The following is a 54,250-nucleotide window of genomic DNA, read 5'->3' on the forward strand; positions in this document are numbered from 1 at the left end:
GTCATTACCTTTAGTAGGTGTATTTATTACTATATCAACTTGTTTATTTCTTATAGCATCTAGTATGTTTGGTCTAGGCTCTTCAACTCTGTTTACTATATCAGCCTCTATTCCATTCTCTCTTAGACTCTTAGCTGTACCTTCTGTTGCAACAAAAGTATATCCTAACTCTTTCATATCTTTTGCTATTGCTATAAACTCATCTTTATCGTTATTATTGACAGTAGCAAGCACTACTCCTCTTTCATCAGACATATGTCTACCTGCTGCTAAGAATCCTTTATATAAAGCTTCTTCTAGGTTTTCTCCTACACCTAAAACTTCTCCTGTAGATTTCATTTCAGGTCCAAGACTTACTTCAACTTTAGCTAATTTAGACATTGAGAATACTGGAACTTTTACTGATACTAGTTTAGGCTCTTTATAAACTCCTGTACCATATCCTAAATCCTTTAATTTAGCTCCTAGCATACATTTTGTAGCTAAGTCAACTATTGGTACTCCACTCACTTTACTTATATATGGGACTGTTCTACTGGCTCTAGGGTTAACCTCAATTATATATAATTCATTTTGGAATTCTATAAATTGTATATTAACCATACCAAGTACATTAAGGTCTAAAGCTATTTTTTTAGTATATTCTAGAATTTTATCTTTTATCTTATCAGATATATTTTGGCTTGGATACATTGTCGTACTATCTCCAGAGTGAACTCCAGCTCTTTCTAAATGTTCCATTATTCCAGGTATTAATATATCTTCTTTATCACATATAGCATCTACTTCTATTTCTCTACCAGTTAAATACTTATCTATAAGTACTGGATTTTTATGGTCTCTAGCAAAAGCATCATCTAAATACTGAGTTAATTTTTCCTCGTTGTAAGTTATTTCCATACCTTGGCCACCAAGTACATAAGATGGTCTAACTAATACTGGATAACCTAATTCATTAGCAACTTCAATACCTTCATTAGTTGTCCATACGCTTTTTCCTTTTGGTCTATTTATATCTAATCTCTCTAATAATTCGTCAAATTTTTCTCTGTCTTCTGCTGCATCTATATCATCAAAATCAGTTCCCAATATAGGTATTTTTTTCTCATGTAAGAACTTAGCTAGTTTTATAGCTGTTTGTCCTCCAAATTGTAGTATTACACCTTCTGGTTTTTCTTTTTCAATTATATTTAAAACTTCTTCTTCTGTTAATGGTTCAAAATATAGTTTATCTGATGTATCAAAATCTGTACTTACTGTTTCAGGGTTATTGTTTACAATTATAGTTTCTATACCCATTTTTCTTAAAGATTTTACACAGTGAACTGAACAATAGTCAAACTCTATACCTTGACCTATTCTTATTGGTCCAGAACCCAATACTACCACTTTTCTCTTATCACTTACAACTACTTCATCATATTGCTCATAAGTTGAGTAATAATATGGAGATAGAGCTTCAAATTCTCCTCCACATGTATCAACCATTTTATAAACTGGTTGTATATTATATAGACTTCTTAGTTCATATAATTTTTCTGGGCTAATCTTCATTAAGTCAGATATACCCTTATCAGAGAATCCTTTTTTCTTTAATTCATGTAAGTATTCCTTATCTAAATCTTCTATTTTAAGACCTTTTAATTTTTCTTCTTGCTCAACTATCCATTTAAATTTATTTATAAACCACTTATCAACACCAGTGATTTCTTCTATCATTTCTACTTTATAGCCTCTTCTTATCATTTCAGCTAAATCAAATAGTCTTTCATCATCAGGTACTACAACTCTTTTCTTTAACTCTTCTAATGTTCTACCTTCTGATGGAGCATGAACTAATGAATATTTTCCTGTTTCAAGTGATCTTATTCCCTTAAGAATGGCAGCTTCAAAGTTACTTCCTATACTCATTATTTCACCAGTTGCCATCATCTTAGTTCCTAATTTTCTATTTGCCTTTTTAAACTTATCAAATGGCCACTTTGGTATTTTTACTACCACATAATCTAAAGTTGGCTCAAAACAAGCATAAGTTTTTTTAGTTACCGCATTTTCTATTTCATCCAAAGTATATCCTAAAGCTATTTTAGCCGCCACTTTTGCTATTGGATATCCTGTAGCTTTTGATGCTAGTGCTGATGATCTACTAACTCTTGGATTTATTTCTATTATTGCATATTCTAAGCTATGTGGATTTAAAGCTATTTGAACATTACATCCACCTTGAACTTCTATTGCATTTATTATATCTATTGATGCTTTTCTAAGTAGTTGGTATTCTTCATCACTTAAAGTTTGACTTGGAGCAACAACTATACTATCTCCTGTATGAACTCCAACTGGGTCTACATTTTCCATGTTACATACAGTTATACAGTTTCCATTTCCGTCTCTCATTACTTCATATTCTATTTCTTTCCAACCTTTTATACTCTTTTCAAGAAGAACTTGACCTACTGGACTTAATTGCAATCCATGTGAAAGTATCTCTCTTAATTCTTCCTCTGTATCAGCTATACCTCCACCAGTTCCACCTAATGTGTATGCTGGTCTTACAACCACTGGATATCCTATTTTATTTGCAAATTCAAGACCTGCTTCTAAATTTGTAACTATATCACTAACTATTACAGGTTGATTTATTTCTTTCATTACTTCTCTAAATAAATCTCTATCCTCACCCTTTTTTATAGACTCTATAGACGTACCTATAACTTTTACATTATATTTATCTAGTATACCAGCATCATGTAATTCTACAGCCAAGTTTAGTCCTGTTTGACCACCCATACCTGCAAGTAAACTATCTGGTCTTTCTTTTTCAATTATTTTTTCTATAAATTCTATTGTTAATGGTTCTATATATATTTTATCTGCAATTTCTTTATCAGTCATTATTGTAGCTGGATTACTATTTACTAATACAACTTCTATTCCCTCTTCTTTTAGTGCTTGGCAGGCCTGTGTTCCTGAATAGTCAAATTCTGCTGCTTGACCTATTATTATTGGCCCTGACCCTAATACTAAAGTTTTCTTTATACTATCTAATTTAGGCATAACTCTTTCTCCTTATCTAAACAATTTTCACAGTTTTTATCTTCATAATCTATACAATCAATTTTAATTACTTTATTTCATCTTTAAATTTGAGTTTATTTATTATATCTATATTAATTAAACCAATACTTTTTTTGATTTAAGTTAGTCTTATTTTTAGCTATATATTCTGATATTATTTATTTTACAAACTCTAAAAACTTATCGAAAATATAGTCATTGTCTTTTGGCCCTGGACAAGCTTCAGGGTGGTATTGAACACTGTATACATCTAGCTTCTCATGTCTCATTCCTTCAACAGTATTATCGTTTAAATTTATATGTGTCACTTTCATTTGTTCAGGAACTTCTGAAACATAATATCCATGATTTTGAGAAGTTATAAATACTTTTCCCTCTTCTAAATCTTTAACTGGATGATTTCCGCCTCTATGTCCAAATTTAAGTTTCGCAGTTTTTCCGCCAAGAGCTAGGGCTAAAAGCTGATGTCCTAAGCATATTCCAACTATAGGCTTTTTACCAATTAGAACTTTTATATTTTCTATAATATCTTCTAAATCCTCTGGGTCTCCAGGCCCATTTGATAAAAATATTAAATCAGGATTTATACTTAATACATCTTCTGGAGATGTTGTAGCTGGGAATATTGTTATATCGCATCCACGAGCTATAAATGATCTTAAGATGTTTCTTTTAACTCCAAAATCCATAACAGCTACTTTTGGACCATTTCCTTCTATATGCTCTACTTCTTTTCTTGTAACCGTTCTAACTGCTTCTGTATTTGAAAACTTATCTAATTTATGTTTAACATCTTCTAATTTACTATCTTCTAACGTAATTATACCTTTCATTGTCCCATTATTTCTAAGTATCTTAGTTAAAGCTCTTGTATCTATTCCTTCTAGTCCTATCACTTTATTTTGCTTTAAATATTGGTCTATATCAATTTCACATCTAAAATTACTTGGAGAATCACTTTTTTCTCTTACTATAAATCCTTTCACTTGCACTTTTTCAGATTCTGCTGATGATAAATTTATACCATAATTTCCTATAAGAGGATAAGTCATAGTAACTATTTGACCATAGTAAGAAGGGTCTGTTAAAACTTCACCATATCCTATCATTGAAGTATTAAATACTACTTCTCCTACACTTTCTTCTAAATATCCAAATGCTTTTCCTATAAAAACTGTCCCATCTTCTAATATTAACCTTGCTTTCATATTACAGTACCTCCTATAATTCTCTTTAGGCAAACTAAAGAACATTAACTAAATATAATCTTTTAAATATCTATATATATTTTTCACTTTTACATTCTAGTTTTATACTCATTTGCATTTATTTTTTATCTTTTTCTATTATACTACAAATTTCTTAAAAAAAAGAAGTTATCTCAAAAGTAAAAACTCCTAGAAAAAATAACTTCTTCTTTTTAATTTAATGATTAAATTCTTAAACTATACAATCAACTTAATTTCTATTCAGCTATATTGTAAACTTTTAACTTATCTTTGTTTAGGTGTTTTTTCTTAACCTCTACTAAGGCTTTTAATGTATCTAAAGATGTCATTATTTCAGTAGAGAATTCAATAGCTGTTCTTCTTATTTTAAATCCATCTCTTGTTGAGTCATTACCTTTAGTAGGTGTATTTATTACTATATCAACTTGTTTATTTCTTATAGCATCTAGTATGTTTGGTCTAGATTCTTCCACTCTGTTTACTATATCAGCTTCTATTCCATTTTCTCTTAGACTCTTAGCTGTACCTTCTGTTGCAACAAAAGTATATCCTAACTCTTTCATATCTTTTGCTATTGCTATAAATTCATCTTTATCGTTATTATTGACAGTAGCAAGCACTACTCCTCTTTCATCGGACATATGTCTACCTGCTGCTAAGAATCCTTTATATAAGGCTTCTTCTAGATTTTCTCCTACACCTAAAACTTCTCCTGTAGATTTCATTTCAGGTCCAAGACTTACTTCAACTTTAGCTAATTTAGACATTGAGAATACTGGCACTTTTACTGATACTAGTTTAGGCTCTTTATAAACCCCTGTACCATATCCTAAATCCTTTAATTTAGCTCCTAGCATACATTTTGTAGCTAAGTCAACTATTGGTACTCCACTCACTTTACTTATATATGGGACTGTTCTACTGGCTCTAGGGTTAACCTCAATTATATATAATTCATTTTGGAATTCTATAAATTGTATATTAACCATACCAAGTACATTAAGGTCTAAAGCTATTTTTTTAGTGTATTCTACTATCTTTTCCTTTATCTTATCAGATATATTTTGGCTTGGATACATTGTTGTACTATCTCCAGAGTGAACCCCAGCTCTTTCTAAGTGTTCCATTATTCCAGGTATTAATATATCTTCTTTATCACATATAGCATCTACTTCTATTTCTCTACCAGTTAGATATTTATCTATAAGTACTGGATTTTTATGGTCTCTATCAAATGCATCCTGTAGGTATTGAGATAATTTTTCTTCATTGTAAGTTATTTCCATACCTTGACCACCAAGTACATAAGATGGTCTAACTAATACTGGATAACCTAATTCATTAGCAACTTCAATACCTTCATTAAGTGACCATACACCTTTTCCTTTTGGTCTATTTATATCTAATCTCTCTAATAATTCATCAAATTTTTCTCTGTCTTCTGCTGCATCTATATCATCAAAGTCCGTTCCCAATATAGGTATATTTTTCTCATGTAAGAACTTAGCTAGTTTTATAGCTGTTTGTCCTCCAAATTGTAGTATTACACCTTCTGGTTTTTCTTTTTCAATTATACTTAAAACTTCTTCTTCTGTTAATGGTTCAAAATATAGTTTATCTGATGTATCAAAATCTGTACTTACTGTCTCAGGGTTATTGTTTATGATTATAGTTTCTATATCCATCTTTCTTAAAGATTTTACACAGTGAACTGAACAATAATCAAATTCTATACCTTGACCTATTCTTATTGGGCCAGAGCCTAACACTATTACTTTTTTCTTATCACTAACAACTACTTCATCATATTGCTCATAAGTTGAGTAGTAATATGGAGATATAGCATCTATTTCTCCCGCACATGTATCGACCATTTTGTATGCTGGTTTTATGTTATATAGACTTCTTAATTCATATAATTTTTCTGGGCTTATCTTCATTAAATCAGATATACCTTTATCAGAGAATCCTTTTTTCTTTAACTCAAGAAGATAATCTTTAGTTAAGTCTTCAATCTTCATAACTTTTAATTTTTCTTCTTGTTCAACTATCCATTTAAATTTATTTATAAACCACTTGTCTATTCCTGTGATTTGCTCTATCATTTCTACTTTATAGCCTCTTCTTATCATTTCAGCTAAATCAAATAGTCTTTCATCATCAGGTACTACAACTCTTTTCTTTAACGCTTCAATACTTCTCTCTTCTGATGGTGCATGAACTAATGAATATTTTCCTGTTTCAAGTGATCTTATTCCCTTAAGAATAGCAGCTTCAAAGTTACTTCCTATACTCATTATTTCACCAGTTGCCATCATCTTAGTTCCTAATTTTCTATTTGCCTTTTTAAATTTATCAAATGGCCATTTTGGTATCTTAGCCACTACATAGTCTATAGTCGGCTCAAAACAAGCATAAGTTTTTTTAGTTACTGCATTTTCTATTTCATCCAAAGTATATCCTAAAGCTATTTTTGATGAAACTTTGGCTATTGGATATCCTGTGGCTTTTGATGCTAGTGCTGATGATCTACTAACTCTTGGATTTATCTCTATAACTGCATATTCAAAACTATGTGGGTTTAATGCAAACTGAACATTGCATCCACCTTGAACTTCTACTGCATTTAATATATCTAAAGATGCTTTTTTAAGCATCGCACATTCTTTATTGCTTAGAGTTTGTGTTGGAGCAACTACTATACTATCTCCTGTATGAACTCCAACTGGGTCTATATTTTCCATGTTACATACAACTATACAGTTTCCTTTTGAATCTCTTATTACTTCATATTCTATTTCTTTCCAACCTTTTATACTTTTTTCAATTAATACTTGTCCAACTGGGCTTAATTGCAATCCATGCGAAAGTATCTCTCTTAATTCTTCCTCTGTATCAGCTATACCTCCACCAGTTCCACCTAATGTGTATGCTGGTCTTACAACTACTGGATACCCTATTGTAAGTGCATAATCAAGACCTGCTTGTAACTCTGTAACTATATCACTAACTATTACAGGTTGATTTATTTCTTTCATTACATCTCTAAATATATCTCTATCTTCACCTTTTTTGATAGATTCTACTGAAGTACCTATTATTTTTACTCCGTATTTATCTAGTATGCCTTTTTCATAAAGCTCAACTGCTAAGTTTAATCCTGTTTGTCCACCCATACCTGCAAGTAAACTATCTGGTCTTTCTTTCTCTATTATTTTTTCTATAAATTCTATTGTTAATGGTTCTATATATATTTTATCTGCCACTTCTTTATCAGTCATTATTGTAGCTGGATTACTATTTATTAATACAACTTCAATTCCTTCTTCTTTTAAAGATTGACATGCTTGAGTTCCTGAATAGTCAAATTCTGCCGCTTGACCTATTATTATTGGTCCTGACCCTAATACTAAAGTTTTCTTTATACTATCTAATTTAGGCATAAATTTTTCTCCTTATCTAAATGGTTTTTACTATCTGTAAATAATACTAAATCTATATTAATGCTAAGAATTTATTAAATATACAATCTAAATCTTCTTTTGTTGTGTATTCTGGAATGTACTGAACACTATATATTGGTAATTCCTTATGTCTCATTCCTTCTATAGTATTGTCATTTAAATTTACATGAGTTATCTCTGTATTTTCTGGCATTTCTGAAACATTGTATCCATGATTTTGAGAAGTTATAAATACTTTTCCTGTTTCTAAACATTTAACTGGATGATTTCCTCCTCTATGTCCAAATGCAAGTTTTGAAGTTTTTCCACCTAATGCTAATGCCAAAATTTGATGTCCTAAACCGATTCCTGCTAGTGGTTTTTTGCCTACTAATTTCTTTATATTTTCAACTATATCATTTATATCTTCTGGATTACCTGGCCCATTAGATAATAATATCAAGTCAGGGTTTATTCTTAAAATTTCTTCTGAAGTAGTCATTGCTGGTACTACTGTTATGTCGCAGTTACAAGCTTTCAGTGAATCTAATATACTATTTTTAACACCAAAGTCTACAACTACAACTTTAGCACCAGTCCCTTTAATATTTTCAATTTCTTTTCTTGTAACACTTTTAACTGAATCTTTATTGCAACACTCTGTCAATTTAGACTGAACTTCTTGTAATGATACATTTTCTAAAGTTATAATACCTCTTTTTGTTCCATTATTTCTAATAATCTTAGTCAATGCTCTTGTATCTATTCCTTCAAGTCCAATTACTTTATTTTGCTTTAGATATGTGTCTATATCCATTTCACATCTAAAATTATTTGGGTTGTCACTTTTTTCTCTTACTATAAGTCCTTTTACTTGCACTTTATTTGATTCAACATCTTCTAAATTTATTCCATAGTTCCCTATAAGTGGATATGTCATTGTCACTATTTGTCCATAATAAGTTGCATCTGTCAGTAGTTCACCATATCCTGCCATTGAAGTATTAAACACAACTTCACCAACAGCTTCCTTTAAATATCCAAATGCTTTTCCTTCAAATACTGTTCCATCTTCTAAAATTAATTTCCCCTTCATATAAGCTACCTCCCAAATGTTTTATCTAAGCATTTTCTATTTCTTTTACAATATTAATAGCTGATTCTCTTGGACTTTCTGCTTTTGTTATAGGTCTTCCAACAACTAAATAATGAGCTCCTCTTTTTATTGCATCTGATGGAGTAACAACTCTTTTTTGGTCTCCAACTTCTGCTGACTTAGGTCTTATCCCTGGGCAAACTGTTATAAAATCAGTTCCACACGCTTCTACTATCTTATCTACTTCTTGAGCTGAGCAAACAACTCCATCTATTCCTGATTCTTTTGCTAATTTAGCTCTCTTTATAGCCAATTCTTCTGTTGTCATATTACATCCTATATCTTGTAAGTCTTGGTTGCTTAATGAAGTTAAAACTGTTACTCCAACCACCAAAGGTTTTTCTATATTTAATCTCTCTGCTTCTTCTTTAGCAACTAGTGCACATTGTCTCATCCCTTCCATGTCTGATACATGTATTGTCATTAACCAAACATTATCTCTTACTGCAGCTCTTACTGCACTTTTCATAGTATTTGGAATATCATGGAATTTAAGGTCTAGAAATATTTTTTTACCTTTTTCTTTTAAATAGTCTATAGTCTTTCCTTTTGTAGCCACATATTGTTCTAGTCCTACTTTAAATATATCTACACTATCTTCTAATTTGTCTATTAGTTCTTTAGCTTTATCAAATTCGTCAGTATCAATTGCAACTATTAGCTTCTCTTTACCATTTATCATTTTTACATCTCCTTTTTAATAAAGCCTAAATCCTCATAAAAAAATCCTCACACCAAAAGAGGCACAAGGATTTTATCTATACATAACTCTATTTATTAGCTATGAGATATCTTTCCCAGTCTCTCTGGACTAGTTTAAAAGACTTTATTATATTTAAATTTTTATTTTATACTCATCAAAAACCTCTAGAAGATTTACTAGAGGTTATATATTAACACTATCTATAACCCTTTAGTCTCTCTGGACTAATTTAAGGAATTTAGCTGTAATATTTTTCTTTATTTATATAACTTTATGTATCTTAAGGATATTTTAAAGTTTCATCTTTTTTATAATTAAACCACTAATTGCTTTTTATGTCAATAAGTCTTTGAATTATTCTTTATCTTTATCAAACAATTTTTTTTCAAAATAAGACTCTGCATTATATATCGCAGCAGCTGGATTATGCCCAGTTACTCTATCTTTGACAATTAGAGTTGTTATAGGAGCTTCCATATATTTCATAGCTAATGTATCATGTCCAACACATAGTCCAAGAATTATATTAAGGTCAACTTTAGCTTCATTTAAAAACAAAGCCTGCCCTATTGGATTACACATTATTTCATCTGCACACTTTGATATCGTTTGAGATGCTTCTAATCCAACTGTACTTTTAGGCATTGCTCCATTTTTACATATCACAGAAAACACTTCAAATCCATGATGTTCAAATACCTTTTGTACTGTTTGCATTTCTCTTTTTAAACCAATACAAAACGCTATACCAATTTTTTTATAGTCACATTTTTTAGCAAACTCTATAATCTCTTTTAACCTAGTATATTGACAGTATCCTTCTGTTTCAATTAATCCAGCATTATAAGCTATTTTTCTATTTTCTTCTTCTTCATAAAGTTTTTTTGCTTTTTCTTGTAACTCAACTTCTCTAGTTGGACATATCTTCATTAGCTTATCCATATCTCCATCTGAACAGCCTCTAAGATTACATTTCCCACACTTATACATACCTACTATCCCCTCTCAAAATTTTATTCATTTTGTGATTCTTCTTTTTCCAAACTTAAATTTTCATCTTTAGTTTCTTCTTCTGGTTTTACATGTTCAACTACAGTTATAAAATATGACTTTCCTATTCTATTCTTTATAGGAAGTTTTTCATATGAAACATCTATTTTATTTTTTATACATGCTATATCAAAATGTCTTAAGCCTACTCCTAAGCTAACCTTATTCATATCTTCACAATGTTTCTTAGGTTTCTTTTCAAATAGATGAAGACCTCGTTCATCTTTATGAAAATACCAAGGTTGAGAGTTTTTCACAGATGGAGCTCTTCTTGTAAATTCTAATATTTCTTTCCATTTCCTATTTCTATTTATTTTATTTATGATATCTTTTACTGGTTTTCTATCAGGCCTAGCGTGTCTTGTCCTAAATAAATCTTCATTTTTTGCCGGATATCCAAAAGCTATTATTATATATGGATTCTCTATTTTGTTTTCATCTTCTTCTTCCGTTTTTATTCCAGCTAAATAATCTAAATCGTCTTCTTCATCTTCTCTTGGGTCTTTGTTGCCAATATCTACAAATTCCAAGATATCTTCTCTTTTTAATGTCGACTCCAACCAACAAGTAGCTACTCCTAACGTTGTAAGACGTAAGACTATACCTTCAGTGGCAAAACCTATATTTTGTAGATAGTCTTTTCCTTTATCTGATGTGACTACTATATAATGAGGTGCTTTTACTTTACACTCTTTTCCCATTAAAAAGTGTATTATATGACCTCTATCAACAACATGTGCTTTAATATTTAAATCTTCATTTAAGTATTCTAAATTTTTACAACTTCTTTTTATTTCTTCCATTAATGGCTTTTTTAGTTTTGTACTGGAAAAATTTCTTACAGATTTTCTATAAAAAATGGCTTCATAAAGCTCCATTTATGCCCTCCTAACTGAAATCTTCTGTTCATAATATATAAACTACTATATTTAAACATATATAAGCTTTGCCAGAAAATTTTTTATTTCATTATAAATATCTATCTCATTATTATATTATAAGTTTTTTTCGGTATTCTTGTATAGCTTTTCACTAAAAAAGTATTTTTATTTCTACTTTAATACTATTATCAACAAAAAATAACGTCTTAGTTGCAATTATATATTTAAACAATCTATTTTAATTAAAATAAGTGTTTTTTATTTCTCAGTCTATTGAGTATAAATATTTTAAATATGACCCAAAATCTAAGTAATGATATTAATATTTTATAAGTTATTTAATGATATAATATTTTATAAGTTATTTAATATTAAAAATACAGGAGGAATAATATGGATTTTAATAAAAATTTAGAAAAATATGCTGAGTTAGCAATTAAGGTCGGAGTTAACATACAACCAGGTCAAACTTTACTTATAAAATCACCAATTGAATGTGCTGATTTTGCAAGAAATGCACTAAAGGAAGCATATAAATGTGGTGCTAAAAATGTATATATAGAATGGTCTGATGAAGAAAGTACTCTTATTAAATATTTATATGCACCAGACGAAGCATTTCATGAGTTTCCAAAATGGACAGCAGATCAATATGTAGACATAGCTAAAGAAGGTGGAGCATTTTTATCAGTATATGCTCAAAACCCAGATTTATTAAAAGATGTTGACCCTGAGAAAGTTGCTAACTTTCAAAAAGCTTCTGGAAAGGCTTTAAAAGAGTGGCGTTCTTATACGCTAACAGATAAATGTAAATGGAGTATAGTTTCTGTACCAACAAAAGATTGGGCAAAAAAAGTATTTCCAAATTTATCAGAAAACGAAGCAGTAGATAAGTTATGGGATACCATATTTAAGTGTTCAAGAGTTGATGGACAAGACCCTATAAAAGCATGGAAAGAACATAATGAAAATCTAAAGTCTAAAATGGATTTTTTAAATGAAAGTAATTTCAAAACTTTAAAGTATAAATCTTCAAAAACTAATTTAACTTTGGATTTACCAAAAGGTCATATTTGGTTGAGCGGAGCATCTAAAGACCCTAATGGAGTAAGCTTTAATCCTAACATTCCAACTGAAGAGATTTTTGGAATGCCACACAAGTTTAAAGTCAATGGAACTGTTTACAGCACTAAACCTCTTGTTTATGGAGGAAATATAATTGATAATTTCTTTTTGACATTCAAAGATGGTAAAATAGTAGATTTCTCTGCTGAAAAGGGATTGGAAACATTAAAGAAACTTATTGAAACAGATGAAGGTTCTCATTATCTAGGAGAGGTTGCTCTTGTTCCATATAACTCTCCAATATCTGATACAAATATTATTTTTTATAATACTTTATATGATGAAAATGCTTCTTGCCACTTTGCAATTGGTTCTGCTTATAAGACTTGCTTAGATGGTGGAAATGATTTGAAAGATGAAGAATTGGATGAACATGGAGTAAATGATAGTCTAACACATGTTGACTTTATGGTTGGCTCTTCAGACATGGATATTGTCGGAGAAACTCATGATGGAAAACATATACAGATTTTCAAAAATGGCAATTGGGCTTTTTAACTTATTTTTATACTAAAAAGGGCTGACGGAAGTTATACCAGACTTCCCAGCCCTTTTTAATGTTGATGATAAATATTTTTTTATATTAATTAATCTCATTATTATAGATTAATTCCTATTATTTTGGATATAAGTTTCTAAAACTTATATCTATATTATATATAAAATATCCTGTTTAGTAAAACCTTTATTTTAATTTCCATGCTAAAAATTTAACTTTGCTATCTCAACAGCAGATTTTGCATCTTTTGAATAATAGTCAGCTCCCATTTCCTCAGCATATTCCTCTGTCAAAACTGCACCACCTACAAATACCTTTGCATTTATTTCATTATCTCTTAATGCTTGAATTGTATCTTTCATACTTTGAACAGTTGTAGTCATAAGTGCACTCAATCCCACTAACTTTATATTTCTTTTTTTAGCAACCTCTACTACTTCTTCAATTGGAACATCTTTTCCTAGGTCTATAACTTCATATCCATAATTCTCTAGCATTATTTTTACTATATTTTTTCCAATATCATGAATATCCCCTTTTACTGTAGCAACTATTATTTTTCCTTTAGATACATTGTCACTACTTCTACTTAGTAAGGTTTCTTTTATTGTATTTAGTGAAGTTTTTACTGTTTCTGCTGATTGAATCAGTTGTGGTAAAAAGATGTCTCCACTATCGTATTTCTTTCCTACTCTATCAAGAGCTGGAATTAAAATTTTATCTAATATATAATTTTCATCCTTCTCTTTTAAAAGATTCAATGTTACATTTTTGGCTTCTTCTTTTAATCCTCTTTCAACTAAAACATCTAGTGACAAATCTTTATTAGCTTTAACAGTGGAATCAGACTGTTTTGAATTATTTATATTGCTATATTGATTTATGTAATTTATACATCCTTTATCTGTATTATTTAAGATTCTAAAAGAATTAACAGCCTCCATCATGCTATATTCGTTTGGATTTATAATTGCTAAGTCAAGCCCAGCTCCTAAAGCTAGTGTTAAAAAAGAGGCATTAAGTGCTTTTCTATTTGGAAGTCCAAATGAAATATTTGAAACCCCTAGTATAGTTTTTACCCCTAATGTCTTAACCATTGTTATGGCCTTTATAGTTTCTATTGCTTCCTCTTGTTGAGCTGAAACAGTTAGTGATAAACAATCTATAAATATATCTTTTGGTTTTATTCCATAAGAAACTGCTCTATCAACTATTTTTTTTGCTATTTCAAATCTTTCCTCAGCTTTTTTTGGTATACCTTTTTCGTCTAATGCAAGACCAACCACACATGCACCATACTTTTTAACTATTGGTAATATACTTTCTAAAGACTCTTCTTTGCCGTTTACAGAGTTTACGATTGTTCTACCATTATAATATCTAAGACCTTGTTCTAAAGCCTCTACATCGGAAGAATCGACTTGTAATGGTGTGTCTACTACTGCTTGAATCTCTTTTATTAACTTTGGCATTAATTTCTTTTCATCTATTTCTGGCAAACCAACATTCACACCTAATATTTGTGCCCCAGCACTTACTTGTTCTAGCCCTAAATTTATTGCATAATCTAAATTTTCATTTTTTAAAGCTTCTTGTAAAGATTTTCTACCTGTTGGATTTAATCTTTCTCCGACAACTGTAGGCGATTCTACTTCCACAAATTTTGATGGCGAACAAACTACACACTTATCAATCTTTTCGGTACTTCCCTTTTTAACAGAACTTATATTTTCAGATATTTCTTTTATAAAGCTTGGATTTGTGCCACAACATCCGCCTATTATAGTTGCTCCAGCTTCAACAAATTTTTTGACTCCCTCAAAAAATTCCTTTGCATCAACATCATATATAGCTTCTCCATCAACTATATTTGGTAAACCTGCATTTGCTTGAACCATTACAGGTATTGAAGCTCTTGACACGATTTTTTTTACTATTGGTAAAAGTTGTTTAGGACCTAATGAACAGTTTACTCCTATTGCGTCAACCCCCAGCCCTTCTATTGTAGCAACCATACTTTCTGGCATACATCCAGTAAAACTTCTCCCACTCTCATCAAATGTCATAGTACAGAAAACAGGTAAATCAGAATTCTCCTTAGCCGCTAAAACAGCAGCTTTAGCTTCATATAAGTCCATCATAGTCTCTATTACTATTACATCAGCTCCAGATTTAACACCCTGTAATACTTGTCTTTTAAATATCTCATATGCTCTGTCAAAGCTTAAAGTTCCCATAGGCTCTAACATTTCTCCTATAGGACCAATATCTAGTGCTACATATCTAGGTTTAGTGTTATCTACATTTTCTATAGCTTTTCTAGCCACTAAAATGGCATTGTCGATAACTTTTTCTACTGTATATTCACTATCTAATTTTAATTCATTACACCCAAAAGTATTTGTAAGAATTACATTTGAGCCTGCCTCTAAATATGATGTATGTATCTCTATAAGTTTTTCTGGATTTTGAAGACCAAATACTTCTGGATTTTCACCTATTTTTAACCCCTTTTGTTGAAGCATTGTTCCCATTGCACCATCAAATATTAATATATTATCCTTTAGATATTGTCTTATTTCCACAAGAATTCGCTCCTTTTCTATATGTACAATTTCTGTAGTTTTTACAATTTTCACACGATTTTTCTTTCTTTGATTTATCTATTTTTAAATTAGAAATGCCTATAATAGCTACTACTGATTTTCTTGGTATCATAATCCCATTTGATGTAATTGTGAGTCCTATTTGTTTTTGAGCATTTAAAACATTTAATATATCTATATTTTTCTCTATTGGTAAGTCCCCATATCCTGGGCTATATCGCATAGTTATAAATTTGTTTTGTTCTAAAAAAACCTTTTCTATGTTGTTTTGAACAATATCACATACTTCTTCTATTGCTGTTGTTCCACATGAATCAATTATTAGTCCTTTTGTTAAATCTGAGTAAGAGTATCTTTTTATTTCCTTTTCTACTTCTATTCCCAAAGTCGCTGCCATAATTACACATTCATCACAGTTTTTTAGAAGTTCATATATATCCTTACTCTTTAAAGTTAAATTTGTTCCCTCTAGTTCTACAATCTTATCTTTATTTATTTTGATAGGATAAATCCTAGATATATATCTAGGATTTATCTTGTTTTTGGCTGTTTCTATACATTCATCAATAGTTTCTTTAAGTTCTTTATCTATTTCTTGTCCTTTATATTGTAAATACCTTAAAACTTCACTTTGATTTATGCTTATACTTTCTCTTTCAATTAAATTATTCTCCATATATATTAAGAGAAAATCCTTTATCTAAAACATCTTTTGCATATTCTTTTGCTCCAAATAAAGATAAGTCTCTATAATTTCCACATTCTAAAGCTGTAGCAGCTGGCATTTTATCAGATTCAATTACTTTCTTTAATGCCTTTTCTAAACCATCTTTAACTGTCTTAGCATCTACATCTCCCCATAATATTAAATAAAATCCTGTTCTGCATCCCATTGGAGATAAGTCTATCACACCATCTAATGTCTCTCTTAAATAAGTTGCTAGTAAATGTTCTAAACCATGCATAGCAGCAGTTCCAAAGCTTTCTACATTTGGTTGTAAAAATCTCAAGTCAAATTTACTTATTTTATCTCCTTTAACTCCATCAAGTACACTGCACTTTCTCACAAAAGGAGCTTTAACTTTTGTATGGTCTAATTTAAAACTTTCTACTTTTTCCATTTTTGAATCCTCCATTATCACTTAAAAATTTGTTACTTTAAATCTATAAAAAAACTCTCCCTATCCACTATTGATAAGAAGAGTATATTATTTCCAATCATCTCATCGTTGTTAGCAGGACCACCTAATAAAAGGTTGGTATAGGTTCACTGAGCTAACTCTCTCCCCTAATTCTTGATAAGTATCTTATTAAACTGACTTAAATTATATATTACTTTTTTATTTTTGTAAACACTTTATGCTATAAATATTTGTGCATCTAAATCATACTTTTATCTTATTGCACAGTTTCTTGTATTATTGGTAGCTGTACCTCAAATACAGTTTGATGTATATTACTTGAAACAGTAATTTCCCCACCATGTAAATTCACAATATTTTTTGTAATTGCAAGACCTAATCCAGAACCTCCATCATTGCTATTTCTTGATTTTTCAACTCTATAGAATCTATCAAATATATTTGGTAAATCTAATACTGGAATGGGTTCTCCATAATTTATAACTTTTGCAATCGCCATATTTCCTTTTTTGGCAGTTACTATATCTACATAAATTCCTTCTTTTCCATATTTCATAGCATTGGTTATAAGATTTTCAAAAGCTCTCACCAATTTATTTGGGTCAGCATTTATAATTAATTTTTCTTCATTGAAGTTAACTCTACTAACCATAAATTCTTTTTTAAAATAAAATCCAAGTTGAGATACTATTTGACTTAATAGTTCTACCAAGTTTATATCTATTTTTTTTAATCTTATTGTATTATTTTGCATTTTTGTAAGTTCAAATAAATCATTTATAAGTATATTTAAACTTTTTGATTTCTCATATGCAATATTAACATAATACATCAACTGAACTTCATCTTTATACTTACCATCTTCTATCAATCCCAGATAACCCATTATTGAGGTTAAAGGAGTTCTTAAGTCATGCGAAACATTTGTTATTAAATCCGTTTTAGTCTGTTGAGCTTGTCTTTCTTCAACAGTTATATTTCTAAGTTGATAAACTATACTATTGATTTTATTTGCAAGTTCATCAATCTCATCAATTTTTTTATCACTTAATCCATTTGACTCATACTCAATATCTATACTTTTTTCTAAATCGCCTTCCTCCATTGAGTTTACAGCGTCCATGATAATTTCTAGTTTTTTATTTTTGTTATCAGTATCTTTTAGAAAATTTACAAGTTTTTTATTTCTCTTGTATGACATTAATGAATAAATTGATAATGATGCTGTCAGAAATAAAACAGAATATAATGTACTGTCTCCTATAACAGCTCTAATGTCTCTTAAACTACGCATAAGGTAATTAATCGTAGATAAAGTAGTTCTAATATATAATATCTTTATTATATATACACTTGTTAACATAATCATTAGGGTTATAATACAACTTATTATAAAGTCTACTATAGGGCGAAACATATAATTTAATACACTCTTATTTTTCAATTTTATATCCTACCCCCCATACAGTATGAATTATTTTTTCTCCATCTGTATACTTTTCAATTTTATCTCTTATCCTACTCATATGAACCATTACAGTATTGTTAGATTGGTAGTATTGTTCTTTCCACACTTTTTCAAATATCTCTTCTGTACTATATACTCTACCTCTATTATTTGCTAGTAAATACAAGATATCAAATTCTCTTGATGTCAAAAATATATCCTTGCCAGCTACTGTTACACTATGTTTTTCCTTATCTATTAACACCACTCCTACTTCTATGACATCTTTATTTTCTTTGTCAGTACCACTAAAATAATACGCTCTTCTAAGTAATGCTTTTACTCTCACAGTAAGTTCAAGTGGATTAAATGGCTTTGTTAGATAGTCATCTGCACCCGTCATTATTCCTTGTATCTTGTCCATATCCTCTGATTTTGCACTCAGCATAAGTATTGGTATATTTAAACTTTCTCTAACTTTTCTACAAACTGCTATCCCATCCATCTTTGGCATCATTATATCCAATACCATCAGATGAATATTTTCTTTTTTTAAAATATCTAAAGCTTCTTGTCCATCTTTAGCTTTAATTACATTATATCCATCATTTAAAAGATATATCTCTACAAGGTCTCTTATTTCCTTTTCATCATCCACAACAAGAATTGTATCTTTCACTTTTTCACGTCCTAACTTACTTTAATATAGTTCTTACTCATCTAAAATTATACTATACTTAAAGTAGTCTAATCTATCAAATTTATTTATATTACATTTAGTAATATTATACAATTTATGTTATGTTGTTTTATTATTTGCTTTGTAAATATTCTTCCAAAGTTAACCCTTTTGAATAAATTTCCTCAGCGACATCCTTACCCACATATCTAATGTGCCATGGCTCATATGCTGTACCTGTTATATCTTCTTTACCTTTAGGATATCTTATTATAAATCCAAATTTATGAGCATTTTCTGCCAACCATATGGCTTCTTTTGTGCTTCCAACAAACCATCTTTCTGGATTTGTCAAGTCAATACACAGTCCAGATTGATGTTCACTATGTCCAGGTTTTGCTACATATGCATCGGCTTTTTCCTGACCTTGAGAATTTACTCTTCTTGTATAAGTATCTTGTTGAGTATCATAAGACCGATATGCTGAAGACCCTAAAAACTGTATTCCTTCTTCATTAGCTTGTCTAACTAAGTCTTCTACTGCTTTTGCAGGTTCTCCTGCCATTTGTTTTTCCTCTTCAGTAGCTTCTGGAACAAACTCTATATTTACTTTAGTAATATCTTTTGGCATATAATCTTTACTAAGTTCATTTGTCTTGTTTACCAATAATATATTATCTGCTATACTATTTGAGTGATTTTTTTTCTGAGAATTTGCTTCAACATCTTCTGATGAAGCAAATTGAGCAGTTCCAGTCAGTTCTTCATCTTTCAGAATTTTATCTTTAACTATAAACATACTTATAAATACTACTACTATAATGGCTAACATCAATTTTAATTTTTTCATGGTTAAATCGTCTCCTTTGTTATGTTTGTTAATGTTAATTTTAGAGTATAAGTTTTAAGTATTTTATAAGTAAACCTTAAGTTATTCTTAAGTTTATATTTTCAAATAAAGGATGGTGCTAAAAATGTCTATGCAAAAACTTCTTAGTAAAGCCCGTAAGGCTATACAAGACTTTGATATGATACAAGAAAATGATAAAATTGCAGTTGGTCTTTCTGGTGGAAAAGATAGTTTGACATTACTTCATATACTTAAAAATTATCAACGATTTTCTCCACAAAAGTTTGAATTAATAGCTGTAACACTAAATACTGGTGGAATTGATAACTCCCCATTAAATAAGTTATGCGAGGAAATAAATGTACCTTTTTATGAATTTAAAACTAATATAAAAGAAATCGTATTTGATATAAGAAAAGAAAAAAATCCTTGTGCATTATGTGCTAATTTAAGAAGAGGTGCTTTAAATGACAACGCAAAGAAACTTGGGTGCAACAAAGTAGCTCTAGGACACCATAAGGATGATGCTATTGAGACATTTTTAATGTCTATGTTTTATGAAGGAAGAGTTAATTGTTTTTCACCAAAGACATATCTAGATAGACAAGATTTAACTGTTATAAGACCTATGATTTACATAGAAGAATATATGACTAAGAAGATTTCAAAGGAGTGTAACTATCCTATCATAGCAAATCCATGTCCTGCAAATGGCCATACTAGGAGAGAATACATAAAAAATCTTATTGCTAATTTAAATAAAGAAATGCCAGATTTTAAAAGGAATGTATTTGGAGCTTTAAATAATTCAGAAAAACTTTTTATATGGGATAAAGAAAAGATAAAAAATATTTATTTAAAATAATTTAAATATAACATTAAATCGCTTTCATACATTGTATAAAAATTAATATCTTTATATAAAGAAATGCAAGATTGTATTAATTATAAATACTCTCTATTTATAATTGACACAATCTTGCTATATTATAATCTTTTATATTTTTATTATTTTTTATATCTATATTTTAATAGTTATTAATATTATTATCGATTCTAATAAATGTATTAACTATAACTTAAACTTTTTATATTCTTAACTCAATTTATTCTTAAAATTTCTATCCCTCTATATTTCATAAAAACAATATTCTATACTAGATTAGAATATTAAATTCGACTATCTCTGGTACATTAAAAAATCTAAACGGCAACTTTGTACTTCCAAGACCAGAACTCACATATAGATGATTTCCTTTTATATCATAAAATCCTTTAGTGTATTTCCTTCCATATGGAGGAGTGACTAAAGCTCCCTTGAAAGGCAATCTTATTTGACCGCCATGACTATGTCCAGATAAAACTAAATTCATGGTATCTTTACTGAGCATATCTACCAAATCTGGTTCATGTGCTAGCAATAAATTAAAACTATTATAATCAGTTTTACTTTCCAAATCTTGTATATTTGGGTTACCATTTAATATCTCATCAGCTCCAAGTATATTAATATACTTATTGTCTTCAAGTTTTATTTTCTTATTTTCATTAACTAAAAGATGAAAGTTAGAATTTTTCATAATTTGTCTATAATACCTAGGAAGTTCATACATATAATCATGATTACCAAATACTGAAAATTTTCCTAACCTTGCATTCATACTAGATAAAATCTTTGTAATTTCATCTATATCTGGATTTTTATTAGAATAATCAATTAAATCTCCAGTAAATACTAATATATCTGGATTTAAGGCATTCACCTTATTAGCTACTTTTTTGAGTTTATTAGTTGAATAAAAACTGCCTATTTGAGTATCTGAAATCTGAACTACTTTTATAGTCTCGTTCTCATTTTTTACTATATTTTCTTTAATCATGTTTCCATCTTCATTTATATTATATGTTTTCACAATTAATAGACTCGGTTCTATTGCAACTGAGTATATAAAAATTAAAACAAATATCAATATAAAAAATTTTAAAAAACGTTTTGTCTTTAATTTCAAAGTATCTACCTACTTATTTATTATATTAAACTATTTGAATTACAGACTCAACTTTGTCCATTTTTCTATCGTGTAATTTTGGCTTATTAGCTAAAAACCATTTATATGTTCTTGTAAGACCTTCTTTTAATAAAATATTTGGTATATAAAGACCATGTTCAATAAGCTTATTTATATCTAGATTAAAGTCTATATTCCTAAATGGGAAGTAAGTTCTCTCTCTAAACTCAACTTTTTCCATGTCTACATATTTTATAATAGGTTCCTTCCCAATAACTTCTCCACATGTATATATAAGTTCATCCCAAGATATTAACTGTGGATTTGTTACATTATACGCTTCTCTTACATGAGAATTTTTCATTACACTTTCTAGCACTTTTACTAAATCCCCAATATATATAAATTGATTGCTTACTTGTTTTCCTTTAGGTACTGGTATTTTTTCGTTTTTTTCTATTTTTTCAAAGAAATAATATTCTCTATACAAATTATTATTTTCCCCATATATATAAGTTGGCCTAATAATTATATATGGTATAGAGCTATTTATAACAAAATCTTCTGTTTCTTTTTTGTTAAGTCCATATTTACCCCAATTTTCATTTTCACCTTTTTCATTATCTTCTTTTACATTTCTTCCACTATCTTTGTATACGGCTCCTGCTGACAATACTATGTATTTTTTTAAATTATCTAAGTTTACAAAATCAATAAGATTACCAACATCCTCTTTTGTATATGCTGTCATATCATATATGTAATCATACTGTCTTCCATTGATAATGTTTTCCATATCTTTGCGTACTTTTCTATCGCAAATTAAGTGCTCTCTAAAACCTTTATAATCTATTTCCTTTTTACCATTCGTAAGTATATCTATTTGATACCCACATTTAATTAAACGCTTAGCAAGTGCAGAACCTATAAAGTCGCTTCCACCCATGATTAAAATAGATTTCATTTCAAGTGCATCCTCCTCTTTTTTAAATGGCTTCCTTAATTATAATATCATATTTTTAAATATGCTACACCATTTTGTATTGTTTTTGTCTATAAAAGATATTTATAGCAAAATATCTTTTATAGATTTAACACTTTCGACAATATAAGTAGGATTACTTTTACTAATCTCATCAAAAGAGCCATATCCATACAATACACCTATAGAATCTACACCTATTTTATTAGCTCCAATTATATCGTATTTTCTATCGCCAATCATAATGACCTTATCTTTATCTGTTACATCACACAAATCTAACACATATTCTATAACTTCATTTTTATTTACTCTTGTACCATCAAGATTACTGCCTGCGATATATTTAAAATATCTATCTATACCAAAATATTTAAGTATGGTTTCTGCAAAAACTGTTGGTTTAGAAGTAGCCAATAATAATGTTTTTCCATTTTCATAAAGTATTTTTAAAGTCTCTTTTATATCTTTATAAATTTTATTTTCAAATATTCCTCTGTCAGAAAAGTATTCTCTATACTTTTCAACAGCTTCTGTTGCCTTTTCATCTTCAAATTTATAATAGTCTTTAAAAGTAGCATGTAGGGGTGGCCCTATAAATTGTTCTAAGTTATCCAATTCTTCTTCTATCCCAAAACTACTTAAAGAATATTGAATAGACTTTGTTATTCCTTCTTTAGGGTCTGTAAGTGTTCCATCCAGGTCAAATAACACTATTTCATAATTTTTTTTCATATTTAAATCCTCCACTTTTTATAAAAATAATACTTTATCTTTTGAGTTTATCTATTTTAAAAAGCTATAGTAATAGAATCTTAATCTAATACTATAGCTTAAATAATAATCAAATCTTATATGTTGTCTTTAAACTAAATTTAAACAGTTTTATTTAACTGTTATAGCTGAAACTGGACATCCTTCTTCTGCTTCTTTACATAAATCCTGTAATTCTGCTGGTATTTCTCCTTCAATTGCAACTGAATGACCTTCATCACTCATACTAAAAACGTCTGGACATGTTCCTATACACGCTCCACAAGCTACACATACATCCTTATCAACAAATGCTTTCATACTAAAATACCTCCCCTAAAATTATAATTATTGTTCCTTACATATTTATCCAATATATACTAATTTAAACATATTTTTCCTTTTTTATCAATATGACTTAATTTATTACAGTCCCATCATACCAATGTCTATAAACTTCACTACTTTTCATCCATGATTTTATAGTATATTGTAAGCTCAATTTTTTATTTAGCATTAGTTCATTATTATTATAATCTGTTATAATTTCTTTACTATCATCTATTGTAAATATTGTAAAATCGCCTTCTCCACCAACTTTTATCCTACCTTGACTTCCTTGCAAATTAAAAACTTTTGTTGGATATTCAGTTACTTTTTCTATACATTTTTCTAGAGGTATACCAAGTTCCATAATTTTATTTACAACATTTAAAAGAGAATAATGTATATCTTTCATATTTTTTATATGCATATCTGTACTTATTAAATCTGGCTCTAATCCTTGATTTACTGCTTTTTTAAAGACTTCAAAGTCAAACTGTTCTAACCCATGACATACATCAAATAATACACCTCTATCTTTTGCATTTAATACAGATTCTCTCAAGCCACCAGATTCATTAAATATTCCATTTGTGCTATTTCCATATACAGGTGTAACTATATCTCCCTTTCCTAAAATATTCATTACTTCATCTATATATGATGGATACTCCCCTATATATACCACTAATGGTAAATTTAATTTTTCTGCAATTTGTTTTGACTTTTTAATTATATCTATACCATCTGTACTAGATTGAAATTTACTTGCTTTTACTTTTATACCCTTTATCTTTTCCATATTTTTTTCTACAATGGACTCAATGTTATCAAAATTTATAACATCTAAAGATGTTGATTCATTCAATATATTTAATCCCTCATTAGTTACATTTAAAAATGAATATACTTCAGTCTTACATTCATCCATATATTTTTTCTTAAAATCGTAGTAATTTACAGGACCTGCTGTACCTCCATCAAATATAACTGTTGAACCTTTTTCAATTCCAATTGAATCAGAATCCATACCTGTAGGTAATTTTCTCTTATAACAATGGGTATGAACATCTATAAATCCAGGAGAAATATACATGTTATTAGCATTTATTATCTCAAACTCTTTGTTTATGAGTATTTTTTCTTTTCTTATCATTTCTTTAAGATTTAATCCAATATCATATATCTTTCCATGTAAAACTAAGATATCTCTTTTTTCAAATTTGATACCATCCTTTGGAGATATTATTGTCCCATTCCTTATAAGTAAGTTTTTCATTTATTCCACATCCTAATTACAGTATAATTTCTCTAATAGTTTTTTCTTACATAAAGAAAATAAGTCTAAAAATAAAAATATTCTAGACTTATTCATTATATTATACTATATTAATTATATTAAATTAAATAAAAACTTGGACTTACTTTAAAAAACAATTTAGTATTTGTTGTTCTGCTTCTTCTTCTGTAAGGCCTAATGTCATCATCTTTAAAATTTGGTCTCCTGCAATCTTTCCAATTGCTGCTTCATGTACTAAAAGAGCATCTGGATGATTTGCAGCAATTTCAGGTATCGCACTAATTTGAGAATTGCCCATAATTATTGAGTCACATTGAACATGTGCAGAACAAAGAGAATCCCCAATAACACAAGGATTAAACTTTTGTTTAGAGTTATCTTGACCAACTGTACGAGAAATTACTTGAGCAGAAGAATTTTCACCTTCCAATATAACCTTCATATTAGATTCTGCAACTTGATTTCCATGAGTTAACAACTTTTCAAATACAACTATCTTTGCTCCTTTACCTAAAGTAGCATCCATTTCTCTTTTAGTTGAATCAACACCTTTAATCTGAATTGTTTCCATTTCACAATATGAATCTTCGCCCATATTAACAATCGTAACTGGATTTAAAATTCTTTTTCCTTCTCCATCACCTTCGCCATAATGTTTTTCCACATATTTTAGACGAGCTCCTTTATGTAAGAAGAATCTATGTATTCCATTGTGTTCACTGTCATCATTACCACAATTATGTATACCACAACCAGCAATTATAACAACATCCGCATTTTCTCCAATTTCAAAATCATTATAAACCATGTCTTGTACACCAGCTTCTGTTACTATTACTGGTATATGAACATTTTCTCCTTTAGTATTTGGTTTTACTATAATATCAATTCCAGGTTTATCAGTCTTTGGAGCTATAGTTACATTTTCAGTTGAATGTCTTTCTATACCTTGTCCATTTTTACGTATATTGTATGCTCCTAATGGAGTTCCGCGAAGTTCAGCAACTTTTTCTAAAAGATTTAAGTCTATTTTGTTCATTTAATTTGCCTTCCTTTCTAATTAATTCATATCTTTCATTAATTCACAATTTGAATTAACTTGGCACATGATTTCAGGTAATATAGCATCTTTTGTTCCATGGCTTTTTACTGAACCATCTTGTAAAACAATTATTTCATCAGCTAACTCTAATATTCTTTCTTGGTGAGAAATTATGATTATAGTTTGGTCAGATTCCCCATGAATTTTCTTAAAACTTTCATTAAGCTTTCCAAAACTCCAAAGGTCTATACCTGCTTCAGGTTCGTCAAATATAGAAACCTTTAAATCTCTAGCAAAAAGAGTTGCTATCTCGATTCTTTTCATTTCCCCTCCAGAAAGAGAGTTATCAACTTCACGATTTAAATAATCTTTTGAACACAATCCAACATCTGTAAGATATTGACAACACACATCAGTAGACAATGGTTTTCCATGAGCAAGAGTAAGCAGGTTTTCAACTGTCATCCCTTTTATTCTTGGTGGTTGTTGAAATGCGTATCCTATTCCTTTTTTTGCTCTTTCTGTGATACTAAGATTAGTTATATCTTCTCCATCTAAAAGTATTTGACCACTAGTGGCTTTTTCAATTCCCATAATAAGCTTAGCAATTGTGGATTTTCCTCCACCATTTGGACCTGTGATAACAATAAGTTTGCCTTTTTCAAATGAAAGGCTAACATCATTTATTATTCCTAGCTCCTCATTGTTAGACTCGACATTAAAGGAAAGATTTTTTATTTCAAGCATAATACCCCTCTTTTCTGTAAAATATTACATTTATATCCATTCTTTTATTATATCAGTACTTTTTATATCTCAGCAACTCTAAGGGATAAAATATATATTAAATATAAAACAAATTTATTAAAAAATAAAAAAGATGAGTTTTTCTAACTCATCTTTAAAAATCAGTATTATTTAATTATATATGTATCTAAAAATTAACCTTCTATATACTCTAGTATTATTTTTTGATTATCTTTTAACATAATTTCTTCTTTTTTAGATTCAATCCCATTCTTTTTTATTTTTACTTCAGCTACAAAAGCGTCATTACCCTCAACCATTTCTAATAATTCATACGCTTTTTTACGTCCTATTTTAGTTGCTATATCTTTTAGCACTGCCATTTTCTTAAACATTTCATCACCTCTACTCAAATTTTACAATTGATTTTTAACTATATAATTATAGTTTAATACTAAATTATAATTATTATTGTCTCTAATTATATCAGATATTGAGTAAATTTAACACTTTGCAAAATTATTTATCCTCTCTGACTAAGTAAGAATTTCCATCTTGGTCTTTAAAAGAAAACATTCTTCCATAAGGCATCTCCATTAATTCTCCTACTTCAACTTTATTCTTTGCCATCTGTTCATAAGTTCCATTAATATCTCTTGTACTTAAAATTATTGATGGATGCGATAAACTTACATCTTGATTTTGCTTCATCATCAAATTTTTATCATACAATACAAATGTTGTAAATTCATTTTTACTTGGTGCTACTTCCACCCATTTCATATTTGGACCCATTTCTTTTTCATAAGTTACCACAAAGTTTAATTTTTCTGTCCAAAACAATTTTGCATCCTCTTGATTATTTACATAGAGAGTTATTTTTCCTATTTTATTTATCATAAAAATACCCACCTTTATTATTAAATAAATATCTAATATTTTTTATATTTAATAATATACCCATATATATTATTTTCTATAGATATATACTTATAATATTTATCGCCAAATTATGTAATTCTATACAATATATAATTTATAGTATCCATATAATTATAGCCTTAATTTACATATTTTAATTTTTCTATATATCATACTTATAATTATGATATTCTCTAAATAAAAAATCACTTTTAAATAGAATTTACTATCTAAAAGTGATTTTTTATATTCTATGCAACTTTATGTTTTAGCCACTTCGTTCCTCTTAATCTCAAACAATATAAGGTTCCTCTAACAAGCCAATCTGTATACATACCTATCCAAATTCCTAGCACTCCAAATTCTAATACAACCCCTAATACGTAGCCTGTAAAAATCCTAAAAATCCACATTCCTATTACAGCTGTCATCATTGTATATCTAGTATCTCCAGCTCCTTTTAGACCTGCGGATAGTACAAAGGATATAGGCCATATTACCATAGCTAAACAATCACTTCGAATTAATTGTGTTGATACATCAATTACATTAGAGTTTTGAGTATACATGCTTGAAATCCATGGTGCAATTGGTATAAATATAGCACCTACTGCAAATAAACAAACTGTTGCAAATTTAGTTAGATATAACAAAGTGCTCTTAGCCCCTTTGATGTCTCCCCGTCCTATATATTGCCCCACCAAAGTCGTAGCAGACAGGGCTAATGCATTTCCAATTACATTTATAATAGATGCAATTGACATTCCTATTGCGTTTGATGCAATTGCTGATGTTCCCATAGTAACTATAAATACTTGAACAATCAATTTACCTGCATTAAAAAGTAATTGTTCAACCCCTGCTGGTATACCTATATTAAATATAGATTTTTGAGTTTCAACATCAATCTTAAATGGAAATATTTTACCTATAGATATAAATTCATTTCCTTTAAATAAAGCTCTTATAATAACTATACATCCAATTATTCTAGCTATGGCAATAGACATAGCTGCTCCTGTTATGCCATAAGAAGGTGTCTGTAAATTTATCCCTAAAGTATTTAAATCAACACCATATATAAGTATATATCCTAATGTTACATTTACTATATTCATAAACATAGTCACATACATAGGTTTCTTTACATCTCCACAACCCCTTAGAATACCATTTGCTATCTGCTGTGTTGCAATAAATGGATAGGTGAATAATGTAAACTCTATGTACAGTTTTGCATTTGATTTTACCAATTCTTCTGCTGAACCATAAAACAAATTGATTACACCTGTTCTAAAAATCCACATTAATATTGTTATTGTAAGTGATAATATTACACCAGATATTAATGCTTGCTTGATAGTTTCATTTACTTTTTCAGTATCTCTTTTTCCTATTTGTTGAGCTACAACAACAGTAGCACCAACAGATAGCGCAGCAAATACAGATATAAATATATTATTGATTGAATCAACCATTCCAACTGCAGATACAGCCTCTTCCCCAATATGACCTGCCATCATTGTATTAAATACCCCTAGAAGCATAACAAATGTCTGCTCTATCATTATAGGAATCGCTAATTTTATAACATTCTTCCTTATAAACATCCCTTTTCCTCTTTTCCATCTTTATATAAATTTAATTTTTAATTATTTTATCGAACTATGAATTGATACCATAAGGTTTAGAATTGTATTTTTAACGTTATAATATACTGTGTTCAAATAATATAAATCTTGTTTAATATCATTTGAACACAGTATATCTTTATAATTATCTTATGTTTATTATTTTTTATGGATACTAGATTTAAAATATTTATGAGTTAAATTAACCGATTAATATAGCTGGATATCAAATGCAATCACTGTATTTCGATAATATTGTACCACTATTATATAACAATAACAATAAACATATTTTTTATTAGCTTCATAAAATTTTTTGTAATGGACATGGTCATTTAAGTCACATCTACTAAAAACAAATTTATAAAATCTTATAATATATCTGTAACAAAATCACATCAATTTAAATATTGTATCTTATAGACTCTTTTTAGGATGTGATAATTTGGTTAATTTGAATGCTAATAATTTAAATGTAAATATGGTTTACCCTATTTCTGCCACAGCACCTATACGTTTCAGAAGATATACTGTTTCATACTTAGAAAACATGGAAAATATTTATTTAACTATAGCAACATACTTTGATACACTTGGTTTAGGTACAGTAAGTATTGACAAAGTTTATGGTCAATGGGCTTGGTTCATTGATAATATATATGACTTAAATCTATTTGTTTTTGTAGGAAACTATCCTTATCAAATTGCTAGAAATAGATATGATACCTTTGTTGATATTTTACCAGTAGCTATTACTTCTATTGTCAATGGAGATAGAATATTTTTAACTTCAAATCCTTGTTTGTTAAACTCAAAGATTACAGTTAGATTTATATCTAGCCATCCTACTCTTAATAGAACAGTTGATTATGGCAATATTAGAGATTTTATTTTTTAACAGTACAACATGATGTGCTCTTTAAAACAATATAACCCTTTAGATAATAATATTAATTTAACATAACGACCTTAGCTAGTACATCATGTTTAACTGTTACAAATTTATAATAACTTTTCTTATTAAATAGTATTTAAGTTTTTGGGTAGTTAATATATTTTACTTACCTATTTTTTCTGTTCTATATCCTATTTCTTTATTAGCTAATCTATAACCGTTGCATAATACTTATAATTTAATATAAAAACATATTAAAACTCATAAAATTATTTTTCTTCCCTATTCAACGTGTATGCTTTTGACAAATACTCTACTCACAAGTTCTAGTACACTCCAAGGGCGTAAATTCGGGTACAACGTACCCTACATATCAGCATTGTCTTTTAAGTGATTCTATGCTAATTTTTCATAGTTGGCTAAATTTATACTTGCATTTAAATCTCTATCAATTTCAAGTCCACACTCACATTTATAAATTCTATCACTCAATTTTAAGTTCTTTTTGATAGAACCACATTGACTGCATTTTTTACTTGAAGGGTAAAATCTATCTACTTTTACAAACTCAATTCCATTAAATTTACATTTATATTCCATTTGTCTTGTAAATTCAAAGAAACCTTGGTTTGCAACTGCTTTTGATAGGTAGATATTTTTCATCATTCCACCAACATTCAAGTCTTCCATTACTATTTTGCAAGGATATTTTTTAATGATACTGTTTGTGGTCTGATGCAAATGATTATTACGTATATTTGTAAGTTTTCTATGAATAAGTTTTATCTCTTTTTCAAGTTTTAAGATATTTTTGGTTTTCAAATACTTATTACCTTGCTTATTCATATCATATTTTCTTGAAACCTTACGTTGCAATCTTTTTAACCTCTTTTCAGTTTTTCTGACTTTGTGAGTTTTGTTGATATTTTTAAATACAGAGTTATCTGAACATATTGCAAGATTTTTAAGTCCTAAATCTACCCCAATCACTAAATCTTTATTTAAGCCGACTTGATTTTCGTCTACTTCAATTCCTATAGATATGTACCAATACTTACCATCATAGCTTATTCTAGGATTTGTAAATTTAGTATTTATTGGAAGTTGCTCACTTGTTTTAACTTTACCTATTTTAGCAAGTTGGATTATATTATTATCTTCTATCTTTAATTTACAAACATCATTGTAAAAAGATAATTTAGACTTTCTTTTACTTTTAAATTTTGGAAATCCTTTGTTTCCTTTTTGAAAAAAATTCTTAAAAGCTAGGTTCATATCTTTAACTGCTTGCTTAGGTATATCATTAGATACTTCACTTAAAAATTTTAATTTAGTTTTCTTTCTTTTAGTTATATGTTTTCTTAATCTCTGTTCTGATATAGTTTTTTTGAACATCTTATAATATCTGATTCTAAGACCTAAAGAATAATTATAACTAAATCTTGCTATGTTAGAACACTTAAAAAACATTTCTTCTTGTTCTTTAGTTGGGAGTAATCTAACTTTCTTCGCTTTTATCATTTTCTGCTAACTCCTTAATAATTCTTCTAGTTTTCTTTGCTCGTTTACCTTGTAACCTACAACTAAATACAGTAATTATCTGCACTAAATCTTCAACTAACTCTTCTTCATCTATTTTATTAGTACTATCTATAATTTCAATCTTAGTATTGTTATAGTTACAAATGTTTTCAAACAATTCAAATCCAAGTCTTAAAAGTCTATCTTTGTAAAGAATCACAACTTTTTCAACTTTATTAGACTGTATCATCTTTAGAAGTTTTTTAAGTCCTTTTTTATCATAATTTATCCCATTCCCAATATCTGTGATTATTTCAAATTGGTATCCTTTTGCTATCATATACATTCTCACATTTTCAATTTGCCTTGTTAAATCATCCTTTTGCTTATGAGAACTTACTCTACAATAACCAATCACTTTTCTATCTGATACTTCTACTGGATTTATTCCTAAATAATCATTAAGTTGTTCTTGAGAATAAAATCTTTTTCCATAATCTGATGTATGATGTGGCTTAAAAGTCCCTTTTTTATCCCAATTTCTAAGTGTTTGTTCAGTAACTCTAATTTTTTTAGCAAATTCACTTATTGAATAATATTTCATACTTCACACCTCCAATATGTTTATTATATCAAGGGTACAAAACATCAACAATATTATATTTATATGTTTTTATATGTTTTTATATTTAATATTATAAGTATTATGCTATTTACCATAGAACGCTACTTCTATGACACTATTTCGCTCACACTAATAGTCACTTCCTTTCAGAACGTGCATAGACTATTTCTTCACCTTCTCCATTACGTGTTAAGGGCGACCCGCTTCCAACTCCAATCACTTGAGTTGTACTCTCTTTCGAGATAGTCGTTTGACCTTCCTATTTCTAGGCTTGGCGACCAAACATCCATTGTATTAATACTTAGGCTCTCGCCATATATCATCCTAACTGTTGTTTCAGAATTTCTTCACATTCATAAGAGTTTGATTATCTCTTATTGTAGTCGTTAGGCTTTAGGAGTTACTGGTTTTCAAGTCGTGTCCTACGTATATTTCTACACGTACGAGGCTACAGTTTTACTTATAAAATATTGTAATATTTTATAAGTATTTACAAGTTTTTATAAACTGTTTCGTTACCTTCTTTTATCATCTCTTCTCTTGTTAATGCATTTCCTAACAAATTATCAATACTAAGTTGTTTTCTATCACTAAAATACTTATCTAACAATGACTCTTCTATATCTTCTTGAGATGCTAAATGTCCTTCATGCATTATATATTTTACATCGAAACCTTCTTTATTTAATATTTTTCCTAATAAAATACTTCTATGACATCTTATAGGCTCTTGCATTGCACCTAATAAAACTATTTTATAACCCATTTGACATCCCTTTTTTAATCTCTCTATTCCTTTTAAAAATATATCTTCCTTTATTACCTCTTCAAAATCTGCATAACCTTCTTGTGTATATACATCTTTATTAGTTCTTTTTGCCCCAAATTCCTTACCCATGTATATATATACAAATCCAGCCTTTCTTAGTGATTCATTGAATGTTTCTCTATTATACTGAATATTATATTTAGAATATGGAGTTTCTCTAATGTCAACTATACAATTTATATTATATTTTTTTATCATATTAATAAGCTTATCAAATGGATAATTTGAATGTCCTATTGCAAATATTTCCATACAATCACCTACTATTCTTAGAATTACTATTTTATACAATTGATACTCTATCTTACATATAAGCCTTATACACTGCAAATATACTTAACTATATCTATACTTCCATTTAACCCCATATATACATTGCTAAATAATCCATTTATTTCTAATCCTATTTCCAAATCCAACATATATATAGAGAGAGAAACTCTTTCTCTTAGTGCCAACTTCATAAGAGCATCAATTATATAATAATTATACCCTATTTCTTCAAAATCAAATAAGGTATCACTTAATTGTTCTAGATATGTCCTCTCCTTTTTACTTAGTGCTATTTTTATATGTTTTTTATTTTCACTTACAAAATATTCACTTGCAATTATTATTTCTTTATTGTAACTCATTATAATTAATAGTGCCCTTAAAAACTTATTTTCTTGTATAAAATACTTATCTTTTACTTTATCTAAATCCCAAAATACATCAAGGATACTATGTGGAGACTCTATATCCATCATTTTAGGAAAACTATCTATTTTAAAATACCTTTCATTTAGTATTATCTTGTCAGTTCTATCTAAATCTATATATGATAAAAATAAGGTCTATCTTTTTATTTAGACAGACCTTACTTAATTACTTATATATTATTTTAATTTATTATAAAATATGTTTCACAGGTATCTGGATTTCTGTTAACCATTCTTCTTCATTTTCTTTATTCCATATACCATCTATATAAGATTCCCTAAAATGCCCTATTACTTCATATTTATTATCTTGTATCCATTTAAATGCATCTGCATAAGTTTTTCCTAATGTTGAATATGGCCCATTATGCAATATACAAACTGCATTTTCAACTTCGTCTATTTCTTTAAATTTTAATAAATCCGTGTCTTCTTTTAGGTCATTTATCGCTTGACACATCTCAACATCCATATCTGTTTCTCTATATTCACCATCATGATATATATTGAAACAATAGTCTGGAACCATACATGTGCATCCTGATTTCATCATTTCTCCAGCCATTACGTTTGGAAACAAATTGAAAAGCTCATCATAATTCTTTAATACTTTTCTCATAGAAGCAATTTTAACTTTTGGTAGGGACTTAATAATTACATTATTCATATCGACTTCTCCTTTTAAGTTTTTAAGGTAATTACGTAGTTTAATAAGCTTATATTCTTCATTCCTCATTACATCTAATATATCTTTTTCTTTGTTTATTAAAATCTTTTCCACCTCTTCAGGCTTTTCTATTATTTCTTTTATTTCAACTAGTGATAGGCCCATTTGTTTTAAGGTGATTATTTGATGCAATTTTGGTAATTGTTCTGTTGTATAGTATCTGTATTTTGTAAATTCGTCTACGTATTCTGGTTCTAACAGCCCTATATCTTCATAATACCTTAGTGTCTTTGTAGTTATTTTATTTATTTTAGAAAACATTCCTATAGAAAACATCTCATCACCTGCGCATTAGATTTGATTAATTTAAGTTTAAACCTTACCCTTAGGTTAAAGTCAATATTAAATAAATTATAATTATATTAATTCTTCAATTCTGTCTCCACTTAATACTAAAGTATCCCCTCTTTTTATAACAGTTGACCCTTTAGGTACTAAAACCTGCTCTTTTCGTTTTATCATAACTATTAATATGTCCTCTGGTATATTAGAATCCATTATACTCTTGTCAGCCCACTTACTATCATCGTCTATATTTACTTCTATAAGTTTAGAACTAATTTCACCATCATAGTCATTAAATGTTTTTAATACAGGTGTATTATCATCAACCAAGTCTAACTTCCTTGCTACAGTTGGTATCAACGTACCTTGTAGTCCTACTGAAAGTAACGCTATGAAAAATATTATATGAAATATATCATTCTCTATGACTACTCCTTGAGTAACTGCATAAATTGCAAAAACTACTGACGCAGCACCTCTAAGACCTACCCATGATATAAACAATTTTTCTTTGTTTGAAAATTTAAATTTTGCTAGAGTTATAAATGTGGCTAATGGTCTTGCAATAATTATCATAAATATAGATATGGCTATTGCTATACCAAATACACTTGGTAGTTTTGAAGGGAAGGATAACAATCCTAACATAAAGAATAACATTATTTGCATAATCCATGAAATTCCATCAAAGAAATGAACTAGACTCCTTTTATGAGGTATCTTACTATTACCTATAATAATACCTGAAATATATACACTTAAATATCCATTTCCTCCAACATACTCACTAAGTGCATAAGAAAGTAACGCAATAGCTGTAATAAATATAGTATAAAATCCTTCTATTTCAAAATTTGAATTTCTCAAAATATAAACAGATAATTTTGCCAATATAAATCCTATTGCCAATCCAAAAGTTATTTGTTTTATTACCATTGGAATAATAAGTTCTACTCCAGAATTATTCATCAATGTCAAAATAATTAATGTTAACATATATGCTATTGGGTCATTACTTCCACTTTCAACTTCTAATAATGAAGCAAGAGAACCTTTTAAGTTTAGTTTTTGAGAACGTAATACAGCAAATACAGATGCAGCATCTGTTGAAGCTGCAATTGCTCCAATTAACAAACCTTCAAATAAACTAGTTCCTATTACCATGTAACAAAAGATACCTGTAACACCTGCTGTAATTATTACGCCTAATGAAGACATCAGTATAGAAGGTACTGCAACTGGTTTAGCCATGTTCCAGTTTGTTCCAAATCCTCCAAAAAACATTATAAATATCAATCCAATAGAACATAATTGCTTTGTTAACTCATAGTTATCAAAATAGATTCCTACCATTCCATCAGACCCAAATAACATGCCCAATAAGATAAAAATCAATAATATTGGTACTCCAAATTTATATAATACCTTGCTTGAGGTTATACAAATCAATAGCACTAATCCACTTATAATCATCAATTCTGTCATAGCATCATCTCCATTTCATATAAATTTTACAGATTAAATTATATCTGTAATTATACTGCTTCTTTAAGTATAAATATGATATAAGTTATATTGTACAAAGTGTAATTAAAATTTAACAATCTATTAAAAATTGAGTATTGTACTCAATTTTATATATTTACTTTAATTATATTCATTTAATCTTTATAGTTTGAATTTTATTTAATTAATATTTCATTTTTCAGTCGATTATTTAGTGTATTTCATATTTTTATAGTAAATTTACAGGTAACTATGAAATACATAATATTTAGATAAGTAATAAGAAACTAGCATGTAGTATTAGATACACTAGATATGAAATCTTCAAAATTTTATCATTGAAATATTTCTTTATATATATTATTGTATATTTCTTACAAATCATTGTCAATTTATTTTTCTCAAAAATAGAATAATTGCATAATCTTTTTTTAGATTATGCAATTTATAGATTTAATCCCAAAACTCCCTTATTACCTCTATAATTTCACTATATGGTAATAATGTAGCCTCCACTATTGACTTGTTTGTTTTTTCTAAATAATACTTAATCATATAGTAACCACAGGCATACCCTGCGCAATAAGGTAGTCCTACTGGAAAATATCCTTGCATTTTAGCTATATCATCACCATAAAGATATGATATTATATTTTGAAATCCAGTTTCCTTTAAGCCACTTTTAATTATTGGCTTTATATAGGTATTCAGTGTTTCAAGGTCAGTCTTACTAACCCAAGGTCCTACCATATCATCTCCAAACATCCATGTTGCAAAGTTTTCTGCAAGACCTTCATTTATCATCATTTCTTCCAAAGTTATGTCATTGCTCCATTTTATAAATTGAAATCGAATATTGTGATTACATTCATGCGCTAGTGCTACTGGTAACCTATTAATAGTGTACTCATTTGGAACTATTGATAAAAATATATATCCTGGAATTCCACCATCACCAAAATATCCATCACTTAATATTGTATAAGGGCTTTCTGGATTTGCTAATAATATTGAAAATTTATACTCCTCAGTATTCAATTTATATCCCTCTTTTATAAAAGACTTTAGGGAATTTTCAATAGTTTCTTTACACCTGTTCCAAAGCTTGTCATTAGATAAAATATTTATGCTATTTATTTGATTTTCATTAATATCTCTTGGAGATAAAACCCCCATCATATCACTTGCCATAATTACATCATATCCACCTTCTTGTTTTGCAGTGATTGGAACGTTTATACACTTCCATTTAAACTCAAAAGGTTTCATCAATTCATATCTGTATATATCCTCTTTCTTATTTATAGGTGCATTAATTATTTTTTTATATATTTTATCTGAGCGTACCTCTATAATATTCATTTTTATCATCTCCTTTAAAATAAAGTATATAGAATTACGTAGCGTCAATGTCAATATATAAACTTATACAAATAAATAAGAGAATCATTTAATTTCATATAATATGACTCTCTTGTTTATTTGTAATGTGATGGATTCGTATAATATTTTTAAACATTTATCTTTTTATTAGAATTAATTATGTTAAAGCAAGGATAATATTATCATCTAACTTAAATTCTATTTTAATGTTGTTAGAATAATATTGTTAGCTATTAGCATTAATTTTTTTGTATTAAATACTATATTCTTTTGGTGGCTCCCCTGAAAAATCTGAGATTACAGCCTTAGCATCCTCAAGATAAAAGATTTCAAAAGTAGGATTCTCTTCATTCTTATAGATTGATTTAACAAGCTCACTAGATTCAATTATTTTTTTCTTTATATCCTTATTATCTGAGAATATGACTTTTCCACATAGTCTTATCCAAGCAAATTCAGGAGTTGATGTAGTTATTTCTACATATGGACTTTTTTTAACTTGTTTAAATACATCTTTTTCATTACTTGTACAAAAATATAATTTCCCACATTCTTCAATCATAAATTGGAATGGGCGAACTTTTGGCTTTCCATCAGTTCCTATTGTTGCAAAATATTGAACTGGATTTTCCTTTAAAAACTTTACTACTTCATTCATTTCATCTACCCCCTAAAATAATTTGTTGTATTTTTTATTTCTTTAATAATATAATAAACTCATTAGTATCTACTGTATAGTAAGCACTTTAAAGTACTATAGTTACCTAATAGAAACTATTGGTATATTTCATTTTTAAATACTTATATATTTAAAATAAATTTTTATGCATATTACCTAAAATGATATAATACTTTAAAGAGGATTATTAAAGAAAGGATGTTATGATTTATGAAAAAAGATTTACCTGAATGTCCTGTAGAGATTACTTTACAACTCATCAGTAATCGATGGAAGGTATTAATTATACGAGAACTATTAGATGGTACTAAAAGGTTTGGTGAAATCAAAAAATCTATTGGAAACATAACTCAAAAAGTTTTAACATCAAACTTAAGGTCTATGGAAGAAAGTGATTTAGTAACTAGAAAAGTTTATCCAGAAGTTCCTCCAAAGGTAGAATATACCCTAACGGAAACTGGTTATAGTCTTGAACCAGTTCTAAATTCAATGCATGAATGGGGAAATGATTACAGACATAAAGTTATTAACAAATAAAAATAACCGTATCGCTTCACTATGATACGGTTATTTAAAATATTGTAAAATAAATATATTATTTTACAATTTGCACATTTTTAGTCTAATATACTTCAATTATATCTTTATAAGAATCTACCTAAATAAATAATTAGCTACTCTATTTATAAATCCATTTTTCTGCCAATAAATTACATCATCTACTAAAAATGGATTATCTGTAATTATACTATCTACATTTAAATTAATCATTTTTTTCATTAATTTACTACTATTAATAGTCCATACAAAAACTTGTTTTCCTTTTTGATGTATGTTATCTACTACTTTTTTGTTTATAAATGTGGACTCTATTCCATATATATCAACATAGTCCCAGTCATAAAAATTCCCATATGCAACTGCTGTTAAATAACAAGTTACCATATTGGGATTTAATTTTTTAACCCTCTTTAATACATTTTTATTCATTGATGCTACAACACATTGACTATCTAGTCTATTTGATTTAATTAGCTCTAATACTCTTTTTTCTACATCAGTTTTTTCATGACCATTAAACTTTATTTCTATTAGCAATTTTATTTTCCCCTTAGAATACTTCATTGCCTCATCAAGAGTTGGTATTTTCTCTCCAGCAAAATCTGACCTAAAATGACTTCCTGCATCATATGTCTTAATTTCATCATAATCTACTTCCCAAACATTTTTATCTACACCAGTGACTCTTTCAAAATTAGAATCATGAAATAAAATCAACTCTTCATCTTTAGTTTCTTGAACATCAATTTCAGCATATTCAGCTTGAGTTATAAAGGTTTCTTTAAATGCTGCTATAGTGTTTTCTGGAGCAACCAACGCTGAAACCCTGTGAGCCGTTGCTGTTGTGTTATAAAAAAATGAAGTATTAAATAAAATATCATTGTTTAAAGAGTACATCATTGACTCAATATGTAGGACAAATAAAATTACTACTATTTTCAAAGTAACTTTTAATACTGCCCCTATTGAGTTTTTTTGTTTTTCTAGATTCTTTTTATAGACACGAATGTCATTATATTCATAATAAAATGCAGAAATAAATCCAGTACTAATTATAAATATAGCTATTGATGAAATAAATGCTGCATAATCATTAAACATAATACATCTACTAATAAATATATCTTTTAAAAAGTTTGCATTGGTGTAATTTTTAGTCCATATTCCTATCAATATAATAATAACATGATAAATTATATACCCTATGACAGTAACTATTAGAGACAATCCTAAAGAATAAAGTATTAATTTTATTGCTTTTCCTTTTGTAAGGCTAGCACTTTTATTTCTTGCTTCTTTAAAACTATTTGTATTTAGAGTTACTTCATGTATACTAAAAATCCACCTAATAACTGATACATATAATATTAAAATTAAAACTATATAAATTATATTTAGAACAATATTAGAACTTATATAATCCAATATATATTCAGGAAGTTTTATTTTCCCTATAAAACCTGAGGTTAAGGCTATATTCGTTAATGGAACTATTAGTAATACAAACACAAATAATAATATATTTTTAGGATTCAATATGTTTATAGATTTTTTTAAGGATAATTTAATAAGTTTAAACAAAGTAATTTTTTCAGAAATTCGTGATTTATCAAAACAAATAATTACTGAAGTAAATTCAAAAAACATATAAAATGCCAATATTATAATTGACAGTATAGCTAATATTATTGATAGAGGATTCGTTAATATTTCTCCTATGTTATCAGTACTTAAATACACTATATTTGCACTTTTCATAGAACTACTTAATACAAATTTAATTGATGGTAATATAATCAACAAAGCTAATCCTTTATGAAATAACTCAAATAGAATTAATGTACTCCAGTTATATTTCACCAATTTTATAAAATTATTTAAAATTCTCTTTTTCATGATATCCCCTTAATCTTTTTATTATATTTTAACCTGTAAATAACTTAAATATATATTATCTTTTAATAATTTATAATTTAATATCTTACAAATTATTCTATTTACGACTATTCACAAATAAAAAAAGCACTTTCTTCTTCTTAAAAAAGTGCTTTCTACTATTAACTTGTATTTGCTTATATATTTAATATAGTACTAAATCTATACTAACCTAGTTTCATATGTAATATTGGATATGGATTCCCTTGCCCATCTATTTCAGACCTATCAAACTCTTTAAACCCTAAGTGAGTATAAAATCCCACTGCTTTTTTATTTTGTTCATTTACATCAACATATTTTATATTGTATTTATTTATGGCATATAATATTAGTTTTTTTCCAATACCATTACTCCTATATTCACCTTTTATAAATAACATTTCAATTTTATCTTTATCTATTCCCATAAAGGCTTTAATCATATTATCATCTTTTACACAAACCATAGTTTCTACTTGTGTCAAACCAATTTTAACTAATGGCTTCAAAGATTCAATATCTTTTTCTATTAAAAAATCATGTGTTGCTCTTACTGATGATTCCCAAACTTGTAACATCTCTTGAAATTCTTTTGCACTTCTTTGTTTCATTTCAAAAACTATTTCAGAACTCATAATAATCTCCTCTCCATAATTAATATTCTTTTTTATCAAAGATAGAAATTATAAAGGACTATGAAAGTTAATATCATAGTCCTCATTAAATTTAAATATTATCTCTAATACACTTTTATAATTTACATACTTACATTTAATAAATTTACTACAATAATTTACCTTAGTTTATACTAAAGGTGCTTCTATTTGAGTAGTAAAAAGGAATTTATGGCAGTGGCCATCATTAACAGTAGTATTTCCACATACTAAATGAACATGCTTATTAGTTCCTGGTATATTAATTGCTGGACCTGTTGTAACACATATCTTGTGGAAATGGTCAAGAAAATCTACATTATCATTTATTTTATGAACATGATTTGTTCCACCATTTATTGGTATAACTTCACCTGTAACTCCTGCAGCACGATGATTATGTCTATCGTCACATTCTTCTGCTAATTTAACACTTTCTGAGTATTCATGAACATGTGTCATTTCTTCATAGTCATTATAACACTTATTACATTTATTACATTTATTATATTTATAATCCTCATACATATAATCTTTTTCACATTTACAATTTTGATAACTCATTTTTATATCTCTCCTATTATATTATATATTAAGAAATTCCTCTAAAGAACCTCTAATATATACTATGAACTGGAGTCAAAAAAGTTCATATTTTGTAAAGTTATGTAATAATTTAATTATTTATCCCAGTATTTAGGACGTACTAGTATCTCTGGTAACTTTGTATTAGAATCTCCCTTTGCAGTATTAATCTGTAATTGTGTAAGGAATACACTATTTTTAAGATTTGCCCCTCTAATATCGCAGTCTCTTAAATCTGCTCCTATCAAATTAGCACCACTTAAATCTGTCTCCCTTAGATTAGCTGCTATAAGAAATTTACCTTTTAAATCTGCTCCTATTAAATTTGTTTTTCTAAGGTCAGCTCCTATTAAATCCATACTTTTACTTAATTTTTTCTTATTTTTAAAATTGGAACTCTTTACAAAAGATTTGACTTTTTCTAATACAGAGTCACTAGCCTGTGACAATAATGAATTAACCTTTGCTCGATGTGATATTATATCTAAATCTATTAGTTGTTCTGGACTCATATTAGTTATCTTATCAGTTTCTTCAATTATTAGATTAAGTTTTTCTTTGGTTGCATCAGATATATCTAATGTAGATGCTTCTTTAAGATACCATAACATTTCATGTAACTGCCTCATAACTAAAAATACTTCAAACATCTGGTTTGCTAACTCTGGCTCTTGTATCCAGTTTTTTCCTTTGTATGTTACTTGAGCTACCCTTTGACCTGAACCAAAGCAATCATATGTAGTACAACCTCTAAATCCTTGCCTTCTAAGATTTTTATGTACAGAACATTTAAAATCTGATTGTAAGTTAGTACATGGTTTACCTGATTCCTTATTAACAGGAAAGTCTTCTGAAGCAGAGAAATAAAGGGCCACACAACAAAGTCCAAAACACTTTTCACAGTCAATTTTTAAACTTTCAAATAGTTGATTATTATATTTATCTTTATGTATAGCTTTCATATCTATTCTCCTTTTGTTTTTGCATTTTATAAATTAATATTTATTAATAAGTCATTTTTAAACTATTTGTACAAAATTACTTCTTCTTAATTATAAGTTAAAGTGTCCTTTATTCCAATAGTATACAGTAATCTATCAACGTTAATATCTGTAACAATACCTTTTTCATGCCAATGATTTTTGCATCCACAATAATCTAATACTACACATTGAGGAACAAATCCAAAATTTTTCACTTTCCATCCTCCAGATATAAGGTTAAGTACGCATGCTACACCAATTATACCTACATCCTCAACATCTACCATTTGTTTTGTAAAAGCAGTCTTTTTTCTTTTGCATTCAAAAATTCTTCTATATAGCACCTATTAATTATTTCAGCTCCAACCATATTTTTAACCTCTTGACTTCTTGATTAAATTCTCCTGTAGCTGATAACTAATCAATTAGTTTTCTAAAGTTTTTCAGTGTTAAATCTATATTATTTCTATACTCTTTATTCAAAAATATCGTTGCTAAAATTCCTCTACAAAAATCTGCTGTTCTTTTTAGATTGTTTTTTTCCCTTAATTTGGATAGTTTTATAAGCATACTTTTCGGTATTTTCTTTAATGTTATTGATTTATTTATATATATTTTCCATAATAAACCTAAGACTAATAGTTCAAGTACATATTCTATATTACTTCTTACACATTCTATCTCATTTTGATATATAAACGCTCTAAATTCTTCTGTATATATACCAGTAGATTTGGAAACTTTATCTATTACTTGATTGGTAAAAAGTGATACATCTTTATAATATTTATTAGAACTTTCCTCTCTTTCGCATAACGAATAAATTACTATCTCTCTCATATAACCCTCCTATATGTTAGATTTGATTATACTTCTAACATACATTTATTTTTTATTTTAGACTTAACCTATATCCTAAAATATCTTTAAATATTTTGATTATTTTTTAGTAAATAACTCCTTAGTCAATATTAGCTATATTTTAAAATTTATTAAAAATATGGTTATAATTTTTTATTTTAATGAATTTAAAATAAAGTAATTTTTTGAAGATACTTAGTTCTAGTATATTAGGATTTTCTTATTTATATTTATCTTATCACATCTTAATAAAAGTAATTGCTCTTTTCCACGCCTGATTATAATTTTGTTTATAATATAATTTTATGTTACATTTTTAAATTGTATTATTTTAAATTTTGCCTTGATTTTTATCTACATATCTTATACATACAATATCTTATAAATCCAGATAAAAGCGATAATAGTATATTAAGGAGGACAGGTAAAATATTTAGAACCCCCATTGAAAAATAATCTATTACACTCACACAAGAAAATATATAAATTATCCTTTAAAAATCTATAAGCTAAATTTGCCACAAAAAAAGAAAGAAATACTAAGATTTCTTTCTTAACCAATAATATATTCTAGTAATGTACCTTTTTCTATATGCTTATCCATTTCTAATCTTTCATTTGGGTCAAATGTTATCCATAACTTTACTTCACCATTTTTATCACATCCAGCTACTGCTTCTCCATCTTCACTATCTTCACAGCATCTGTACACTATAGGTACTACTTTTTTCATTTCTTCCATTACTTTATTTACATAGTAATCTTGTTTTTCACCTTTTAAAAAATAACACATAAGCTACCCTCCTAATGAATTTTCACTACATTAAAATCTTAAATTTATATCTGTACAATAGCTATATAGATTATTTCATAAATACCACAAATTTTTTATACTATGCTTTTTTGACAACAGAAGACTTTAGTTTCATAGCTCCAAAACCATCTATTTTACATTCTATATCATGCCCATCAGATGGGTCATGAATTAAACGTATACTTTTTGCTTTTGTTCCTATCTTTATAGAGGATGAACTTCCTTTTACTTTAAGGTCTTTTATTACTGTTACAGCATCTCCATCATTTAACACATTTCCATTTGCATCTTTAATAATGTCTGTATCTTCTTCTGCATCTAATCCTAATGTCCACTCATGAGAGCATTCTGGACAAACTAGAAGCGTTCCATCTTCATAAGTATATTCTGAATTACATTTCGGGCAATTTGGCAAATTTTCCATATTTATATGTCCTCCATTTATTATTTTTAATTTTATTTTTAAATATATAAAATTTCTTTTGAGCCTATATGATACCACATTATACTTATATTGACAAATACAGCCCTATACTTAGAAAAGTAAATATCTCTTTTTAATACTTACCTATTGTAGTTAAGTTTATAAAAGAAAAAACAGTCAATCTGTCATACTCAACCGCTTTTAAAAATAAAATTTATTTTTTATCAATCAATATTTCAATATCATTACAGGATTGCTCTAATTCATTTACACTTAGATAATATTGTAAATAGAATTGTCTAATTGCTTCTTCTGATGGCTTAGTATAAATTTTTTCACTTCCTAATACAATTTTTTATAAAATACAATCCAACGAAGATATACTTCTTTGTCCAGCTCGAATGCTAAAGGTGTGGCTATTGTTGATTTACCTAATGCTATAACTTCAAAATTTATTGACATTATTACAAAACTTCAATTTGTAAAGTTGATTTCTTTTAATTTAGGCACTAGGTTTGATTTATTGCAAACAAAACTTGATTCATTTTATACATAGGATAGAATTTATTGTTTCTTAACCATAATTTTCTGATATTTATCTAAAATTTGCCTTCTTTTAATGAAATTATATCATAACTTGAACTTTAAATCAGTCCTTTTCTAAATAGAAAAAATAAGATAAAACCATTGAAATTATGTACAAAATAATAGAAAATCATATACATTTAAATATACTATTTACAGTGTTTTGTAGTAACTCTACAAGTCCGATTGACCATTGCTATTTTTATTTTTTTGATTCTTATTTATGTTATATACTATACACATAAATACTGTATCTATTACTTATAATATAGTTCTCTGTTATACTTTTAAAAGTACTTCCTTCACTAAAAAATAACCACATAAGTAATTATCTTATATGGTCTATGTTAATTATTCATTATTATAAAGTTTTATTTTTAAATATCCTACAGTAGATATACTAAAATTGTTTAATAAATTTAATAAAATACTTTTCTCCCTGGCTCAATTTATAATCATTTAATATAGCATAACCTGTTCCTATAGTCTCATCACAATTTTCTAATTGCATATATATAAATTTATTTTCTTTCTTATTCAACACTTGAAAAGTAAGTGTTTATACCTAGATAATTAGTATCTAATATAGCATAAGAAAATAATCCTAATCTAATCCTGTTATCTATTAATGCCTTAAAAATTTCTATTGGACTCATTTCATATACCTTATCTTGCAAATCTATAGGTTTAACCTTTTTAAAATTTAATTTATTCTATCTCTTCTTTTACATATTCCAGTATATAACTAATTCCCATACCTATAAAACTACCAACTACCCCCCACATAAAATTATCTGTTACAAATCCAATTGATATACCAATTATAAAACCACCTATAATTAAATTATCTGATGGGTCATTTTCTTCCTCATTTTTATCATAATCTGTGATATTATCAGTAGGTAATTTACTTGCTACAATCGTATCTTCAACTTCAGTTTTATTTTCATTAACTATTAAATCATCTAAAGTTACATTAAATAGATTTCTTAATAATATTAGATTTTCTATATCTGGATATGTTTTATTAGATTCCCATTTTGATATAGCTTGCCTAGATACATTTAGCATTTCAGCAAGTTGTTCTTGTGATAAATTTCTTTCTTTTCTTAGTCTTTTTAAATTTTCCCCCAAGTTCAACATAATCACCTCATCTCAATTTAAATTATATTTATCTATTGGTTTATTCACAAGACTTATATGGTTGCATCTTGTTAACTATTAGTTGCATTGCTAGATTTATCTACATTTCAAATAATAAAATTATAAATAATAAACCGTATCACTTACTTGTAATATGGTTATCTGTTACACCTATTAGGATATTTTATTTTCTATGTATTGTTTTATAAAATCTAGTAGAGCACCTCCTACAGTGAGGAAGAGGAATTTCTCCTTGTATATTAAAAATAAGCTACTCTACATAAAAAAGAAAGCTGTTACACATCAATTTATAATTGTTCATGCAACAGCTCCAACTTTAAGCTTCTCTTGTATTTTTAATTATTTCACGAATCTTTCTAGCATTTTCAGCAATATCTTCAACGCTACCTTTGGTTAATAACCCACCAAATCCACACACATCAACACCATTTTCCAACCATATATGTAAGTTATCAAGAGTAATTCCACCACTTGCCAATATCGGCATATCAGGTATTGGTGTCTTGAATACCTTCACTAGTTTAGGTCCATAGAAATCTGATATTGGAAAAGCTTTGATAAAGGTAGCCCCTAAACTCAATGCATCTACTGCTTCTGTCAATGATGTACACCCTGGTGCGTAAGGAATTTGATATCTATTACAAGTTTTTGCTACACCTTCATTGTAATTCGGTGCAATAATGAACTGAGCTCCATGTAAAATGGCATGACGAGCTGTTTCGCTATCCAAAACTGTTCCTGCTCCTACACAAAGTACTTTACCATACTTCTTGCTAAGCCCTTGAACAATTTCCCCAGCATTATTCAAGGTATAACTCATTTCTATAACTGGTACTCCACCTTTAATACAGCCTTCAGCAATCTCACATGCACGCTCAAGTGTTTCCGCCCTTACAATTGCTAGAGCTCCACATTCTACCATTTTTTTGGTTATATTCATCTTTTTCATATCGTTCACCTCTGTATTCATTAAAGCGTTTTAATCTCTATTTAATTTATTAATATTGCTTATAAGACATGTATTCTCTACACATTAACATAATTGCCTGCTCTATTTATAACACTTTATTAAACATTGCTATATAATTTTCAACTACTTGCTTAATTTCTTCAAGTACTTCTCTAGTTGGCTCAGTTACAGGAAGTCGTGCAGGTCCAACATTAATTCCATTTAAGACAACAGTTTTCTTTATAACAGATGGGATAGTCCCAAATTTTAGAATACGACGAAGTTCTTCAATACTATTTTGAGCTTTTTGAGCTGCTTTTAAATCACCCTTGATAAAGTTATCATAAATAGCAATATCAATCTCTGTTAGAAAATTTGCTGTGGCTGCAACAGCACCTTGCCCACCAGATTTCAAGGTGTCAAGAATAAGTGAATCTGAGCCTGAAAATACACTGAAGTCTTCATTCCTAGTTATTTCAATATAAGCTTTTATATTATCAAGCTTACCACTACTATCCTTTATTCCAACAATATTCTTTACCTTAGATAATTCACATACTGACTCAGGTTCAATATTAATTCCTGTCTTACCTGGCATGTTATACATCATAATTGGTAAGTTAACTGCCTTAGCAATAGCTTTATAATGTAAAATTAATTCCTGTTGTGTTGGAGCCACAAAGTATGGCGTAATAATCGATAATGCACTTGCACCTATGTCTTCCATTCTCTTAGATAAATTTATAACTTCACGAGTTGAATTGCCACCAGTACCAACAAAAACTGGTACACGATTATTAGTATGATTGATAACAATTTTTGCAAATTCAACCTTTTCATCATCTGTAAGTACATGACATTCACCATTAGTTCCTAAAATAAATAATCCATAGATTCCTCTATCAATTAGATAATCAATCAACTCACATGTTGCATGTGGATTGATATTTTGATTTTCATCAAATGGCGTTATCATTGCACATATAATACCTTTATATTTCATAAAATTACATTCCCTCTCTAATAGACTTTCCAAGACTTCCTCCTGGGTGCCACTTCAAATACTGCTGTGCATCAAGACCTTTAGCGTACTGAAGTGCAACACTTAATGATTGTAATACTATAGTTTCAGCAAGAATTGACGCACGAGGAGCCTTATTAAGGCAATCGCCTTCCTGTTTAACACCTGCAAATAAAAATATATCAGAAGAATTTTTTAAGTATGAATCAACATTGCCACTTACACCAATTATTTTTGCTCCATTTGCTTTTAATGTTTCAACAGTTGCTTTTAATTCTTTAGTTTCACCACTATTAGATATTGCAATAACAACGTCACCCTCAAGTACTTGACCACTTGACCCATGTACTGCTTCTGTACCATGCAATATATATGCTGGTGTCCCAGTTGAAGAAAGCAATGAGGAAATATATCCTGATACATGGCCTGGCTTACCAATACCAGTTACATGCACACGTCCATGATTCCTTTCTGCTTCGAAAATTAAATCACGTGCTTTGTTTATAGATACTTCATCTATTGAAGCAATGAACGTCGCAACTTCATTAGATAGATTCTCTAGAAATACAGGTAATGTATTTTCTACCATAGATTTATCCTCCTTAAAATTATAATGGTAATACCTATTGTCCTTGTATAATATTAATATGTCTTAGATAGGTTTTATAAATTGTAAAATATTATGTAATATTGAACCAACCACGTTATAATCAATGTTAGGGAAAGTTGCACCTTCTATACCAAGTGTCCCATAAACTGGATATAGTATAACTGGTAAGAATGCAAGAAATAATCCTACAACGAATGAGCCAACAATAGCTCCTCTCCATCCACCTGATGCATTACCAAATACTGCAGCTGTACCACCTGAAAAGAAACATATATGAGCGGCTGGAATAATTACTACAGGGAATATATTAGGAAGTGATGCCATAATAACAATTGCTAATAGACCAGCAGCATATGCTGAAATAAATCCGATAATAACTGCATTTGGTGCGTATGGAAATACTGTTGGTACATCTAATGCAGGACGTGAACCTGGAATATATTTTTCTGAAATAATTACGAATGCTGCAGTTATTTCAGCCAAGAACATACGAACACCTGACATTAATATTGACATACCAGCTACGAATGTAAATGCTTCTATAAGAGGGAACACCAACCAGTGTGTTGAGCCAGCAAGTTCCTGAGTAAATGCGTGACCAGCTTTTAATGTTGCTACATAGAATAAGATTAGCATAACTATAGACAGACCCATTAAGAAATCTCTGAATATTGATAACCACTTAGGAAATTTAATCGTTTCTGTTGTTTCTTCTTTATGCTTTGAAAATAAACGACCAATATAACCTGATAAACCATAGCCAATCATGTTGAAGTGACCAATAGCTTGTTCATCCCCACCTGTTAGTTCACGCATAAATGGTTGACAGAATTGAGGTAATGCAGCAGACATAAATCCTAAGATAGTACCACCTACTAAAATAGTAATTGTATTATCGAATCCATGTGCTTTCATAATCAAAACTAATACACAAGAAAAGAATAAACTATGACCTGTTGTAAAGAAAATATTTTTGAATCTTGTAATACGTGCAAAAACTAAGTTTAATATGAATCCAAGAATCAATGTACATGAAACTGCAAAACCATATGTACCTTGTGCAAGTGCAGTAGCTGCTTCTGGTGAAGCTATAACACCTGTAATTCCAAAACCTTGTTGGAATAATTTATTGAAGTTCTGTAATGCTCCAGTCATAGCTGAAGCACCAATACCAAATATCAAGAAACCTATAAGTGTTTTTGAAGCTCCAGTAAATACTTCAACAGCTGGTTTCTTTTGAAGAATCAATCCTATAAATGCAACTACACCAAGTAAAACAGCTGGTGTACTCAATAAACTAATAATAAACTCCATAAATAGCCCTCCTTATTCTATTAAATTTTATTTTTCTTTCGATGCAAGAAATTTTTCTAATGCCGTTTTAATTTCATTACGGTCAACAATATTGTGAATTCCAATTATATCAAATTTCAAATCTTTATTTTTTAACTCTTCAGCAACATCAATTAATGTTTCTACAGCATCTCCATTGAATCCATTTAATGAGTCTAATGAACCATGCTCTACTTCAATTGGAAAATTATTTTCCTTAATAATTTGTTGAGTCTTTATTTTTAACATCAAACTTGAGCCAACTCCTGCTCTACATGCGATTAAAATTTTATACATAATTAAATCCCCCTTTTATAATTCGTGTTTTTTTATAAAATCAATAATTTCATTGGCTTCCTTAGCATTATCTAAAACTCTAAAGAATTCCTCTTCTTCCAATAATTCAACTAACTCAGACATAGCACGTAAATGACTATTATTATCTATTGCACTTAAGCAAAATACATATTTTACAGGGTCATTATCATCATTTCCAAACTCAATAGGATTTTCTAAAGTAGCAATCCCTATTGCAATTTCTTTTGACCCTGCTTCTGGTCTAGCATGTGGAAGTGCCACATGTTTTGTAATTACTATGTATGGTCCAGATACCTTTGCTGAGTTAACCATAGCATCGACATAGTCTTCAGTTACTTTATTATTTTCAACTAAGACAGAAGCTGACTGTCTAATAGCCTCCTCCCAATCTTTAGCTTTTATCCTTAGTTTTATTAGTGTTTCATTAGTAATGTCACTTAGCATAGGTCCTTCTCCTTCCTTAGACGTAAAATTTTCTATCTGTGTAAAATAAGCTAATAACTCACTTGAAAGCATACTCTCAGAAGTTACTTTTGCATATTTTTTTATTATATCCATAACCTCATCTATTTTAGGTTGCCTTAAAAAAATATCACCCAATTGAATGTACACTTCACGTGTAACCTTATATTTTTCTTTTGGGGTCATAACAGGACTAACTTTAATTACTGGAACGTCTGTTTTTAAACCCTCTGCCTTATAATTAGTAGTAAACACAATGTCTACAGATTCACTGATATTTTCCAACTCAGAGGATTCTAATATTGGTAGAAAATGCAAATCAGGGAACAAGCTTGTCAGTTCTGCATGTAAAATAGCTGAACTACCAACACCATTTGAACAAACTATCAATGCTCTCCTTTTTCTAGGTCCATCAAACTCTTTTTTATCTGAGAAAAGGGTTGCAAAATGCATAGTTAAATACGCTAATTCCTCTTCTTGAATGTCTTCTCCAAATAGCCCACAAAACTCTTTCATTGCATTACTCACAATTCTGTAAACTAATCTATATTCTTCTTTTACCTTTTCACAAATTGGATTATAAATAGGCAATTTAAATAAAAGTCTGTAATAGGCTGGTCTAAAATGAGAATATAGTCTCTTAAATATTTTTTCTTGGCTTATATAATAAACTCCACTTAAATATCCAAACTTTGTCATCATTTTATTTACAATTTTTGAAATAACAGCTCTATCTTCTGTATCTTCTTCATCATTTCCTACTGATATACCTAAAATCCAAGCACTAATATACATTATATTATGAGATTTTATCTTCTCTTTACTCTCATATACTTCTAATAGTTCCCTAGCAAATTTGTATTCCTTCATCGAACTCATGACTGCAATATTAGGAATATCTATATTTTCTTGAATAACTATTCTATTTGAATACATTCTTGCTTTTAGAAAGATAAAGATATATATGAACTCTATTAATCTATCTTCAACAAAAGTAATTTCATATTTTTTTACAAGCTTTAATATAATTTTTTTAGCTTCTTCAAAACTATCTAACTTATACTCTTCAATAAAAATATCAAATACTCTTGAACTTTTCTCATTAGATAGCGTTTCTATAATGTTTTTAATAAGTACTCTTCTAATTTCCATCTCATTCCCGACTAAGTAATATCCGTTTATACGATTGTTCTTAACTTTAATGTTCTTTTTCTCAAGCCCTGGTATCAAATCTTTAAAATCAAGATTTACAGTAGACCTACTTACTTTTATAGAATCTATAAAATGATTAATTGAAATATCCTCCAGATTAATAAAAAGCATTAAATACATATATAAAATTCTTTCTGTTTTGCTAAAGTAGTAAGTATTCTTAGAATAGTTTTTTTCTAGGATTTCTTCAATTGCATCTTTTGTATCTTTTTTAACAATAATATCTTTATCAGCTCTTAAATATATAAGTGGTACTTTTTTTACTTTAAGTATGTCATTGATTTTATTTATTCTATAAGTAATTTGCCTCTTTGATGCATTAGATTCTTCTTGTAGTTCATCAGCTGTAATCAATGTGCTATTTAATAAAATCTGAAGAATTGATACAATTTCTTTGTCCACTTCTATTAATCCCTACTTTCTTATTAAGATTAGTCTTTATATTATCGCTGGATTTTCATCACCTCCACAATATTTATTTTATTTGATAATTTTAGCCTTTTCAATTTCATTTAAGTCTAACTTTTGTTTTAGATTAAGACAAAAATTAAACTTATCTAAAATACAAACTATAGTACAAGTATATATTCTATACATAAAATACATAAAAAAAGAGTTTCTTAAATAAAGGAACTCAAGAAAAATTAGATTTAAAGAAATAAAAATCACATCAATTTTACATAAATTATTACACCTAAAATGGCACATCAATTCAAATTAATGTGCCTTATTTAGCTAAATTTTCTTTCTTATATAGTAGTCTATACTTATCTATTTCATTCTTTTAAGTGTTTCTTCTAAAGAAATACACTCTGCATATCTTCCATTCCATATAAATTCATTGTAGTATTTATATGATTGTTCTGCTGACATAAATGAATTGCCAACAGTTGTATTTGCATAAGCTGGAACTATTATAGTGAACTACCATCCACTTAACTACCTACAGTAATGTTTGAAGTGGTGGCTTCTTGGTCAAGATAACTATTGTTATCAGTATCTCCAAGCTATTAGGCTAGTTCCTAACCCTTATGATTACCATTTATATGGC

General features: G+C 28.4%; 51 protein-coding genes. 4 read left to right on the plus strand and 47 right to left on the minus strand.

Features of this window, described 5'->3' with window-relative positions; genetic code table 11:
- The 7 genes from carB (KGF46_RS17550) to KGF46_RS17580 form a co-directional block, all read right to left on the minus strand.
- Window positions 1-3,057: carbamoyl-phosphate synthase large subunit (carB, locus tag KGF46_RS17550; protein ID WP_227862206.1), on the minus strand; the 3,057-nt coding region annotated here is incomplete at its 3' end.
- Between the two features lie 179 nt (window positions 3,058-3,236).
- Window positions 3,237-4,286, minus strand: a complete 1,050-nt coding sequence (gene carA / locus KGF46_RS17555) for a glutamine-hydrolyzing carbamoyl-phosphate synthase small subunit (protein ID WP_227839230.1) — start codon at window positions 4,284-4,286, stop codon at window positions 3,237-3,239.
- 257 nt (window positions 4,287-4,543) lie between these two features.
- Window positions 4,544-7,750 carry a carbamoyl-phosphate synthase large subunit gene (gene carB, locus KGF46_RS17560; RefSeq protein ID WP_227828647.1) on the minus strand — a complete coding sequence of 1,069 codons (3,207 nt, stop codon included), beginning with the start codon at window positions 7,748-7,750 and terminating at the stop codon, window positions 4,544-4,546.
- A 52-nt stretch (window positions 7,751-7,802) separates the two neighbouring features.
- Window positions 7,803-8,846, minus strand: a complete 1,044-nt coding sequence (gene carA, locus KGF46_RS17565) for a glutamine-hydrolyzing carbamoyl-phosphate synthase small subunit (protein WP_227828646.1) — start codon at window positions 8,844-8,846, stop codon at window positions 7,803-7,805.
- A 25-nt stretch (window positions 8,847-8,871) separates the two neighbouring features.
- Window positions 8,872-9,588 (minus strand): orotidine-5'-phosphate decarboxylase, encoded by a 717-nt coding sequence (pyrF, locus tag KGF46_RS17570; protein WP_227436407.1) that lies wholly within the window; start codon window positions 9,586-9,588, stop codon window positions 8,872-8,874.
- Window positions 9,589-9,963: 375 nt separating this feature from the next.
- Window positions 9,964-10,599, minus strand: a complete 636-nt coding sequence (locus KGF46_RS17575; RefSeq protein WP_227856979.1) for a DUF1847 domain-containing protein — start codon at window positions 10,597-10,599, stop codon at window positions 9,964-9,966.
- A 23-nt stretch (window positions 10,600-10,622) separates the two neighbouring features.
- Window positions 10,623-11,537, minus strand: a complete 915-nt coding sequence (locus KGF46_RS17580) for a nitroreductase family protein (protein ID WP_227862207.1) — start codon at window positions 11,535-11,537, stop codon at window positions 10,623-10,625.
- Window positions 11,538-11,933: 396 nt separating this feature from the next.
- Between KGF46_RS17580 and KGF46_RS17585 the strand changes: the two genes are divergently transcribed.
- Complete coding sequence (locus tag KGF46_RS17585; protein ID WP_227828643.1) at window positions 11,934-13,163, plus strand: aminopeptidase; 1,230 nt, start codon at window positions 11,934-11,936, stop codon at window positions 13,161-13,163.
- Between the two features lie 204 nt (window positions 13,164-13,367).
- Here the strand turns inward: KGF46_RS17585 and KGF46_RS17590 are convergent, their stop codons facing one another.
- From KGF46_RS17590 to KGF46_RS17615, 6 genes are all read right to left on the minus strand, one after another.
- On the minus strand, window positions 13,368-15,749 hold the full coding sequence (locus tag KGF46_RS17590) for a homocysteine S-methyltransferase family protein (protein WP_227828642.1): 2,382 nt from the start codon (window positions 15,747-15,749) through the stop codon (window positions 13,368-13,370).
- Window positions 15,721-16,446 carry a vitamin B12 dependent-methionine synthase activation domain-containing protein gene (locus KGF46_RS17595; protein ID WP_227828641.1) on the minus strand — a complete coding sequence of 242 codons (726 nt, stop codon included), beginning with the start codon at window positions 16,444-16,446 and terminating at the stop codon, window positions 15,721-15,723. Before KGF46_RS17595 ends, KGF46_RS17590 begins: the two co-directional genes overlap by 29 nt.
- Window positions 16,436-16,891, minus strand: a complete 456-nt coding sequence (locus KGF46_RS17600; RefSeq protein ID WP_227828640.1) for an S-ribosylhomocysteine lyase — start codon at window positions 16,889-16,891, stop codon at window positions 16,436-16,438. Before KGF46_RS17600 ends, KGF46_RS17595 begins: the two co-directional genes overlap by 11 nt.
- A 277-nt stretch (window positions 16,892-17,168) precedes the next feature.
- A complete protein-coding gene (locus tag KGF46_RS17605) occupies window positions 17,169-18,356 on the minus strand; it encodes an ATP-binding protein (protein WP_227850646.1) in 1,188 nt (395 codons plus the stop codon).
- Window positions 18,346-19,038 (minus strand): response regulator transcription factor, encoded by a 693-nt coding sequence (locus tag KGF46_RS17610; protein ID WP_227828638.1) that lies wholly within the window; start codon window positions 19,036-19,038, stop codon window positions 18,346-18,348. Before KGF46_RS17610 ends, KGF46_RS17605 begins: the two co-directional genes overlap by 11 nt.
- A 133-nt stretch (window positions 19,039-19,171) precedes the next feature.
- The gene (locus KGF46_RS17615; protein ID WP_227862208.1) at window positions 19,172-19,888 is read right to left on the minus strand and encodes a M15 family metallopeptidase; all 717 of its coding nucleotides are present in this window, start codon (window positions 19,886-19,888) and stop codon (window positions 19,172-19,174) included.
- Between the two features lie 124 nt (window positions 19,889-20,012).
- On the opposite strand from KGF46_RS17615, the gene KGF46_RS17620 reads away from it, so the two are divergent.
- Entirely contained in the window at window positions 20,013-20,753 is a 741-nt protein-coding gene (locus KGF46_RS17620; protein WP_227862209.1) for an ATP-binding protein, read from the plus strand.
- Window positions 20,754-21,045: 292 nt separating this feature from the next.
- Here KGF46_RS17620 and KGF46_RS17625 read toward each other — a convergent pair whose 3' ends face one another.
- The 10 genes from KGF46_RS17625 to KGF46_RS17670 form a co-directional block, all read right to left on the minus strand.
- Entirely contained in the window at window positions 21,046-21,897 is an 852-nt protein-coding gene (locus KGF46_RS17625) for a metallophosphoesterase (RefSeq protein WP_227854804.1), read from the minus strand.
- A 25-nt stretch (window positions 21,898-21,922) separates the two neighbouring features.
- On the minus strand, window positions 21,923-22,861 hold the full coding sequence (locus KGF46_RS17630) for an SDR family oxidoreductase (protein ID WP_227828634.1): 939 nt from the start codon (window positions 22,859-22,861) through the stop codon (window positions 21,923-21,925).
- A 102-nt stretch (window positions 22,862-22,963) separates the two neighbouring features.
- The gene (locus KGF46_RS17635) at window positions 22,964-23,614 is read right to left on the minus strand and encodes an HAD family hydrolase (protein WP_227828633.1); all 651 of its coding nucleotides are present in this window, start codon (window positions 23,612-23,614) and stop codon (window positions 22,964-22,966) included.
- 150 nt (window positions 23,615-23,764) lie between these two features.
- Window positions 23,765-23,953 carry a ferredoxin gene (locus tag KGF46_RS17640; RefSeq protein ID WP_227436432.1) on the minus strand — a complete coding sequence of 63 codons (189 nt, stop codon included), beginning with the start codon at window positions 23,951-23,953 and terminating at the stop codon, window positions 23,765-23,767.
- Between the two features lie 97 nt (window positions 23,954-24,050).
- On the minus strand, window positions 24,051-25,235 hold the full coding sequence (locus KGF46_RS17645; protein ID WP_227862210.1) for an amidohydrolase family protein: 1,185 nt from the start codon (window positions 25,233-25,235) through the stop codon (window positions 24,051-24,053).
- Window positions 25,236-25,377: 142 nt separating this feature from the next.
- Complete coding sequence (locus KGF46_RS17650; protein ID WP_227436436.1) at window positions 25,378-26,295, minus strand: SufB/SufD family protein; 918 nt, start codon at window positions 26,293-26,295, stop codon at window positions 25,378-25,380.
- A gap of 21 nt (window positions 26,296-26,316) precedes the next feature.
- The gene (locus KGF46_RS17655) at window positions 26,317-27,045 is read right to left on the minus strand and encodes an ABC transporter ATP-binding protein (RefSeq protein ID WP_227825061.1); all 729 of its coding nucleotides are present in this window, start codon (window positions 27,043-27,045) and stop codon (window positions 26,317-26,319) included.
- 194 nt (window positions 27,046-27,239) lie between these two features.
- Entirely contained in the window at window positions 27,240-27,440 is a 201-nt protein-coding gene (locus tag KGF46_RS17660; protein ID WP_003420681.1) for a hypothetical protein, read from the minus strand.
- Window positions 27,441-27,564: 124 nt separating this feature from the next.
- Complete coding sequence (locus KGF46_RS17665; RefSeq protein ID WP_227828631.1) at window positions 27,565-27,945, minus strand: VOC family protein; 381 nt, start codon at window positions 27,943-27,945, stop codon at window positions 27,565-27,567.
- 272 nt (window positions 27,946-28,217) lie between these two features.
- Complete coding sequence (locus tag KGF46_RS17670; RefSeq protein ID WP_227828630.1) at window positions 28,218-29,576, minus strand: MATE family efflux transporter; 1,359 nt, start codon at window positions 29,574-29,576, stop codon at window positions 28,218-28,220.
- A gap of 466 nt (window positions 29,577-30,042) precedes the next feature.
- Here KGF46_RS17670 and KGF46_RS17675 point away from each other — a divergent pair, with 466 nt between their 5' ends.
- On the plus strand, window positions 30,043-30,495 hold the full coding sequence (locus KGF46_RS17675; protein ID WP_227828629.1) for a staygreen family protein: 453 nt from the start codon (window positions 30,043-30,045) through the stop codon (window positions 30,493-30,495).
- 393 nt (window positions 30,496-30,888) lie between these two features.
- Here KGF46_RS17675 and KGF46_RS17680 read toward each other — a convergent pair whose 3' ends face one another.
- The 8 genes from KGF46_RS17680 to KGF46_RS17715 all read right to left on the minus strand — a co-directional run bounded on the left by KGF46_RS17680 (window position 30,889) and on the right by KGF46_RS17715 (window position 38,727).
- The gene (locus tag KGF46_RS17680; RefSeq protein ID WP_227850643.1) at window positions 30,889-32,013 is read right to left on the minus strand and encodes an RNA-guided endonuclease InsQ/TnpB family protein; all 1,125 of its coding nucleotides are present in this window, start codon (window positions 32,011-32,013) and stop codon (window positions 30,889-30,891) included.
- Window positions 31,991-32,617, minus strand: coding sequence for an IS607 family transposase (locus KGF46_RS17685; protein WP_227828627.1), 627 nt, complete (start codon window positions 32,615-32,617; stop codon window positions 31,991-31,993). Before KGF46_RS17685 ends, KGF46_RS17680 begins: the two co-directional genes overlap by 23 nt.
- A gap of 511 nt (window positions 32,618-33,128) precedes the next feature.
- Entirely contained in the window at window positions 33,129-33,719 is a 591-nt protein-coding gene (locus tag KGF46_RS17690; protein ID WP_227850648.1) for a DUF488 family protein, read from the minus strand.
- Between the two features lie 65 nt (window positions 33,720-33,784).
- Window positions 33,785-34,216, minus strand: a complete 432-nt coding sequence (locus KGF46_RS17695; protein WP_227862211.1) for a hypothetical protein — start codon at window positions 34,214-34,216, stop codon at window positions 33,785-33,787.
- A gap of 142 nt (window positions 34,217-34,358) precedes the next feature.
- Window positions 34,359-35,171 (minus strand): MerR family transcriptional regulator, encoded by an 813-nt coding sequence (locus tag KGF46_RS17700; RefSeq protein WP_227854805.1) that lies wholly within the window; start codon window positions 35,169-35,171, stop codon window positions 34,359-34,361.
- A gap of 81 nt (window positions 35,172-35,252) precedes the next feature.
- Window positions 35,253-36,665: a potassium/proton antiporter gene (locus KGF46_RS17705; protein WP_227828624.1), complete on the minus strand. Its 1,413-nt coding sequence runs from the start codon at window positions 36,663-36,665 to the stop codon at window positions 35,253-35,255.
- A 474-nt stretch (window positions 36,666-37,139) separates the two neighbouring features.
- Window positions 37,140-38,048 carry a DUF2268 domain-containing protein gene (locus tag KGF46_RS17710; protein ID WP_227842926.1) on the minus strand — a complete coding sequence of 303 codons (909 nt, stop codon included), beginning with the start codon at window positions 38,046-38,048 and terminating at the stop codon, window positions 37,140-37,142.
- Window positions 38,049-38,322: 274 nt separating this feature from the next.
- A complete protein-coding gene (locus tag KGF46_RS17715) occupies window positions 38,323-38,727 on the minus strand; it encodes a pyridoxamine 5'-phosphate oxidase family protein (RefSeq protein ID WP_227828622.1) in 405 nt (134 codons plus the stop codon).
- A gap of 231 nt (window positions 38,728-38,958) precedes the next feature.
- On the opposite strand from KGF46_RS17715, the gene KGF46_RS17720 reads away from it, so the two are divergent.
- Window positions 38,959-39,285, plus strand: coding sequence for a winged helix-turn-helix transcriptional regulator (locus KGF46_RS17720; protein WP_227828621.1), 327 nt, complete (start codon window positions 38,959-38,961; stop codon window positions 39,283-39,285).
- Between the two features lie 117 nt (window positions 39,286-39,402).
- Here KGF46_RS17720 and KGF46_RS17725 read toward each other — a convergent pair whose 3' ends face one another.
- From KGF46_RS17725 to KGF46_RS17795, 16 genes are all read right to left on the minus strand, one after another.
- Window positions 39,403-41,205, minus strand: a complete 1,803-nt coding sequence (locus KGF46_RS17725) for a glycerophosphodiester phosphodiesterase (RefSeq protein WP_227850639.1) — start codon at window positions 41,203-41,205, stop codon at window positions 39,403-39,405.
- Window positions 41,206-41,411: 206 nt separating this feature from the next.
- Window positions 41,412-41,861 (minus strand): acetyltransferase, encoded by a 450-nt coding sequence (locus KGF46_RS17730; protein ID WP_227839115.1) that lies wholly within the window; start codon window positions 41,859-41,861, stop codon window positions 41,412-41,414.
- A gap of 168 nt (window positions 41,862-42,029) precedes the next feature.
- Window positions 42,030-42,443, minus strand: a complete 414-nt coding sequence (locus KGF46_RS17735; RefSeq protein ID WP_227842924.1) for a YmaF family protein — start codon at window positions 42,441-42,443, stop codon at window positions 42,030-42,032.
- Between the two features lie 116 nt (window positions 42,444-42,559).
- Window positions 42,560-43,426 (minus strand): pentapeptide repeat-containing protein, encoded by an 867-nt coding sequence (locus KGF46_RS17740; RefSeq protein WP_227828617.1) that lies wholly within the window; start codon window positions 43,424-43,426, stop codon window positions 42,560-42,562.
- Between the two features lie 86 nt (window positions 43,427-43,512).
- Window positions 43,513-43,734: a DUF116 domain-containing protein gene (locus KGF46_RS17745; RefSeq protein WP_227842922.1), complete on the minus strand. Its 222-nt coding sequence runs from the start codon at window positions 43,732-43,734 to the stop codon at window positions 43,513-43,515.
- Window positions 43,735-43,864: 130 nt separating this feature from the next.
- Entirely contained in the window at window positions 43,865-44,287 is a 423-nt protein-coding gene (locus tag KGF46_RS17750; RefSeq protein ID WP_227828615.1) for a hypothetical protein, read from the minus strand.
- Window positions 44,288-44,861: 574 nt separating this feature from the next.
- Complete coding sequence (locus KGF46_RS17755) at window positions 44,862-45,101, minus strand: hypothetical protein (RefSeq protein WP_227828614.1); 240 nt, start codon at window positions 45,099-45,101, stop codon at window positions 44,862-44,864.
- Window positions 45,102-45,201: 100 nt separating this feature from the next.
- On the minus strand, window positions 45,202-45,546 hold the full coding sequence (locus KGF46_RS17760) for a zinc ribbon domain-containing protein YjdM (protein ID WP_227828613.1): 345 nt from the start codon (window positions 45,544-45,546) through the stop codon (window positions 45,202-45,204).
- Between the two features lie 1,118 nt (window positions 45,547-46,664).
- On the minus strand, window positions 46,665-46,787 hold the full coding sequence (locus tag KGF46_RS20160; RefSeq protein WP_255614783.1) for a hypothetical protein: 123 nt from the start codon (window positions 46,785-46,787) through the stop codon (window positions 46,665-46,667).
- Window positions 46,788-46,839: 52 nt separating this feature from the next.
- Window positions 46,840-47,274 carry a helix-turn-helix domain-containing protein gene (locus tag KGF46_RS17765; RefSeq protein ID WP_227828612.1) on the minus strand — a complete coding sequence of 145 codons (435 nt, stop codon included), beginning with the start codon at window positions 47,272-47,274 and terminating at the stop codon, window positions 46,840-46,842.
- A gap of 337 nt (window positions 47,275-47,611) precedes the next feature.
- Complete coding sequence (locus KGF46_RS17770) at window positions 47,612-48,244, minus strand: ketohydroxyglutarate aldolase (protein WP_227828611.1); 633 nt, start codon at window positions 48,242-48,244, stop codon at window positions 47,612-47,614.
- Between the two features lie 106 nt (window positions 48,245-48,350).
- Complete coding sequence (gene dapA / locus KGF46_RS17775; protein WP_227828681.1) at window positions 48,351-49,247, minus strand: 4-hydroxy-tetrahydrodipicolinate synthase; 897 nt, start codon at window positions 49,245-49,247, stop codon at window positions 48,351-48,353.
- A gap of 4 nt (window positions 49,248-49,251) precedes the next feature.
- Complete coding sequence (locus KGF46_RS17780) at window positions 49,252-49,854, minus strand: SIS domain-containing protein (RefSeq protein ID WP_227828610.1); 603 nt, start codon at window positions 49,852-49,854, stop codon at window positions 49,252-49,254.
- Between the two features lie 63 nt (window positions 49,855-49,917).
- On the minus strand, window positions 49,918-51,189 hold the full coding sequence (locus KGF46_RS17785) for a PTS ascorbate transporter subunit IIC (RefSeq protein WP_227839123.1): 1,272 nt from the start codon (window positions 51,187-51,189) through the stop codon (window positions 49,918-49,920).
- Between the two features lie 27 nt (window positions 51,190-51,216).
- Window positions 51,217-51,504, minus strand: coding sequence for a PTS sugar transporter subunit IIB (locus KGF46_RS17790; protein ID WP_227828608.1), 288 nt, complete (start codon window positions 51,502-51,504; stop codon window positions 51,217-51,219).
- Between the two features lie 15 nt (window positions 51,505-51,519).
- A complete protein-coding gene (locus tag KGF46_RS17795) occupies window positions 51,520-53,601 on the minus strand; it encodes a BglG family transcription antiterminator (RefSeq protein WP_227862212.1) in 2,082 nt (693 codons plus the stop codon).
- Window positions 53,602-54,250: the final 649 nt, after the last annotated feature.

The organism is Clostridioides sp. ZZV14-6153 (genome assembly GCF_020657855.1).
Lineage (GTDB): Bacteria > Bacillota > Clostridia > Peptostreptococcales > Peptostreptococcaceae > Clostridioides.

Excerpts from the sequence above, each read along its gene's own strand:
- KGF46_RS17770 (WP_227828611.1), bottom strand. The coding sequence starts at position 48,244 with ATGAAAAAGATGAATATAACCAAAAAAATGGTAGAATGTGGAGCTCTA.
- KGF46_RS17640 (WP_227436432.1), bottom strand. The coding sequence starts at position 23,953 with ATGAAAGCATTTGTTGATAAGGATGTATGTGTAGCTTGTGGAGCGTGT.
- KGF46_RS17635 (WP_227828633.1), bottom strand. The coding sequence starts at position 23,614 with ATGAAAAAAAATTATGAAATAGTGTTATTTGACCTGGATGGAACACTT.
- carA (WP_227828646.1), bottom strand. The coding sequence starts at position 8,846 with ATGAAGGGGAAATTAATTTTAGAAGATGGAACAGTATTTGAAGGAAAA.
- KGF46_RS17650 (WP_227436436.1), bottom strand. The coding sequence starts at position 26,295 with ATGAACAAAATAGACTTAAATCTTTTAGAAAAAGTTGCTGAACTTCGC.
- KGF46_RS17745 (WP_227842922.1), bottom strand. The coding sequence starts at position 43,734 with ATGGTAGATGTTGAGGATGTAGGTATAATTGGTGTAGCATGCGTACTT.
- carA (WP_227839230.1), bottom strand. The coding sequence starts at position 4,286 with ATGAAAGCAAGGTTAATATTAGAAGATGGGACAGTTTTTATAGGAAAA.
- KGF46_RS17665 (WP_227828631.1), bottom strand. The coding sequence starts at position 27,945 with ATGATAAATAAAATAGGAAAAATAACTCTCTATGTAAATAATCAAGAG.
- KGF46_RS17760 (WP_227828613.1), bottom strand. The coding sequence starts at position 45,546 with ATGGAAAATTTGCCAAATTGCCCGAAATGTAATTCAGAATATACTTAT.
- KGF46_RS17575 (WP_227856979.1), bottom strand. The coding sequence starts at position 10,599 with ATGTATAAGTGTGGGAAATGTAATCTTAGAGGCTGTTCAGATGGAGAT.
- KGF46_RS17790 (WP_227828608.1), bottom strand. The coding sequence starts at position 51,504 with ATGTATAAAATTTTAATCGCATGTAGAGCAGGAGTTGGCTCAAGTTTG.
- KGF46_RS17585 (WP_227828643.1), top strand. The coding sequence starts at position 11,934 with ATGGATTTTAATAAAAATTTAGAAAAATATGCTGAGTTAGCAATTAAG.
- KGF46_RS17600 (WP_227828640.1), bottom strand. The coding sequence starts at position 16,891 with ATGGAAAAAGTAGAAAGTTTTAAATTAGACCATACAAAAGTTAAAGCT.
- KGF46_RS17685 (WP_227828627.1), bottom strand. The coding sequence starts at position 32,617 with ATGAAATATTATTCAATAAGTGAATTTGCTAAAAAAATTAGAGTTACT.
- KGF46_RS17755 (WP_227828614.1), bottom strand. The coding sequence starts at position 45,101 with ATGTGTTATTTTTTAAAAGGTGAAAAACAAGATTACTATGTAAATAAA.
- carB (WP_227828647.1), bottom strand. The coding sequence starts at position 7,750 with ATGCCTAAATTAGATAGTATAAAGAAAACTTTAGTATTAGGGTCAGGA.
- KGF46_RS17680 (WP_227850643.1), bottom strand. The coding sequence starts at position 32,013 with ATGATAAAAGCGAAGAAAGTTAGATTACTCCCAACTAAAGAACAAGAA.
- KGF46_RS17780 (WP_227828610.1), bottom strand. The coding sequence starts at position 49,854 with ATGGTAGAAAATACATTACCTGTATTTCTAGAGAATCTATCTAATGAA.
- dapA (WP_227828681.1), bottom strand. The coding sequence starts at position 49,247 with ATGAAATATAAAGGTATTATATGTGCAATGATAACGCCATTTGATGAA.
- KGF46_RS17655 (WP_227825061.1), bottom strand. The coding sequence starts at position 27,045 with ATGCTTGAAATAAAAAATCTTTCCTTTAATGTCGAGTCTAACAATGAG.
- KGF46_RS17750 (WP_227828615.1), bottom strand. The coding sequence starts at position 44,287 with ATGAGAGAGATAGTAATTTATTCGTTATGCGAAAGAGAGGAAAGTTCT.
- KGF46_RS17710 (WP_227842926.1), bottom strand. The coding sequence starts at position 38,048 with ATGAATATTATAGAGGTACGCTCAGATAAAATATATAAAAAAATAATT.
- KGF46_RS17660 (WP_003420681.1), bottom strand. The coding sequence starts at position 27,440 with ATGTTTAAGAAAATGGCAGTGCTAAAAGATATAGCAACTAAAATAGGA.
- KGF46_RS17615 (WP_227862208.1), bottom strand. The coding sequence starts at position 19,888 with ATGAAAAAATTAAAATTGATGTTAGCCATTATAGTAGTAGTATTTATA.
- KGF46_RS17690 (WP_227850648.1), bottom strand. The coding sequence starts at position 33,719 with ATGGAAATATTTGCAATAGGACATTCAAATTATCCATTTGATAAGCTT.
- KGF46_RS17720 (WP_227828621.1), top strand. The coding sequence starts at position 38,959 with ATGAAAAAAGATTTACCTGAATGTCCTGTAGAGATTACTTTACAACTC.
- KGF46_RS17595 (WP_227828641.1), bottom strand. The coding sequence starts at position 16,446 with ATGGAGAATAATTTAATTGAAAGAGAAAGTATAAGCATAAATCAAAGT.
- KGF46_RS17740 (WP_227828617.1), bottom strand. The coding sequence starts at position 43,426 with ATGAAAGCTATACATAAAGATAAATATAATAATCAACTATTTGAAAGT.
- KGF46_RS17735 (WP_227842924.1), bottom strand. The coding sequence starts at position 42,443 with ATGAGTTATCAAAATTGTAAATGTGAAAAAGATTATATGTATGAGGAT.
- KGF46_RS17765 (WP_227828612.1), bottom strand. The coding sequence starts at position 47,274 with ATGTTGAACTTGGGGGAAAATTTAAAAAGACTAAGAAAAGAAAGAAAT.
- KGF46_RS17730 (WP_227839115.1), bottom strand. The coding sequence starts at position 41,861 with ATGAGTTCTGAAATAGTTTTTGAAATGAAACAAAGAAGTGCAAAAGAA.
- KGF46_RS17695 (WP_227862211.1), bottom strand. The coding sequence starts at position 34,216 with ATGATGGATATAGAGTCTCCACATAGTATCCTTGATGTATTTTGGGAT.
- pyrF (WP_227436407.1), bottom strand. The coding sequence starts at position 9,588 with ATGATAAATGGTAAAGAGAAGCTAATAGTTGCAATTGATACTGACGAA.
- KGF46_RS17700 (WP_227854805.1), bottom strand. The coding sequence starts at position 35,171 with ATGTTTTCTATAGGAATGTTTTCTAAAATAAATAAAATAACTACAAAG.
- KGF46_RS17620 (WP_227862209.1), top strand. The coding sequence starts at position 20,013 with ATGTCTATGCAAAAACTTCTTAGTAAAGCCCGTAAGGCTATACAAGAC.
- KGF46_RS17785 (WP_227839123.1), bottom strand. The coding sequence starts at position 51,189 with ATGGAGTTTATTATTAGTTTATTGAGTACACCAGCTGTTTTACTTGGT.
- KGF46_RS20160 (WP_255614783.1), bottom strand. The coding sequence starts at position 46,787 with ATGAGTCCAATAGAAATTTTTAAGGCATTAATAGATAACAGGATTAGA.
- KGF46_RS17645 (WP_227862210.1), bottom strand. The coding sequence starts at position 25,235 with ATGAAAAACTTACTTATAAGGAATGGGACAATAATATCTCCAAAGGAT.
- KGF46_RS17715 (WP_227828622.1), bottom strand. The coding sequence starts at position 38,727 with ATGAATGAAGTAGTAAAGTTTTTAAAGGAAAATCCAGTTCAATATTTT.
- KGF46_RS17630 (WP_227828634.1), bottom strand. The coding sequence starts at position 22,861 with ATGAAATCTATTTTAATCATGGGTGGAAGCGACTTTATAGGTTCTGCA.
- KGF46_RS17725 (WP_227850639.1), bottom strand. The coding sequence starts at position 41,205 with ATGAAAAAGAGAATTTTAAATAATTTTATAAAATTGGTGAAATATAAC.
- KGF46_RS17670 (WP_227828630.1), bottom strand. The coding sequence starts at position 29,576 with ATGTTTATAAGGAAGAATGTTATAAAATTAGCGATTCCTATAATGATA.
- KGF46_RS17580 (WP_227862207.1), bottom strand. The coding sequence starts at position 11,537 with ATGGAGCTTTATGAAGCCATTTTTTATAGAAAATCTGTAAGAAATTTT.
- KGF46_RS17705 (WP_227828624.1), bottom strand. The coding sequence starts at position 36,665 with ATGACAGAATTGATGATTATAAGTGGATTAGTGCTATTGATTTGTATA.